The organism is Nonomuraea jiangxiensis (assembly GCF_900099965.1).
Lineage (GTDB): Bacteria > Actinomycetota > Actinomycetes > Streptosporangiales > Streptosporangiaceae > Nonomuraea > Nonomuraea jiangxiensis.
In genome coordinates, this window is the sequence record NZ_FNDJ01000001.1 from 57672 (window position 1) to 115342 (window position 57671).

47 protein-coding genes (1 of these 47 only partly in view) are annotated in these 57671 nt (G+C 70.7%); 26 read left to right on the forward strand and 21 right to left on the reverse strand.

The genetic code is table 11. The features are described from left to right. Window positions 1-92: 92 nt before the first annotated feature. Both BLS95_RS00235 and BLS95_RS00240 read right to left on the reverse strand, forming a co-directional pair. Window positions 93-383: a hypothetical protein gene (locus tag BLS95_RS00235; RefSeq protein WP_245764732.1), complete on the reverse strand. Its 291-nt coding sequence runs from the start codon at window positions 381-383 to the stop codon at window positions 93-95. 99 nt (window positions 384-482) lie between these two features. Then, window positions 483-767 carry a hypothetical protein gene (locus BLS95_RS00240; protein ID WP_090927832.1) on the reverse strand — a complete coding sequence of 95 codons (285 nt, stop codon included), beginning with the start codon at window positions 765-767 and terminating at the stop codon, window positions 483-485. A 451-nt stretch (window positions 768-1218) separates the two neighbouring features. Here BLS95_RS00240 and recA point away from each other — a divergent pair, with 451 nt between their 5' ends. The 3 genes from recA (at window position 1219) to rny (ending at window position 7250) form a co-directional block, all read left to right on the forward strand. Beyond that, window positions 1219-2316, forward strand: coding sequence for a recombinase RecA (gene recA, locus BLS95_RS00245; RefSeq protein ID WP_090927839.1), 1098 nt, complete (start codon window positions 1219-1221; stop codon window positions 2314-2316). Window positions 2317-2565: 249 nt separating this feature from the next. After that, window positions 2566-4194, forward strand: coding sequence for a recombination regulator RecX (recX, locus tag BLS95_RS56640; protein ID WP_090927842.1), 1629 nt, complete (start codon window positions 2566-2568; stop codon window positions 4192-4194). A gap of 1439 nt (window positions 4195-5633) precedes the next feature. After that, window positions 5634-7250 carry a ribonuclease Y gene (gene rny, locus BLS95_RS00255; RefSeq protein WP_090927844.1) on the forward strand — a complete coding sequence of 539 codons (1617 nt, stop codon included), beginning with the start codon at window positions 5634-5636 and terminating at the stop codon, window positions 7248-7250. Between the two features lie 457 nt (window positions 7251-7707). Here the strand turns inward: rny and BLS95_RS00260 are convergent, their stop codons facing one another. From BLS95_RS00260 to BLS95_RS00285, 6 genes are all read right to left on the reverse strand, one after another. Then, window positions 7708-9723 (reverse strand): S9 family peptidase, encoded by a 2016-nt coding sequence (locus BLS95_RS00260; protein ID WP_090927846.1) that lies wholly within the window; start codon window positions 9721-9723, stop codon window positions 7708-7710. Between the two features lie 87 nt (window positions 9724-9810). Next, window positions 9811-10665: a glutamate ABC transporter substrate-binding protein gene (locus BLS95_RS00265; RefSeq protein ID WP_245764733.1), complete on the reverse strand. Its 855-nt coding sequence runs from the start codon at window positions 10663-10665 to the stop codon at window positions 9811-9813. Between the two features lie 128 nt (window positions 10666-10793). After that, on the reverse strand, window positions 10794-11708 hold the full coding sequence (locus BLS95_RS00270; protein ID WP_090927850.1) for an amino acid ABC transporter permease: 915 nt from the start codon (window positions 11706-11708) through the stop codon (window positions 10794-10796). Then, window positions 11705-12373, reverse strand: a complete 669-nt coding sequence (locus tag BLS95_RS00275) for an amino acid ABC transporter permease (protein WP_090927852.1) — start codon at window positions 12371-12373, stop codon at window positions 11705-11707. The genes BLS95_RS00270 and BLS95_RS00275 overlap by 4 nt, the downstream gene beginning before the upstream one ends. 58 nt (window positions 12374-12431) lie before the next feature. After that, window positions 12432-13292, reverse strand: coding sequence for a glutamate ABC transporter substrate-binding protein (locus BLS95_RS00280; RefSeq protein WP_090927853.1), 861 nt, complete (start codon window positions 13290-13292; stop codon window positions 12432-12434). Window positions 13293-13310: 18 nt separating this feature from the next. Next, the gene (locus tag BLS95_RS00285; RefSeq protein WP_090927854.1) at window positions 13311-14066 is read right to left on the reverse strand and encodes an amino acid ABC transporter ATP-binding protein; all 756 of its coding nucleotides are present in this window, start codon (window positions 14064-14066) and stop codon (window positions 13311-13313) included. A gap of 138 nt (window positions 14067-14204) precedes the next feature. Between BLS95_RS00285 and miaB the strand changes: the two genes are divergently transcribed. Further along, window positions 14205-15701, forward strand: coding sequence for a tRNA (N6-isopentenyl adenosine(37)-C2)-methylthiotransferase MiaB (gene miaB / locus BLS95_RS00290; protein WP_090927856.1), 1497 nt, complete (start codon window positions 14205-14207; stop codon window positions 15699-15701). 53 nt (window positions 15702-15754) lie between these two features. Here the strand turns inward: miaB and BLS95_RS53845 are convergent, their stop codons facing one another. Beyond that, window positions 15755-16126, reverse strand: coding sequence for a hypothetical protein (locus tag BLS95_RS53845; protein ID WP_143043532.1), 372 nt, complete (start codon window positions 16124-16126; stop codon window positions 15755-15757). 418 nt (window positions 16127-16544) lie between these two features. Here BLS95_RS53845 and BLS95_RS00295 point away from each other — a divergent pair, with 418 nt between their 5' ends. From BLS95_RS00295 to BLS95_RS00305, 3 genes are all read left to right on the forward strand, one after another. Then, on the forward strand, window positions 16545-17138 hold the full coding sequence (locus BLS95_RS00295; protein WP_143043533.1) for a hypothetical protein: 594 nt from the start codon (window positions 16545-16547) through the stop codon (window positions 17136-17138). A 297-nt stretch (window positions 17139-17435) separates the two neighbouring features. Then, the gene (locus BLS95_RS00300) at window positions 17436-18176 is read left to right on the forward strand and encodes an isocitrate lyase/PEP mutase family protein (protein WP_090927861.1); all 741 of its coding nucleotides are present in this window, start codon (window positions 17436-17438) and stop codon (window positions 18174-18176) included. Between the two features lie 26 nt (window positions 18177-18202). Then, a complete protein-coding gene (locus BLS95_RS00305; RefSeq protein ID WP_090927863.1) occupies window positions 18203-18853 on the forward strand; it encodes a class III extradiol ring-cleavage dioxygenase family protein in 651 nt (216 codons plus the stop codon). Here BLS95_RS00305 and BLS95_RS00310 read toward each other — a convergent pair. Further along, window positions 18829-19743, reverse strand: coding sequence for a ribonuclease Z (locus BLS95_RS00310; RefSeq protein ID WP_090927865.1), 915 nt, complete (start codon window positions 19741-19743; stop codon window positions 18829-18831). The two genes, BLS95_RS00305 and BLS95_RS00310, sit on opposite strands and share 25 nt — an antisense overlap. Here BLS95_RS00310 and BLS95_RS00315 point away from each other — a divergent pair. The 11 genes from BLS95_RS00315 to BLS95_RS00370 all read left to right on the forward strand — a co-directional run bounded on the left by BLS95_RS00315 (window position 19742) and on the right by BLS95_RS00370 (window position 33989). Beyond that, complete coding sequence (locus BLS95_RS00315) at window positions 19742-20254, forward strand: methylated-DNA--[protein]-cysteine S-methyltransferase (RefSeq protein ID WP_090927867.1); 513 nt, start codon at window positions 19742-19744, stop codon at window positions 20252-20254. The genes BLS95_RS00310 and BLS95_RS00315 overlap by 2 nt on opposite strands. Before the next feature lie 13 nt (window positions 20255-20267). Next, complete coding sequence (miaA, locus tag BLS95_RS00320) at window positions 20268-21185, forward strand: tRNA (adenosine(37)-N6)-dimethylallyltransferase MiaA (RefSeq protein WP_090927869.1); 918 nt, start codon at window positions 20268-20270, stop codon at window positions 21183-21185. A gap of 9 nt (window positions 21186-21194) precedes the next feature. Then, window positions 21195-22007 (forward strand): diaminopimelate epimerase, encoded by an 813-nt coding sequence (gene dapF / locus BLS95_RS00325; protein WP_090927871.1) that lies wholly within the window; start codon window positions 21195-21197, stop codon window positions 22005-22007. A gap of 48 nt (window positions 22008-22055) precedes the next feature. Next, window positions 22056-22811, forward strand: a complete 756-nt coding sequence (locus BLS95_RS00330; protein ID WP_245764734.1) for an SCO6745 family protein — start codon at window positions 22056-22058, stop codon at window positions 22809-22811. 19 nt (window positions 22812-22830) lie between these two features. Continuing rightward, window positions 22831-25107 (forward strand): hypothetical protein, encoded by a 2277-nt coding sequence (locus BLS95_RS00335; RefSeq protein ID WP_090927873.1) that lies wholly within the window; start codon window positions 22831-22833, stop codon window positions 25105-25107. A 1-nt stretch (window position 25108) separates the two neighbouring features. Beyond that, window positions 25109-25867 carry an SDR family NAD(P)-dependent oxidoreductase gene (locus tag BLS95_RS00340; protein WP_090927875.1) on the forward strand — a complete coding sequence of 253 codons (759 nt, stop codon included), beginning with the start codon at window positions 25109-25111 and terminating at the stop codon, window positions 25865-25867. Between the two features lie 167 nt (window positions 25868-26034). Then, window positions 26035-28494, forward strand: a complete 2460-nt coding sequence (locus tag BLS95_RS00345) for a GcvT family protein (protein WP_090927877.1) — start codon at window positions 26035-26037, stop codon at window positions 28492-28494. Beyond that, window positions 28491-29693: a sarcosine oxidase subunit beta family protein gene (locus tag BLS95_RS00350; RefSeq protein WP_090927879.1), complete on the forward strand. Its 1203-nt coding sequence runs from the start codon at window positions 28491-28493 to the stop codon at window positions 29691-29693. Before BLS95_RS00345 ends, BLS95_RS00350 begins: the two co-directional genes overlap by 4 nt. Further along, window positions 29693-29935, forward strand: a complete 243-nt coding sequence (locus tag BLS95_RS00355; RefSeq protein ID WP_090927881.1) for a sarcosine oxidase subunit delta — start codon at window positions 29693-29695, stop codon at window positions 29933-29935. Before BLS95_RS00350 ends, BLS95_RS00355 begins: the two co-directional genes overlap by 1 nt. After that, the gene (locus tag BLS95_RS56645) at window positions 29932-33249 is read left to right on the forward strand and encodes a 2Fe-2S iron-sulfur cluster-binding protein (protein WP_218135521.1); all 3318 of its coding nucleotides are present in this window, start codon (window positions 29932-29934) and stop codon (window positions 33247-33249) included. The genes BLS95_RS00355 and BLS95_RS56645 overlap by 4 nt, the downstream gene beginning before the upstream one ends. A gap of 65 nt (window positions 33250-33314) precedes the next feature. Continuing rightward, window positions 33315-33989 carry an HNH endonuclease family protein gene (locus tag BLS95_RS00370; protein ID WP_245764735.1) on the forward strand — a complete coding sequence of 225 codons (675 nt, stop codon included), beginning with the start codon at window positions 33315-33317 and terminating at the stop codon, window positions 33987-33989. A 66-nt stretch (window positions 33990-34055) separates the two neighbouring features. Here BLS95_RS00370 and BLS95_RS00375 read toward each other — a convergent pair whose 3' ends face one another. The 3 genes from BLS95_RS00375 to BLS95_RS00385 are packed head-to-tail and all read right to left on the reverse strand — an operon-like array spanning window position 34056 to window position 36458. Continuing rightward, window positions 34056-34475: a PepSY domain-containing protein gene (locus BLS95_RS00375; RefSeq protein WP_090927885.1), complete on the reverse strand. Its 420-nt coding sequence runs from the start codon at window positions 34473-34475 to the stop codon at window positions 34056-34058. 35 nt (window positions 34476-34510) lie between these two features. Next, entirely contained in the window at window positions 34511-35749 is a 1239-nt protein-coding gene (locus tag BLS95_RS00380) for a sensor histidine kinase (protein ID WP_090927887.1), read from the reverse strand. A gap of 31 nt (window positions 35750-35780) precedes the next feature. Further along, window positions 35781-36458, reverse strand: a complete 678-nt coding sequence (locus BLS95_RS00385; protein WP_090927889.1) for a response regulator transcription factor — start codon at window positions 36456-36458, stop codon at window positions 35781-35783. Between the two features lie 93 nt (window positions 36459-36551). Here BLS95_RS00385 and BLS95_RS00390 point away from each other — a divergent pair, with 93 nt between their 5' ends. Then, window positions 36552-37019: a hypothetical protein gene (locus tag BLS95_RS00390; protein ID WP_090927890.1), complete on the forward strand. Its 468-nt coding sequence runs from the start codon at window positions 36552-36554 to the stop codon at window positions 37017-37019. A gap of 40 nt (window positions 37020-37059) precedes the next feature. Here BLS95_RS00390 and BLS95_RS00395 read toward each other — a convergent pair whose 3' ends face one another. From BLS95_RS00395 to aceB, 8 genes are all read right to left on the reverse strand, one after another. Next, window positions 37060-38973, reverse strand: coding sequence for a hypothetical protein (locus BLS95_RS00395; protein ID WP_090927892.1), 1914 nt, complete (start codon window positions 38971-38973; stop codon window positions 37060-37062). A 63-nt stretch (window positions 38974-39036) separates the two neighbouring features. After that, a complete protein-coding gene (locus BLS95_RS00400) occupies window positions 39037-39249 on the reverse strand; it encodes a DUF2277 domain-containing protein (protein ID WP_090927894.1) in 213 nt (70 codons plus the stop codon). Window positions 39250-39253: 4 nt separating this feature from the next. Beyond that, window positions 39254-39994, reverse strand: a complete 741-nt coding sequence (locus BLS95_RS00405) for an IclR family transcriptional regulator (protein ID WP_218135522.1) — start codon at window positions 39992-39994, stop codon at window positions 39254-39256. Between the two features lie 45 nt (window positions 39995-40039). Further along, entirely contained in the window at window positions 40040-40792 is a 753-nt protein-coding gene (locus tag BLS95_RS00410) for an IclR family transcriptional regulator (RefSeq protein ID WP_090927896.1), read from the reverse strand. 10 nt (window positions 40793-40802) lie between these two features. Next, on the reverse strand, window positions 40803-42005 hold the full coding sequence (locus BLS95_RS00415) for a (Fe-S)-binding protein (protein ID WP_090929018.1): 1203 nt from the start codon (window positions 42003-42005) through the stop codon (window positions 40803-40805). A gap of 13 nt (window positions 42006-42018) precedes the next feature. After that, on the reverse strand, window positions 42019-43203 hold the full coding sequence (locus tag BLS95_RS00420) for an FAD-binding oxidoreductase (RefSeq protein WP_090929020.1): 1185 nt from the start codon (window positions 43201-43203) through the stop codon (window positions 42019-42021). A gap of 39 nt (window positions 43204-43242) precedes the next feature. Continuing rightward, a complete protein-coding gene (locus tag BLS95_RS00425) occupies window positions 43243-44679 on the reverse strand; it encodes an FAD-linked oxidase C-terminal domain-containing protein (RefSeq protein WP_090929022.1) in 1437 nt (478 codons plus the stop codon). 26 nt (window positions 44680-44705) lie between these two features. Further along, window positions 44706-46283, reverse strand: coding sequence for a malate synthase A (aceB, locus tag BLS95_RS00430; protein WP_176992994.1), 1578 nt, complete (start codon window positions 46281-46283; stop codon window positions 44706-44708). Window positions 46284-46451: 168 nt separating this feature from the next. Between aceB and BLS95_RS00435 the strand changes: the two genes are divergently transcribed. From BLS95_RS00435 to holA, 7 genes are all read left to right on the forward strand, one after another. Continuing rightward, window positions 46452-47144 carry a DUF4097 family beta strand repeat-containing protein gene (locus BLS95_RS00435; protein ID WP_090927900.1) on the forward strand — a complete coding sequence of 231 codons (693 nt, stop codon included), beginning with the start codon at window positions 46452-46454 and terminating at the stop codon, window positions 47142-47144. Window positions 47145-47228: 84 nt separating this feature from the next. After that, window positions 47229-48641, forward strand: a complete 1413-nt coding sequence (hflX, locus tag BLS95_RS00440; protein ID WP_090927902.1) for a GTPase HflX — start codon at window positions 47229-47231, stop codon at window positions 48639-48641. Window positions 48642-49103: 462 nt separating this feature from the next. Next, window positions 49104-50312 (forward strand): imidazolonepropionase, encoded by a 1209-nt coding sequence (gene hutI / locus BLS95_RS00445; RefSeq protein ID WP_090927904.1) that lies wholly within the window; start codon window positions 49104-49106, stop codon window positions 50310-50312. 337 nt (window positions 50313-50649) lie between these two features. After that, entirely contained in the window at window positions 50650-51483 is an 834-nt protein-coding gene (locus tag BLS95_RS00450; protein ID WP_245764736.1) for a DegV family protein, read from the forward strand. A 1186-nt stretch (window positions 51484-52669) separates the two neighbouring features. Further along, complete coding sequence (locus tag BLS95_RS57455) at window positions 52670-53083, forward strand: ComEA family DNA-binding protein (RefSeq protein ID WP_245764737.1); 414 nt, start codon at window positions 52670-52672, stop codon at window positions 53081-53083. 748 nt (window positions 53084-53831) lie between these two features. Further along, window positions 53832-56750, forward strand: coding sequence for a ComEC/Rec2 family competence protein (locus tag BLS95_RS58820; protein ID WP_218135524.1), 2919 nt, complete (start codon window positions 53832-53834; stop codon window positions 56748-56750). Between the two features lie 51 nt (window positions 56751-56801). Further along, window positions 56802-57671: the 5' portion of a DNA polymerase III subunit delta gene (gene holA, locus BLS95_RS00470; protein WP_245764738.1), read on the forward strand. 114 nt of this gene lie beyond the right edge of the window; the window shows 870 of its 984 coding nt (coding positions 1-870); the start codon lies at window positions 56802-56804; its stop codon lies beyond the right edge, outside the window.

Consider the following 57671-nt stretch of genomic DNA (forward strand, 5'->3'; position numbering starts at 1 on the left):
CCCCACCGCATCCCGCCGTACAGGGGCCTTCTCCCGCCCAACCTGCACCGCATCCCTGCCCCACAGAGACCTGCCATCGCCCAGGGCCAGGTTCAGGTCTGTGCCATGTCGAGGGTCTGCCGCAGCACGGCGGCCGTGCGCTCCAGGTCGTCCGCCCTGCCCTGACCGCCCGGCGACCACAGGAAGAGCCACCCATGGTGCGACGGCGTGGCGAAGATGATCGTCTGGCGTCCGGTGCGGGGATGCCACACCCACAACACAGGATCGTCACCGCCGACCATGCGGCTCACCAGGCCCTGAGCGGGCAGCACTTCGGCGAGTGCCTCCAGAAGGGCGCGCCGTTCCCCGGTGTAGCCGCTCGCCACGTCGCCGCCTCCAAGCATCGCCCTTCAGAGAGTCTCCCCAGCTCATGGCAAGCGACAACACGCTGACGCGAACCCCCTGAACATCACGGCGCGATCACGCACCGGAGGCCCAAATGATCATGCGGGGACAAGCTCTCCGGGCAGCGGTCCGCCGCTGATCCTGTCCCAGATCATGGCCGTGAACAGCTCCGGCCGCCACGGCCAGGACCGGGCACGGGCAGGGGTCCCGGGCGGCGTCCTGATAGCCGGGACGTCCTCCGCCGGGACGTTGAGCGCGCGGGCGTTGGCCCACGGCACCAGGCCCCACTTCATGACCGGCGCCATCCACGTACCCAGGAGCCGGGGCCGCCCCGGATTGGGGAACGGCCGCACGTTCACCCCGCTCACGATCGCGCCGATCACCGTCTCGCAGTGGGCGCGGCAAGATGCACGGCCACGCACTCGCCCAGGGAAAGCCCCATGACATGCGCCCTGCCCTCCGGCACCCGCGCGGCTATGACCTCGGTCACCAGACGGGCGGTGTCAGCAGTCCTTGCCCATTGCCCGAGGTGGGCCCAGCACAGCGGCACCACCGGCTCGTCGCACCGATAATTACGAAGGGCACGGCGAGGACGTGGAGGGTTGCGTTCATCCACAGAGATGTGTGACAGGGCTGAGTTGCCGGGCGGTGAGGCGGGACAATCCTCAACGGGACGAGGGTTGATGCGTGTTCCTCCTGTGATCGAACAGCCGTTCGGCTACGATGGAGTTCGCCAGGCCACGTCTTCCTCGACTGTCGCTGCTGAAAAATGTCGGTGGCAGGCCGTAGCTTTCACTCGACTGATCGGACCACGACCCTCCAGGGGGAGTTCCCATGGCAATCAACGACCGCGAGAAGGCCCTCGAGACCGCGCTCGCTCAGATCGAGCGGCAGTTCGGCAAGGGCTCCGTCATGAGACTGGGCGACGAGGCCCGAGCTCCCATCGAGGTGATCCCCACCGGGTCGATCTCCCTTGACGTGGCCCTTGGCATCGGAGGATTGCCGCGTGGGCGCATCGTCGAGATCTACGGCCCGGAGTCCTCGGGTAAGACCACGATCGCCCTGCACGCGGTCGCCAACGCCCAGCGGGCCGGCGGCATCGCTGCGTTCGTCGACGCCGAGCACGCGCTCGACCCCGAATACGCCAAGAAGCTGGGGGTGGACACCGACGCCCTGCTGGTCTCCCAGCCCGACACGGGTGAGCAGGCGCTCGAGATCGCCGACATGCTGATCAGGTCCGGCGCCGTCGACATCATCGTCATCGACTCGGTGGCCGCGCTCGTGCCCAAGGCCGAGATCGAGGGCGAGATGGGCGACAGCCACGTCGGCCTCCAGGCTCGCCTCATGTCCCAGGCCCTGCGCAAGGTCGCCGGAGCCCTCAGCAGCACCGGCACCACCGCCATCTTCATCAACCAGCTCCGTGAGAAGATCGGCGTCATGTTCGGCAGCCCCGAGACCACGACCGGTGGTAAGGCGCTCAAGTTCTACGCCTCGGTGCGCATGGACATCCGCCGCATCGAGACGCTCAAGGACGGCACGGAGGCGGTCGGCAACCGCACCAGGATCAAGGTCGTCAAGAACAAGATGGCCCCGCCGTTCCGGGTCGCCGACTTCGACATCCTGTACGGGGTGGGCATCTCCCGCGAGGGCGGCCTCATCGACATGGGCGTGGAGCACGGCTTCGTCCGCAAGTCCGGCGCCTGGTACACGTACGAGGGCGACCAGCTCGGCCAGGGCAAGGAAAACGCCCGTAACTTCCTGCGCAACCACCCTGACATGGCCAACGAGATCGAGAAGAAGATCAAGGACAAGCTCGGCGTGGGCCCGCGCCTCGACGCCCCCTCCGAAGCCCCTCCGGCGCCGGCGCCGGCTCCGGCCGCAGCCCCTTCCGGCCGCGGCTCGAAGTCCGCCCCGAAGCCGGGTGACGTCTGATCGGTCGCTCCATGACTGACGCGGACCGGCCACAGGCGCCCCACCCCCGGGGCGCCTGGCCCGCCGACCCCACCCCACCGGGAGACCGTGACACCACCCCGCCGCCGACCTCACCCGCAGGCGGCGAAACCGTCCCGATACCTGCCTCATCGGTGGGCGAGGGCACCACTCCTGCCTGCTGCCTCATCGGTCGGCGGTGATACCACCGTGTCGCGCACTTCACCGGTCGGCGGTGAATCCAACCCGCCCATGACCTCACCACAAGATCGAAACGCCACCCGAGACGGTGACGCCGCTCCGTCACGGAAACCCGGTGCGCCTTTGCCTGAGTTCCACGACACCGCCTCCCCAGGAGATCGCGACGCCACGTGGCCCACGAGGCGTGGCGCCGCTTCGTCCCGGGGGCGCGACCTGGCTCGTTCGGCTGCGGAAAACTGGCCGTCGGTCGACGAATGGCGTGAACAACGCACCCGCCTCCGTGCCTCCGACACTCCACCAACCGATCAAGCGCCCTTTGAAGCACAGCCGACCAAGCCTGACGCCGAGCCCCAGGACGTAGGGCAGTCCGCAGCTGCCGACACGCCCTCAGCCACCCACGAAACCCCAGTAAGCCGACCAAACGGCGGCTACGGGGGCGAGGGGTGGCATTCCGAGGTGTTGGCCGGCAGCAGTTGGTTCTCAGCGGAAGCGGAAGCGGACGAACCCAAGAAACGATCGGGGAGAAAGCGCAAATCTGGCCAATTCGACAAACAGTCGGCGCGATCGAGACAGTCCGCACGATCTGGCTCGTCACGGCGCTCGGCGCGGCCTGACCCGGCTGAGCAGTTGTCCCAGCCGGAACAGCCAGAAGGCTCAGCGTGGTCAGAGCAGCCAGGTCGACCAGGACAGTTCGAACGTTCCGGACCCTTGGAACAGTCAGGGCGCACGGAACAGCCAGCGTGGTCGGAACGGTCAGGGTGGTCGGAGTCGCCGGGGCAGCCCGCATGGCCGGAGCCGCCAGGTCAGTCAGAGCGGCTGGAAGACCCGGCGTGGTCAGAGCCGCCGGGCGAGTCCGCATGGGCGGAGCCGCTAGGCCAGGCTGAGCCTCTGGGGCAGTCGGAACGGCTAGGACGCTCGGGGTGGGCGGAGCCTTCTGGGCAGTTGGGACGGCCAAGGCGCTCGGGGCGGTCGGAGTTGCCGGGGCAGTTTGAGTCTCCTGGGCAGTTTGAGTCTTCGGGACGGTCGGAGTGGTCCGACTCGTCCGGGGGGTCTGGGAGGTCGCAGCGGTCTGGGCGGTGGGGGCAGGCGGGGCGGTCCGGACGGGGGCGGTCAGGGAAAGGTGCGCGGGGGCGGGGGTGGCTGCCCGAGGAGCCTGACGCCGAGACTGCGGCCGGTACGGGGGCGGAGGCCGATCCGGAGTCGGTGGCTCGAGCCATTTGTCTTCGCCTGCTCACCATGGCTCCCAAGACGCGAGCCCAGCTCGCCGAGGCCCTTCGCAAGCGGGACGTGCCGGACGAAGCCGCAGACGCAGTGCTCAGCCGCTTCTCGGAGCTCGGGCTGATCAACGACGAAGCGTTCGCGGCGGCCTGGGTTGATTCGCGACATCACGGTCGTGGGCTGGCCAAGCGGGCGCTGGCGGCCGAGTTGCGCCATCGCGGGGTGGACACTGACACGGTCGCCGAAGCGGTGGAGCGGTTGGACTCCGAGCAGGAGGCGGAGACGGCCCGGCGGTTGGTGGAGCGCAAGCTCGCTTCGACCCGATCCCTTGATCCGCAAACCCGTACTCGCCGGCTGGCGGGCATGCTCGCTCGGAAGGGGTACTCGTCCGGTCTGGCCTTCCGGGTGATCAGAGAGGCCCTCGAACAAGAGGGCATCGAGGTGGAGGAGGACTTTCCGTAGGCGCAGGCCACAGCCTTTCCCACCAGACGGTTGTTGGAGGTGCCGGCTTGTTTGACGTGTTGCAGGTGCTCTCTCATGCCAGGTATGTCGCTGGCGACGTTCTAGGTCCGGGTTCTGTTGGACGTTCGGGCGCAGGTCGGGAGTCGGGATGCGTCGCAAGTGACGTCCTCGGGATACGTCGTGGGGGTCTTCTCGTGTCGGGCGCGTAGGTGGCGTCCCATTGGATGCGTCGTGCTTGCCGTTCCGTAACGGGAGCGCCATGGGTGCCGCTCTGTAACGGAGAGTGCCGTGAGTGCCGTTCCGTAATGGGAGTGCCGGGGGTGCCGTCCTCGTCGGGATGCGTTGCGGCTGTCGGGCCAGGTCGGATGCGGTGTAGGCGCCGTCTGACGGCATGGGTGGGCGGTGGTGGTGTCGCAGGTCTCAGGATTGCCGAGACTGGCGGCCCCTGCCGGAGGCGTCGTGGGTGGTGTTCCTGTCGGGGCTTGGCGGACGGTGGCGTGCTCCTGCCGGGGTGTGCGGTGCGTTGTTGTCACAGGCAGGGTGTGTCGCAGGCGGCAGCGGCATCCTCGGGTGCCTGGGTGCGTGGGTGCCTCGGGTGCCTCAGGTGCGTCCTGGGAGTCGTGGGAGGCGTGGGCGTCGTCCCGGATCAGGGCTTAGGAGTCGTTCGACGTCGGATTGCAGAAGTCGGCTCACGTCGGATTGATGGGATTGCCTCACGTGGATCCGTGGGGGTTGGTTCGCGTGAATCTGTGAGGGTTGGTTCGCGTGGATATGTGGGCTCGCGTGGAGCCGTGGGGTTGGTTCGCGTGGGTCTGTGGGGGTGGGCGGCTCACGTCGATCTGTGGGGTGGGGCTCACGTTCGTCCGTGGGGTGGCTCGCGTCGGGGGTGCTGTGGGTGTTGTCTTCGGCGTTGGGATGTGTTGTGGGGGATGGGCTTTGGGAGTGTTGCGGTGGCGTGTGCGGGAGGCCGTGCAGCCGCCATGGGTTTTTGGGGCTTGGGGGTTGCTGGATTTTGGTGAGAGGTTTTCGTTACGGGGTTGGTTTTGATCCGGTGGTGGGGGTGGGCGGGCTCGGAATCCCCGTGGTGGGCGGGTAATTCGGGTCGTACGGGGGATGAGAGGCTGGATATGAAGATGCGAGCGCGTAAGACACACTTGATGACGCGTTTGCTTGCTCGTGACTTGTTCGACGCATAACCTCGACGGCAGTGAGGAGTTACTCCGCGCAGCGCGGATTGCCATACCGGTGAACGACGGACGATCGAGCTCGGTTGATCGAGGCAGGCGAGGTGTCGGCTCTACCAGTCGACGCCCGGTCAGTCTTGGCGTGATACCGGCCCTGGGAAAGACGCCGACCGGGCTGTACGTGGTGCGCTTGTGACCCCTCCTGATTGAGGCCGCGTTATGAGTTGTTGACGACGCGAGGAGGGCGGGGCACACATGGGGCCGCTTGTCGTGGTGCTGATGGTGGCGGTGCTCGTGCTCGCGTTCGGAATGATCGTCGCCCTACTTGTTGTCATACGGCGCACATCAGGCACCACGTCCCGCGCGGCCGAGCCCAGCCCCGAGCAGGCGCAGGCCGTACACGAGGAGTTGGAGCAGGCGCGGGTCGAGGCGCGGGCGATCCGTGACAAGGCGCAGACCGACGCCGAGGAGATCCTGCGCAGGTCGGAGGCCGCCGCCCAGAGCGCCGCGCAGCTGCGTCGGGAGGTCGAGGAGGAGGGCCGGATACTGAAGTCCGAGCTCAAGGAGCTCCGCTCCGACCTTGAGCGCAGGGAGGCGCGGCTGGCCGAGCGGGAGCAGCGGCTGGACGAGGAGGCCAGGCGGCAGTCCGAGCGGGACAGGAAGCTCGCCGAGACCGAGATCGAGCTGGCCGACCGCCGCGAGGAGTTGCTGCAGGTCGAAGATGAGCGGCGGCGCATCCTGGAGCGGGTCTCCGGGTTCACCGGTGAGCAGGCCAAGGCCGAGCTGGTCAAGGAGATCGAGAACCAGGCCAAGCGCGAGGCCGCGCTGATCGTCAGGGAGATCGAGGGCGAGGCGCGCAAGGAGGGCGAGAAGCGGGCCTCCAAGATCGTGACGCTGGCGGTCCAGCGGCTGGCGGCGGAGCAGACGGCGGAGTCGGTCGTCAGTGTGCTGCATCTGCCCGGCGACGAGATGAAGGGCCGGATCATCGGGCGCGAAGGGCGCAACATCAGGGCCTTCGAGTCCACGACCGGGGTCAACCTGATCATCGACGACACTCCCGAGGCGGTGCTGCTGTCGTGCTTCGATCCGGTGCGACGGGAGACGGCGCGGCTGACGCTGGAGAAACTGGTGCTGGACGGCCGGATCCATCCGCAGCGCATCGAGGAGGCGCACGACCGCAGCCGCCAGGAGGTGCAGGACCTGTGCGCGCGGGCCGGTGAGGACGCCCTGGTCGAGCTGGGGATCACCGACATGCATCCCGAGCTGACGCTGCTGCTCGGACAACTGCGCTACCGCACCTCCTACGGCCAGAACGTGCTCAAACACCTCATCGAGTCCGCCCACATCGCCGGGATCATGGCCGCCGAGCTGAAGATGAACCAGTCGCTGATGAAGCGCTGCGCCCTGCTCCACGACATCGGCAAGGCCCTCACGCACGAGGTCGAGGGCAGTCATGCGCTGATCGGGGCGGAGATCGCCCGCAGGTACGGCGAGGAAGAGGATGTGGTGCACGCCATCGAGGCGCACCACAACGAGGTCGAGGTACGCACCGTCGAGGCGGTGCTCACCCAGGCCGCCGACGCGATCAGCGGCAGCCGTCCGGGCGCTCGTAGGGAATCCCTGGAGGCGTACGTCAAGCGGCTGGAGCGGCTGGAGGAGATCGCGCAGTCGTACGAGGGCGTGGAGAAGGTGTTCGCCATGCAGGCAGGGCGGGAGATCCGCGTCATGGTCAAGCCGGACGCCATCGACGACATCCAGGCTCAGGTCATCGCACGCGATGTGGCCAAGCAGGTGGAGGAGGAGCTGACCTATCCGGGGCAGATCCGCATCACCGTGGTACGGGAGTCGCGCGCCACCGAGTTCGCCCGGTAGCAGCGGTAGTAGCTGTAGTAGCTGTGGTGCCGGTAGTACGGTGCCGGTGCTGCCGGTGCTGCCGGTGCTGCCGGTGCTGTCGGTGCTGTCGGTGCTGTCGGTGCTGTCGGTGCTGTCGGTGCTGTCGGTGGTATCGGTGGTACCGGTGGTACCGGGGTGCCGGCGATGCAGGTGCTGCGGCTGTGCTCGTGGTGCCGGTTGCAGGGGCAGGTTCGGGTCGGGGAAGGCTGTTGGTGGGCGGTGGGTCGGTCGGGCTTGGCGCGGCGTCGTCCTGGGTGACGGGGCGTCTGGAGGAGCGGGGGTCAGGGCGTCGGGGGCCCGAGGTGTGGGGATCCGGGGTGTCGGCAGCTCGGGTGCGGGGATCCGGAGTGTCGGGGGCTCGGGGGCTCGGGGTGTCGGGGGCTCGGGGGTTCGGGTCCGAGGTGTTCGGGTCCTAGGTGTCGAGTGGAGTGGCTGGTTAAGAGAAGAGGCGTTGGTAGAAGGCTAGTTCGGCGGCCAGGGCGGCTACTCGGGTTTCGGTGCGGCGGAAGCCGTGGGATTCTCCCTCGAAGGCCAGGTAGGTGCATGAGATCCCGCGCTCCAGGAGCGCGTCGGAGAAGGCCGAGGACTGCTCCGGCGGCACCACCGGATCGTCCAGCCCCTGGAGCAGCAACATGGGGCACGACACCCCGCCCACCAGGGCGAGTGGTTCCCTGGTGGCGTACACCTGTGGATCCTCCGGCCCCACCAGCCACTCCACGTAGCGCGACTCGAAGTCGTGGGTGTGCGCGACCAGCGGCCCGAGCGCGCTGATCCCGAAGTACGACACCCCACCCGCGAACACCCGGGACCGGCAGCACGCGGCCATCACGGTCCAGCCGCCCGCGCTGGCCCCGCGCACCGCGATCCTGGCGGGGTCGGCCAGTCCGGACGCGCCCAGCCACTCGGCGGCGGCGACGGTGTCGGCCACGTCGACCAGCCCCCACTGCCCCTTGAGTCGCTCGCGGTAGGCCCTGCCGTAGCCGGTGGAGCCGCCGTAGTTGACGTCGAGGACGCCGATGCCGCGCGAGGTCAGGAACGCCTTCTCCAGGTCGAGCGCGGTGCCGGCATGCGCGGTGGGCCCTCCGTGTACGAAGACCACGTACGGGGGCGACTGGTCGGCCGCAGCGGGGTACGGCGGGTAGAGGAAGGCGTGGACCTCCTCGCGCCCCGGCACCCGCACCGCCTGCGGAACGGGCAGGTAGTGCGGCTCGGGCAGCCGGGTAAGGGCGCGCCTGAGCGATCGGTGCCCGCCGGTCGCCGCGTCCACGGTGACCACCGACTGCGGGATCGTGGGGGCGTACCCGATCCCGACCACGGACGTGCCCTCGGCGGCCAGCGCGGAGTCCCAGCCCGCGTAGGGCACGTCGAGGTCCGCGAGCGTGCCCGAGTCCGGGTCCAGCACGCCCAGCCGCAGGTCGCCGCGCCCGTGTACGACCGCGAGCCGGCCGTCCCCGAGCACGGCGTACGGTCGCCCGCCCAGCCGCCACGGCGGCAGCACGAACTCCTCCTCGGCCGGGTGGAGCGCCCGCAGGCCGTCACCGTGGAGGCCGATCTCGTAGAGGTTCCACCAGCCGGAGCGGTCGGAGATCAGGTAGAGATGGGAGTCGTCCTTCCACGACGGCGCCAGCACGGACTCCGCGGGGCCGCCCCGCACCTTCCACGACACCGCCGACACAGCTCCCGTGGAATCACCTTCTTCCGCCCTCGGCGCCGGTTCCGTGGCGCCGGTTTCGGCTCCTGGTGTGGGTTCTGTGGTGCCGGTTTCGGGTCCCGTCATGAACTCCGTGGATCCGTATTCCGGTCTCGGTGCGGGTTCTGTGGATGTGTCTCCCGGCTTTGGCGTGGACTCCGCGGGTGGGGCGTCGTCCGGCAGGTGGGTGATCCGGAGTTCGGTGCCCTCCCAGGGCATGCGCGGATGGTCCCAGCAGACATAGGCCAGATGGCGCCCGTCCGGAGAAAGGGCAGGCGAGGCGTAGAAGTCGTAGCCGGTGGCCCATTCGCGGATCTCGCCCCCGTCCAGCGGGATGCTGACGATGGCCCTGGTGACCTTGCCGGCCTCGGCGTGCCGCTCCCGTACGCACCACACCTGGCCGTCCCGCACCAGCAGATCCGCATAACGGTCACCCTCGGGAGTGAGCGGTTTCGGATCGCCGTTTTCCCCCAGAACGTACAGGCGCTGGTCCTTCAGGTTGGCGAAGACGACCTCGCCCGCGGGGGTCACGGCGTAGGGCATGCCGCCGTACTCGTGGACCCGCGTACGCGCACTCCACGGGGCCCGCAGCAGCTCACGGGGAGTGCCGTCGGTGGTGCGGGACACGATCGTGGTGCGCCCGCCCTCGTCGGGACGTTCCTCGGTCCACCAGAGCCGGCCGTTCTGGATCGTGGGCCAGCCGGGACGCACGCCGGAACCGGCCACGTCTCTGGTCGAAATGGGGGAGGGCCAGAAAGGCATACCCGCATCCTGCCGGAAGATCGGCGAGCGTGCAGGACAGTCCCCCCAGATCAGGGGCGGCCCGCCGGGGGCAAGGGGGTCACCGGGTCAGGGGCAGCCCACGGGGCTCGGTCTGGACGAGGGCAGCTTGAGGCCCGACCCGCCGAACCATTTGTCCAGCAGCCCAGCGGCGGTCCCGTCCCGCCACATGTCCGCGACGGCCTTGTTCACGGCCTCGCACGTGGCCCTGTCACCCTTCTTGAGCCCGACCCCCCACCGCTCGTCGCTGATCGGGTCGTTCAACAGCCTGAACCGGCCGGGCTGCTGCTGGACGAACCCGGCCAGCGCCAGGTTCTCGGTGCTCACGGCGTCGAGCTTGTGATCGGCCAGCATCTGCACGCAGTCGGAATAGTCGTGGGCCGGGACCAGCACGGCCCGGATGCCCAGCTCGCCGTCCGGGGGCGGGTCGACGAGCCGGCGGTAGGAGTTCGAGCCCTCCGCCAGGCAGATCCGCTTGCCGCGGAGGTCGGCCACCGAGTGGATGTCCGGGTCATCGGCGCGGACCATCGTGTCCTGCTGGTCGACCACGTACGGACCGCCGAACGTCACCTTGGGCCGACGGGCGCTGGTGATGGAGTAGGAGGCGACGATCATGTCCACGGTGCCGTTCTGCAGCAGCGCCTCGCGGGTGGAGGAGGGCGACTCGCGCCAGATGATCCGTACGTCGGGGCCGCCGGCGAGCTTCCTGGCGAGGTAGCGGGCGACGTCCGCGTCGAAGCCCTGGGGCTCGCCGGCGTCCGTCTTCAGGCCCAGGTTCGGCTGGTCCCACTTGGTGCCGACGACGATCTGCCGGGTTCTCCTGACCCTGCTCAGCACAGGTGGGCAGGGGCTCCCGCCACTGCCGCACGCCGCCAGGCTCAGGGCGAGGGCCGCCGCCGTGAGCGCCACCCCTCGCCTGCTCACCCCGATTCCTCCATAACCACTAGGAGTAACCCGTGGTGGGAGTTATCAGGACAACAACAAGGGAGATATGGAAGTTATTTGAAGCTTTACGGGGATTACGAGCGGCGGGTACGGCACCCGCCGCCCGTTCACCCGTTGTCGGGACCCGCGGACGGGCCCGTGCGGCCGTCGCCCGCGGCCAGGCCGACGCCGACCGAGTCGGGCGGGACGACCGGTCCGACGGCCGCCGTCTTGCGGCTGCGCCTGCTGCGCCTCTCCAGCCAGGTGGCCAGGTAGCTCAGCGCCATGTTGAGCGCCACGTAGATGATGCCGATGACGATCGCCGCCGGGATCAGCGAGCCGAAGAAGCGGGCCGGAAGGATCTTGAACCCGGTGTTGAGCAGGTCGACGTAGGCGATGATGTAGCCGAGCGCGGTGTCCTTCAGCAGCACGACGAGCTGGCTGACGATGGCCGGCATCATCGCCGTGACCGCCTGCGGCAGCAGCACCAGCCGCATCACCTGGTTCTTGCGCATGCCCACGGCGTACGCGGCCTCGGACTGGCCCTTGGGCACCGCCCGTACGCCTGCCCGTACGACCTCGGCCAGCACCGAGCCGTTGTAGAGCATCAGGCCGACCACGACCGCCATGAACGTGTAGTCGCCGCTGCCCCCGACGGCGGGCGCGAGGTAGAAGATGAAGAAGATCAGCAGCAGCAGCGGGATGGACCTGAAGACCTCGACCACCACACCGGCCGGGACCCGGATCCAGGCGTGGTCGGAGAGCCGGGCCAGGCCGAAGACCGCGCCGAAGGCCACGGCCAGCACCGCGGCCACCGCAGCGGCCTGCAGCGTGCCGAGGAGCCCGGGGAAGATGTAGGACTCCCACGTCTCCCACTGCAGGAACGGCTGCCAGATCTTGGCTTCCCACTGGCCCTTGGCGTCGAAGCCGGCCCAGATGCCGTACAGGACCGCGCCCACCACGACGAGGCTGAGCACGGTGAGCACGCCGTTGCGGGTCCTGGCGCGCGGCCCCGGGGTGTCGAAGAGAACCGTGGTGCTCATCGGGCCACCGCCAGACGCTGGGCCAGCCGGCCGGTGAGGTAGCCGATGGGCAGGGTCACGGCCATGAAGGCGACCACGATGCCGAGGAAGATCGGGATCGAGGCGCCGACCTGGTCGAAGGACTCCTTCATGTTGGCCGCGGCGTCGGCCGCGAACCCGCCCGCCACCGCGACGGTGGTGTTCTTGACCATGGCGATCATCACGCTGCCGAGCGGCGCGACGACCGCGCGGAACGCCTGGGGCAGGATGATCATGCGCAGCGACTGCATGAACGTCAGCCCGATGGCCCTGGCCGCCTCCGCCTGGCCGAGCGGCACCGTGTTGATGCCCGAGCGCAGCGCCTCGCAGACGAAGGCCGCCGTGTAGGCCGCCAGGCCCAACGCGACGATCCAGAACGAGTTGGTCCTGGGCTCAGTGGAGAAGACCAGTCCGAGCTGGTCGCTGAGACCCAGCGCGGAGAAGGCCAGGACCAGCGTCAGCGGGGTGTTGCGCACCACGTTGACGTATATCGTGCCGGCCGCGCGCAGGACCGGCGTGGGGGAAACCCGCATCGCCACCAGGACGGTGCCGAAAACCAACGAGACGATCGCGGCCACTATGGAGAGCTTGATGTTCTCCAGGAACCCCGCTGCGAGGTCGGGCGCGTATCTGATCAGATCTTCCATCGTGCTCCACCGCATAGGACGGCGGCGGCCGATTCGCCGGCCGCCGCCTCTGGCGTGATCAGCTGCAGCCCTCGGGCGGCGGGGCGGTCGTGGACAGGTTGAGACCCTCGATGCCGCCGAACCACTTGTCCAGCAGCTGCTTGATGGTGCCGTTGTCCCACAGCTTCTTCACCGCGGTGTTGACGGCCTCACAGGTCTTGGTGTCGCCCTTCTTCAGGCCGACGCCGTACTTCTCGTCCGTGAAGCCCTGACCCAGCACCTTGAAGTTGCCGCCGGCCTGCTTGGCGAAGCCCGCCAGGATCAGGTCGTCGGTGGTCACGGCGTCGAGGTTGCTGCCGGTGAGCTTCTGCACGCACTCGGAGTAGTTGGCCGCGTCGACGGTCGTGGCGTCGAGGTCGAGCTCGCCGTCCGGGGGCGGGTCGGTGATGCGGCGGTAGGAGTTGGAGCCCGCGGCCTTGCAGATCCTCTTGCCCGTGAGGTTTTGCGGGGTGGTGATCGAGGTGTCGTCCTTGCGGACCATCACGTCCTGGTGGGCGACGACGTACGGCCCGCCGAAGGTCACCTTGCCCTTGCGCTCCTCCGTGATGGAGTAGGTGGCGAAGATGATGTCGACGGTGCCGTTCTGGAGGAACGGCTCACGGTTGGAAGAGGCCGACTCCTTCCACTCGATCTTCACGTCCTTGCCGCCGTTGACTTCCTTGAGCACGGCTTTGGCCACATCGACGTCGAACCCCTCGGGTCCGTTGGCCATCTTCAAGCCCAGGCTCGGCTGGTCCCACTTGGTGCCCACCACGATGGTGCCGCCACCCGCGATCTTGTCGGCCACGGTGGCGTAAGTCTGGTCCCCGCCGCCACAGGCGGCCAGACCGGCGGCCAGAGCCGCAATCGAGAGCACCGCTCCCGCTCGACGCATGTGCATGTGTACCTGCCTCAGTTATCAGTGCGTGAGGATCTTCGAAAGGAAGTCACGCGCCCGGTCGGTCTGCGCGTTGGTGAAGAACTCGTCGGGGGTGTTCTCCTCCACGATCTGGCCGTCGGCCATGAACACCACCCGATTCGCGGCCCTGCGGGCGAAGCCCATCTCGTGCGTGACGACCACCATCGTCATGCCGTCACGAGCGAGCCCGATCATGACATCGAGCACCTCCTGGACCATTTCGGGGTCCAGCGCCGAGGTCGGCTCGTCGAAAAGGATCATCTTCGGGTCCATGGCCAGCGCCCTGGCGATCGCGACGCGCTGCTGCTGACCGCCGGAGAGCTGCGCCGGATATTTGTCCGCCTGCGCGGCGATGCCCACGCGCTCCAGCAACTCCATCGCCCGCTTGCTCGCCGCGTCTTTGGAGACGCCGCGCACCTTGACGGGGCCCAGCGTGACGTTCTCGCGGATGGTCTTGTGGGCGAACAAGTTGAAGGACTGGAAGACCATGCCCACTTCGGAACGGAGCCTGGCCAGCGCCTTGCCCTCCTCGGGCAGCACCTGACCGTCAAATACGATCTTCCCGTCGTCGATGGTCTCCAAGCGGTTGATGGCACGGCAGAGCGTGGACTTGCCACCCCCCGACGGACCGATGACGACCAGGACCTCGCCACGAGAGACGGTCAAGTTGATGTTCTTCAGGACGTGCAACGCCCCGAAGTGCTTGTTGACGTTCTCCAACCGAACAAGTGGAGTAACGCCGCCGTTCTCCGTCATGAACCCAAACGGTAGAGGGCGTTAGAGCGCTGGTCACTAACTGAGCGGTACCGATCCGATCACATCCGGCCATCAAGCTGGCCTTTTGGATCGGTACGGGTCTCCCCAAGCCTGACTGCGACTACCCTTGAACGTGCCATGACTGTGACCCAGGAGGGCGCCCGCACATACGAAGTGCGCACATATGGGTGCCAAATGAACGTTCATGACTCCGAGCGGCTTTCCGGGCTGCTGGAGGATGCCGGCTATGTGCCCGCCCCCGACGGCGAGACCGCCGACGTGGTCGTGTTCAACACCTGTGCCGTGCGGGAAAACGCCGACAACCGCCTCTACGGCAACCTCGGGCACCTCAGGCCCGCCAAGGTGAGCAACCCGCGCATGCAGATCGCGGTGGGCGGCTGCCTGGCGCAGAAGGACCAGGGCGAGATCGTCCGCCGGGCGCCGTGGGTCGACGTGGTCTTCGGCACCCACAACATCGGCTCGCTGCCGGTGTTGCTGGAGCGGGCCCGCGTCGCGGGGGAGGCGCAGGTCGAGCTCAAGGAGTCGCTGGAGGTCTTCCCCTCGACGCTGCCCACCAGGCGCGAGTCCGCCTACGCCGCCTGGGTGGCGATCTCGGTCGGCTGCAACAACACCTGCACGTTCTGCATCGTGCCGTCGCTGCGCGGCAAGGAGAAGGACCGGCGGCCGGGCGACGTCCTGGCCGAGGTCCGCACCCTGGTGGAGCAGGGCGTCCTGGAAGTGACGCTGCTCGGTCAGAATGTCAACACCTACGGCGTCGAGTTCGGCGACCGGCTGGCCTTCGGCAAGCTCCTGCGTTCGTGCGGCGGCATCGACGGGCTGGAGCGGGTCCGGTTCACCTCGCCGCATCCGGCCGCGTTCACCGACGACGTGATCGCCGCCATGGCCGAGACGCCCAACGTCATGCACCAGCTCCACATGCCGCTGCAGTCGGGCTCGTCCCAGGTGCTGCGCGCGATGCGCCGCTCTTACCGGGCCGAGCGCTACCTCGGCATCATCGAGCGCGTACGCGCGGCGATGCCGGACGCGGCCATCTCCACCGACATCATCGTCGGCTTCCCCGGCGAGACGGAGGAGGACTTCCAGGCCACGCTCGACGTGGTCCGGCAGAGCCGCTTCGCCAACGCCTTCACCTTCCAGTACTCCATCCGCCCCGGCACCCCGGCGGCCACCATGCCCGACCAGGTGCCCAAGGAGGTCGTGCAGGAGCGCTACGAGCGCCTGGTGGCCCTGCAGGAGGAGATCTCCTGGGCGGAGAACAAGCAGCAGGTGGGCCGCACGCTGGAGGTCCTGGTGGCCGAGGGCGAGGGCCGCAAGGACGAGGCGACCCGCCGCCTGTCCGGCCGCGCCCCCGACAACCGCCTGGTGCACTTCACGGTCGGCGCCGAGACGCCGCGGCCGGGCGACATGGTGACGGTCGAGGTGACCTACGCCGCCCCGCACCACCTGGTGGCGGACGGTCCGGTGCGGGAGGTCAGGCGCACCCGGGCGGGCGACGCCTGGCAGGCCCGCCAGTCGAGCCCCGCGACGGGCTCGGGGGTGCTGCTGGGCATGCCCGGCATCGGCCGCCCCGCCCCGGCCCCCGCCGCGCCCTCAGGGGCCTGCTCGGCGCTCTGAGACCCGGGACGGGGTCCTTCTGGGCCCCTTCCCGAGGGCGCAGGGGGCGGGCGTCAGCCGGTGAGGCGGTCCAGGAGGTCGTAGCACGGGTCCCTGCGGAAGTCCTGGAACGTGGCGCAGGGATCGGCGCCGACGCGGCTCGGGGGCCGCGGTGCGATCGTGGCCCGGTCCGGTTGCGGAGCGGGGTCGTGCCGGGGCGGTGCCTGCGGCGGGTCCTGAGGAGCGGGAGAGCCCGTCGGGCGTGGGGGTTTGGAACGTTCCATCCGATGTGTCCTGGGAGACGCGGACGGGGTGGGGAGCGCCGGCGGGGCGGGGTACGTGGCCGGCGGAGGGACGGCTCTGGACGAGGGGGTGCCGTCCACCGGCAGGAGGGCGTCCAGCGGGGGAAGGGCGTCCAGCGGCGGGACCGTGTCCAGCGGCGGCACCGCCTGGATCCAGGGCAGGGGCAGGAGATCCGCCGCGGCCTCGGGTTGGTGGGCGGCGGGAAGCCGGAACGGCCCGGCCGGTGACTGGGCCGAGGGAGTCGGCGTGACGGGTGAAGCAGAATTCGATCTTGAGGAAAGCGCCGTTTTCCGATCATTTTCCGGAGAGCTTTGCCGCGACGGTTCAGGCGAGTTAGTGAATGCCAGGAAAATTCCGAGGATCGCGGTGACGAGCACCCCCGTGACTCCGGCCACGGGTGCCAGGTGGGCGCGGCGACCTGGCCAAATAGATCTATGGGGGGACAAGTCGTGATTCCTTTGTGATTGTTGTGCGAGCATTCCGTCGTTGCGGCTAGTGTGGTCTATCACCCGCGGAAGCCGGTGAGCTTTCCCCGATACGACCGCAGGGAGCTGTACCACCATGCGTGATCCGATCGAGACGGATCGTCAGGAAATCCTGTTGGGACCAGGGGATGTTCACCTGGCATCGAGGAACGCCTACTCGAACACCCCACCGCCCCCCAGGAACAACAAGAAGATCGCCCTCATCGTCGTGTCGGCGTTCGTCGCCCTGCTCCTCGCGGGAGGCGCCGGCTACCTGCTGGCCGCCAACCCCTTCGGCGCCCCGCAACAGGACGGTGGCCGGCCCGCGCCCTCCCAGAGCGCCGCCGGGGACGAGTCGTCCCAGGACGACCAGGCCAACATGGGCGACGCGGCCACCGACGCCCCGGAGGCGCCCGACGGCGGACTGCCCCTCGGCGGGCCGGACGACGGCGGCGTGGGCGATGTCAACACCGACCCTGGTGGCGGGGGCGACCCGGCCGTCGACACCGGCTCTACGGGCACCGGATCGACGGGCACCGACTCCTCCGGAGGCACGCCCCAGACCGGCGGTGAGGGGAAGAAGCCCACGACCACATCCCCCACCAAGCAACCGCAGGCGCCCGCGGCCGACAACCCGGCGAACGGCCCGGCAGGCCAGGTCGCCGGCCAGTGCGCCAAGGCCGGCTGCTGACCCCACCCCACCACACCTGGGCCAGGTGACCCGGCCCCCGGCACGTCACTGGGGGCTGAGGGCGCCGACCCCAGGCACGTCTCCACAGCCGACCACCGACCCCGTTCCCGCATGCCGCCGGGGGCCGGTCATCTCCCCTTCCCGCACGCCGCCGAGGGCCGGTCACTTCCCCTTCCCGCACGCCGCCGTAGGCCGTTGGTTCGTTCGGTGGGGTGAGGTGTTGGAGGCGAAGTGGTTTGCCGGTTATAGGTGGTATTGGACCTGTGGCGGCAGGCCACTCCTGCCTAGGCTGGCGGCATGACGATTGACAACGCGGCCCTCCTGCGAGCGCTGCACGTCCCCGGAACCCCCTTGGTCCTCCCGAACGTCTGGGACGCCGCCTCGGCGCTCGCCGTGCAGGAGGCGGGGTTCCCGGCGATCGCCACCGGCAGCGCCGCCGTCGCTCGGGTGCTCGGCTACGCGGACGGCGAGGGCACCCCGGTCGGCGAGATGATGGCGGCCATCGCCAGGATCGTCCGGGTCGTCGACGTGCCCGTCACGGCCGACGTCGAGCGCGGCTACCGCCTCAAGCCGGCCGAGCTCGTCGAACGCCTGCTCGCGGCCGGCGCCGTGGGATGCAACCTGGAGGACACCTGGCCGGGTACGGGCGAGCTGGTCGATCCCGACGTACAGGCGGACTTCCTGGCCGAGGTCCGCGCGGCCGCCGGACAGGAGCTGGTGATCAACGCCCGCGTCGACAGCTACCTCCGGGGCCAGGGCTCGCGGGCGGCGGCCGTCGAGCGCGGGCGGCGGTATCTGGAAGCAGGGGCCGACTGCGTGTACCCGATCGGGCTGGGCGCCGAGGACGAGATCCGGGCGCTGGTCAGCGAGCTGGGCGGCCCGGTGAACGTGCTGTTCAGGCCGGGCGTCCCGGCGCTCGACCGGCTGGGCGAGCTGGGGGTGGCCCGGATCAGCTTCGGCGGCGGGCTGCACCAGGCGGCGCACGCGCACGCCAAGGGGCTGTTCGCGAAGGTGCGTGACGGGCTCAGTCCTTACTGATCCGGGGGCCGCGTACTCTTGCGCTCGTGCTTGTCGCCGCCGCCGTCTGCCCGCCCACCCCGCTGGTCGTGCTCGGGCTGCCCGAACTCCGTTCCGCCTGCCGCGCCGCCGTCTCCGAGCTCGCCGCGGCCCGCCCCGACGCGCTGCTCGTGGTGGGCGGCGCCGAGACAGCCGGTACGTACGACGGCCGCGCGGCGGGCACCCTGCGCCCCTGGGGACTGGACGTGACCGCCGGGCACGGCGAGCCCGTCCTCCCGCTGTCGCTGACCGTCGGCCGCGCCCTCCTGGAGGACCGTGTGCCGGACGGGTTCGAGGCGGTGGCCTTCGACGCGACGAGCGAGGAATGCCGGACGGCAGGCGAGAAACTGGCGGCGAGCGCGGAAAGGGTGGCCCTGCTGGTCATGGCCGACGGCTCCGCCTGCCTCACCCCCAGGGCCCCGGGCAGGTACGACGCCGCCGCCGAGCCGTACGACACGCTGATCGCGAACGCCCTCGGCGAAGCCGACGGGGCCGCCCTCGCCGCCCTCGACCCCGGCGTGGCCGACCGCCTGTGGGTCGGCGGCCGGGCCGCGCTGCAGGTGCTGGCGGGCGCGGCGAGCATGGGCGCGTTCCGGGGCCGCCTCCTCATGCGGCAGGCGCCCTACGGAGTCGGCTATTTCGCCGGATTGTGGGTCTGACGCCGGGGCACGGGGATCCGCATCAGGTCACGGGCCGTCACCACCTCCCCGTCGAAGCTGCGACGTACCTCGTCGGTGAAGGACGCCTCGTCGGCGAACCCGTACCGCTCGGAGAAGTGTGTGAGCACCAGCCTGCGCACCCCGGCGTCCGCCGCCACCACCCCCGCCTCGTATGCCGTCAGATGCCCGTATTCCTTGGCCAGCGCGCCCTCCGGCGACAGGAACGTGGCCTCGATCACCAGCAGGTCCACCCCGGAGGCCAGCTCGAAGACGGCGTCGCAGAGCCGGGTGTCCATGACGAATGCCACGCTCTGCCCCGGCCTGGGCACGCTGCACTCGTCCAGCGTGACCCCGCGTACGGACCCGGTGCGCTGCAGCTCGCCGATCTCCGGCCCGCGGATGCCGTGGGCGGCCAGCCGGTCGGGCAGCATGCTGCGGCCGGCCGGCTCCTGCAGGCGGTAGCCGTAGGACTCGACGGGGTGGGACAGGCGGCGCGCGGTCAGCGGGCCGACGCCGGCCAGCCCGCCCGAGACGGGATGCTCGGCGATGACGGAGGTGTCGGCGAACACGGCGGCGTGCCGGAGCCGGCGCCAGTAGGTCTGGCCCGAGCCCGGGAAGACCGCGCGCACCGGATGCCTGACGTGGTCGCGGGCGATCCGCTGGACGATGCCCGGCACGCCCAGGCAGTGGTCGCCGTGGAAGTGTGTGACGCACAGCCAGTGCACGTCGTTGGCGCTCAGCCCGGCGTGCGTCATCTGCCGCTGCGTGCCCTCACCGGGGTCGAACAGGAAGCCCTGATCATCCCAACGCAGGAAATATCCGTTGTGGTTACGGTGTCGGGTAGGGACAGCGCTGGACGTGCCCAGCACCACGAGCTCACGAGAGGACATGATGACCACAGTCGCCTTCGCCGAGGTGCCGACGCCGGTGGGCCCGTTCGTGCTGGCCGTCACCGAGGTCGGTCTCGTCGCGTCGGGCTGGGGGCCCCGGCCGTCGCTGGCAGGCCGCCTCGACCTGGCTGAGGTTCATGATGCGGATCGTACGGCCTTCGCGGTCGCCGAGCTGAATGCTTATTTCGCGGGTGATCTGCGTACCTTCGAGACGCCCGTCGACTGGCGGCTCGTCTCCGGCAGCCGGCTGCGCGTGCTCCAGGCCCTGCACCGGGTCCCGTACGGCACCGCCGTCACCTACGGCGAGCTGGCCCGGCTCAGCGGCTCCAGCGTGCCCGCCCGCGGGATCGGCTCGATCATGGGCTCCAACCCGATCCCCATCATCGTGCCGTGCCACCGGGTGATCGCGGGCAACGGCCTGGGCGGTTTCAGCGGCGGCGAGGGCGTCGAGACCAAGCGCCGGCTGCTGACCCACGAGGGCTACCTGCAACCGACCCTGCTCGATCTCTAGCAGACTGTTCGCCGTGCGCCAGCAGCCTGTCATCGCCCCAGTCGTCGCCGTCGTGGGCCCCACCGCGGCGGGAAAGTCCGACCTCGCCGTGGACCTCGCGCTCCGGCTGGGCGGCGAATGCGTCAACGCCGACTCCATGCAGCTCTACCGGGGGATGGACATCGGCACCGCCAAGCTCACCCCCGGCGAGCGCCGCGGGGTCCCGCACCACCTCCTGGACGTCTGGGACGTCACGGTCACGGCGAGCGTGGCCGAATACCAGCGGCTGGCCAGGGCGGTCTTCGAGTCCGTCGAGAGGCCCGTGCTGGTCGGCGGCAGCGGCCTCTACGTGCGGGCCGCGCTGGACGACCTGGAGTTCCCCGGCACCGACCCGGAGATCAGGACGAGGCTGGAGTCCGAGCTGGCCGAACGCGGCGCCGCCCCCCTCTACGAACGGCTCAAGGTGCTCGACCCGCCGGCCGCGGCGGCGATCCTGCCGAGCAACGGCCGCCGCATCGTGCGCGCCCTGGAGGTGATCGAGCACTCCGGACGCCCGTTCTCGGCCACCATGCCCTCCTACGACGCCGTCTACCCCAGCGTGCAGATCGGCATCGAGGTGCCGCGGCCGGTGCTGGACGAGCGGATCGCGCTCAGGGTGGAGCGTATGTGGGCGGCGGGCCTGGTGGAGGAGGTGCGGGGACTGCTCGGGCAGGGCCTGGCCGAGGGCAGGACGGCGAGCAGGGCCCTGGGATACGCCCAGGTCATCCGCTATCTGGAGGGGGAGTGGAGCGAGGAGCAGGCCATCGAGGAGACCGTCAGGGCCACCCGGCGGTTCGCCCGCCGCCAGGAGTCGTGGTTCCGGCGGGACCCGCGGGTCTGCTGGCTGCCGTACGACGTTCCCGATCTTCTTGAGCGGTCCCTGGCGCAAGTCGCGGTACGGGTGTGCGAATAAACTTTTAGAATGCGCTTTCTGAAGGGGCACGGCACCGAGAACGATTTCGTCATCCTTCCCGACCCGGAGGGGGAGGTGGACGTCTCCGCCGCACTTGTCGCGAAAATCTGCGACCGGCGGGCCGGTCTAGGGGCTGACGGCGTGCTCAGAGTGGTGCGCACCAAGCAGTGTCCCGAGGTGGCCGACCAGGCGAGCGCCGCCGAGTGGTTCATGGACTACCACAACGCCGACGGCAGCATGGCGGAGATGTGCGGCAACGGCGCGCGGGTGTTCGCCCGCTACCTGATCGACGCCAAGCTGGTGGATCCGACCGGCTTCGCCGTGGCCACCAGGGGCGGCGTACGCAAGATCCACGTCGAGCCGAACGGCGACATCACCGTCGACATGGGCAAGCCCGTCGTGTACGGCCAGAGCACGGCCACCGTCAGCGGCCAGGAATACACCGGGCTCCACGTCGACATGGGCAACCCGCACCTGGCCTGCGCCATCGGCGACCCGGTCGTCCAGCTCGACCTGTCCTACCAGCCGGGCTTCGACACCGCCGTGTTCCCGGCCGGCGTCAACATCGAGCTGTTCAACCCGGTCGGTGTCAGCCGCGCGGTCATGCGCGTCTACGAGCGCGGCGTCGGCGAGACCCGCTCCTGCGGCACCGGCACGGTGGCCACGGCCGTCGCCGCCGCCGCCCTGTCGGGCGAGTCCACCGGCACCTGGACGGTCGAGGTGCCCGGCGGCACCGTGACCGTGATCCTCGAAGAGAAGACGAGCTACCTGTCCGGCCCGGCGGTGATCGTGGCCAGCGGCGAACTGATGCTTGCAGAATGATGTTCTCTTGAGGGATTCTGGGTCCACTTGTCGAACTGAGAGGTGGACATGGCGGACCCGCGCACGACCGCGGCCCTCGTGAAGGCGCCCATCGGCCAGTACGGCGGCGGCTTCATGATCTCCAGGGAGGCCAAGGCGATCTGCGACGAATACGGGCTCGGCCCCCGCGAGCTCTACTTCCGGGGCCGCTGCGGCGTGCTCGGGGAGTGCGACGCCGACGTGGTCAATTCGGTCGCCGTATTCTTCCCCCGCCAACACGTCGAGGAGAGCTGGAACGGCGGACGCAAGCTCCCCGTGGAGCGGGCCGTCGAGCTCTACGCCGAGGCCTGCCAGGCGTGGGGCAGGCGCAGGCTGGGCGGCCACGACGGCTGCGCCAGGATCGCCGAGCTGCTCCAGCGGGTGGTCGAGCGGGCCTCCCCGGTGGGCGCGCCGCTGTTCGCCGGCTGGCGGTCCGTGCCGCTGGCCGACGACCCGCCGGCCCGCGCCGTCCAGCTCATGCACGTCGTACGCGAGCTGCGCGGCGGCCTGCACGCCAGCGCCGTGGTCGCGGCGGGGCTTGACCCCCTGGAGGCCACGCTCGCGACCAGCCATGACGCGACCCCGTTCGGGACGGCGACGGGGGAGATGATCGCCAAGTTCTTCACCTGGCCGGAGCCCTACGCCACGCCCGGGCCGGACGTCGTCGCACGCAGGGCGGCGGTGGAGGAGACCACCGACGACCTGATGACACCGGTGTTTTCGGTCCTCGACGAGGGCGAATCGGACGAGCTGGTAGAGCTTCTGCGTTTTGGACATGCCCATTGACCTGGCAGACTGACTGCCCATGGACGTGGACATCTGGGCCTGGGTCGGCGAAACCCAGCAGCAGCTTTCCGAGGCGGGCAATGTTGGCCTCGCCATGGCGCTGGGAGACCTTCCCGCACAGGCCTATGAGGGCCGATATCCGCAGCTCGACGTCATGGCCCCGGCCATCGCGCAACAGGCCGAGACCCTTGAGCTGCCCTGGCTGGAGTTCTACGCCCGTTACTGGCATCTGATCGGCCGCATCGGCGACCGGGCACAGGGTGCGGTCGCGATCGACGACGCGCGGCAACTGCTCGCGTTCGCCCAGCGCGAAGACGTGCGCGAGTGCCCGGCCGCCCCGGCGGCCGTCGAGGCGCTGGCCATCGTGCTGGGCAACGCCGACGGCCCCGGCCACGCCGCCGAGCGCCTGGAGGTGCTGGCGGCGGCCATCGAGGATGTGAGCCCGGAGCGGCCGGCCTACACCGGCCTGGTGACGCAATACGTGGCAGCGCTGATCGACGCCGGCAGGCCCGGCGAGGCCGTCAGCTACACCGACTCCGCCGTCGAGCGGGTGCGCGCGGCCGGCCGCGAGGCGAGCTGGGAGCTGGGCGCCGAGCGTGCCCGCGCGCTGCTCGCCGTGGGCCGCGCCGACGACGCGCTGGCGGCGCTGCAGGCCGCCGCCGAGTTCCAGGCCGACGACCCGGTGGCCAAGGAGCACCGCGACGGCGTGCGGCGCGCGCTCATCCTCGCCACGCTCGACCGCACCGCCGAGGCGGTGGACGCGCTGCCCGACCTCGACGTGGTCGGCGAGCACCCGCGCGTGTTCGTCGAGTGGTCGCGGGCGGTGGCCAAGCTGGCCGGGTCCTCGCAGATCACCAACACCTGGCAGCTCGGCCGCGTGCTGCGCCAGTGGATCGACTACTTCGGCATGATGGGCGGCTACCGCTCGCGGGTGGAGCTCGCGCTGATCGCGGGCGACCTCGCCCTCGACCGGCACGGCGTGTGGCAGGCCGGGCTGCTGGCTGACGTGGCCGAGTCGGGCGCCGGCGAGCTGCAGGAGGCGGGCGACGTGGCCGAGCGCGTCGCCGGGCTGCGGGCCGCCGCCGAGGCCACCACCGAGCCGGAGGCGCCCGGGGAGCTGTCGGAGCGGGTCGGCCTCTTCGACGCCGCCGACGGCTTCAACGCCGACCCGGAAAAGTGGGTGGGCTGGCTGTGGCCGCTGTCCGGCCAGGACCTGGAGGCCACCCGCCGGCACACCACCACGCTCGGCTTCCTCGGCTACCCGGCCGTCGGCGCCGACATCTACTGGAAGATGCTGGTCGACACCGGCGACATCGCCACGGCCGAGGCCGACGACCTCGGCTACCTGACCACGCTGCTCATCGAGGCCCGCCAGGACGAGCGGCTGGAGCAGATGGCCGCGCTGCTCCCGCACGCCGCCCAGTACATCGCGCTGGCCAGGCTGCACACCATGCGGGAGCGCTGGCAGGAGGCCGTCGAGGCGGCCGAGCACGCCGTCGCGGCCGGTGGCGGGGTCGACGCCCGCCGCCTGGTGGCCGGCGCCGCCCAGCACCTCGACCAGAACGCCAGGGCCGCCGAGGTGCTGGTGGAGGTGCTCGACGAGCTCGGCGACGAGGACGTCTGGCGGATGATCGTGATGGCCACCTCGGCGGAGGACTGGGAGACCGTGCGCAAGGGCGCGGCCAAGATCGGCATGCCGCTCAAGTCCTCGGAGGGCCCGATCGACGAGGAGATGGGCCTGATCCGGGTCATCCTGCCCGCGCCCGACGGCGGCCAGCGCCAGGTGCTGTCGATCCGCACCGGCCCCGCCACCGCCCGGCTGGCCCTGCCGCAGCCGCGCGGCATGGACTACAACGCCGGCGACCTGGTCGTGTTCGACCCGCAGCTCCTGGAGCCGATGCCGGAAGATCCCAAGGAGCAGCAGAATTTCGTGCCGCCCTTCGCCGCGGTGCGCATCCTGCGGCCCGGCGGCTACACCAGCTACTTCTTCGACGGCGCCGCGCCGAGCGAGGAGGACTGGGCGGAGTTCACCGAGGTCATGGCCGAGCGCGGCTGGCCCATGTGGGTCTACAGCGACGAAAACTACGCCGTCACCCACCCGACCAGCGGTGAGTCGCTGCCGGGCGTGTTCGGCTGGGTCGCGGTGCCGCCGGACGTGTCGCCCTCCGAGGTCGACGCGCTGCTCGACGACGCCACCGAGCGCTGGGTGCACCCGCTGGCCTGGCTCGACCTGGCCCGCGAGATCGACGTCGAGATCGAGCGGCACGAGCGGATCGTCAAGGAATACGGCCTCTGAGGTGCTCTCGCGGTTCGGCCTCGACGGGAAGGTGGCCATCGTCACCGGCGCTTCCTCGGGGCTGGGGGTGGCCCTGGCCCGCGGCCTGGCCGAGGCGGGCGCCGATGTGGTGATCGGCGCCCGGCGGGAGGACCGGCTGGCGGAGACCCGCCGGCTGGTCGAGGAGACCGGCCGCCGATGCCTGGCCGTGCGGGCCGACGTGTCGCGGCCGGAGGACTGCGACGCGCTGGTGGCCGCGGCCGTGGAGGCCATGGGCCGGGTGGACGTGCTGATCAACAACGCCGGGGTCGGCACCGCGGTGCCCGCCGTGCGCGAGACGCCCGCGGAGTTCCGGCAGGTCGTGGACGTCAACCTGCACGGCACCTACTGGATGGCGCAGGCGTGCGCGCGGGTGATGCGGCCCGGCTCGTCCATCGTGAACATCGGCAGCGTGCTCGGCGAGACCACCGCCGGGCTGCCGCAGGCCGCCTACAGCGCGTCCAAGGCGGCCGTGGTCGGGCTCACCCGAGACCTGGCGCAGCAGTGGACCGGGCGGCGCGGCATCAGGGTCAACTGCCTGGAGCCGGGGTTCTTCGCCTCGGAGATGACCGACCAGTACAAACCCGGCTACCTGGAGCGCACGATCGAGTCCCGCGTGGTCATGGGGCGGCCGGGTGACCCGGCGGAGCTGGTGGCGGCCGCGGTGTTCCTGGCCAGCGACGCTTCCTCGTACATCACCGGGGTGACGCTGCCGGTGGACGGCGGGATGCTGATCACGTAGGCCGGCCGCGCGGACTGCCCTGCGGGGGCGTTCAGGAGCGCTGAGGGGTGCACCGTGAGGGTCCGGGGGTGCACACGCGCGACGGCTCTTGTTCGGGGGTGCTTGGGGCTCTATGTTCGTTGCGTAGTGAGCCACAGGTTGCGTATTGCGGAACAATCGGAGGCGTCATGAGCCGGCCCCGTTTGGTGGTCGTAGGGGCGGGGATCGTGGGATGCGCCCTCGCCGACGAGCTCACCGAGCGGGGGTGGACCGACGTCACGGTCGTCGACCAGGGGCCGCTGTTCGCCACCGGAGGATCGAGCTCGCACGCCCCCGGCCTGGTCTTCCAGACGAACCCGTCCAAGACGATGACCGAGTTCGCCGCCTACACCGTGCGCAAGTACGCCGCCCTCGGCGCGGGATGTTTCCGCCAGGTCGGCGGGCTGGAGGTGGCCACCACCCCGGAACGCTGGACCGACCTCCACCGCCGGCAGGGCTGGGCCGAGTCCTGGGGGGTCGAGGGGCGCCTGGTCGACCCCGGCAGGTGTGCCGAGCTGTGGCCGCTGCTCGACCGGGACCAGTTGCTCGGCGGCTATCACGTGCCCGGTGACGGGCTGGCGGCGGCCGTGGCCTGCGGCGAGGCGCAGGCGGCGCGGGCCACCGGGCGCGGGGCCAGGTTCCTGCCGGGGCACACGGTCGTGGGCATCGAGCAGAAGGGCGGCCGGGTCACCGGGGTCTCCGTTGTGACCGCGGGCGAATACCGGACGATCCCGGCGGACGTGGTGGTGTGCGCGGCCGGCTTCTGGGGGCCGTCGATCGGGCGGATGGCCGGGCTGACCGTGCCGCTGCTGCCGCTGGTCCACCAGTACGCCAGGTCGGGCCCGCTGCCCGCCCAGCCGGTGGGCCCGATCCTGCGGCACCAGGAGCGTGACCTGTACTTCCGCCAGCACGGCGACCGCATCGGCGTCGGCTCGTACGCGCACCGCCCGATGCCGGTGGCCCAGGACGAGATCACCCCCGGGGGCACCACGATGCCGTCGGTGCAGGCGTTCACCGAGGAGGACTTCGACCCGGCCTGGCGGGACGCGGTCGAGCTGCTGCCCGCGCTGGCCGGGTCCACGTACGAGGACGGCATCAACGGGATCTTCTCCTTCACGCCCGACGGGTTCCCGCTGATCGGCGAGGCGCCGCACCTCGACGGGTTCTGGGTGGCCGAGGCCGTCTGGGTGACGCACTCGGCCGGGGTGGCGCGGGCGCTGGCAGAGGTGCTGGTGGACGGGCGTTCCGGGTTCGACCTGCATGAGTGCGAGCTCAACCGGTTCGAGCAGGCGCACTTGTCGCCGGCGTTCATCGAGGAGCGCGGCAGGCAGAACTTCGTCGAGGTCTACGACGTGATCCATCCGCTGCAGCCGATGGAGGCGCCGCGGCCACTGCGTACGAGCCCGTTCCACGTGCGGCAGCGGGAGCTGGGCGCCTGCTTCCTGGAGGGCGCCGGGTGGGAGCGGCCGCACTGGTTCGAGGCGAACACCCCGCTGCTGGAGGACCTCGTACGGCGCCGCAGGGCCGAATACTCCGACCTCCCGAAAGAGGCGCAGAGCATGGCCGTCGAGCCCTTCCTGGGGGCGGCGCAGCGCGACGAATGGGCGGCGCGCCACTGGTCGCCGATCGCCGCCGCCGAGTCCCACGCCACCAGGGAGCGGGTCGCGCTCTACGACATGACCCCGCTCAAGCGCATCGAGGTCAGCGGGCCGGGAGCGGCGACGTTCCTGCAGCGCATGACCACGAACAACGTGGACAGGAAGCCCGGCTCCGTCACCTACACGCTGCTGCTGGACGTCCGGGGCGGCATCCGCTCGGACCTGACGGTGGCGCGGGTGACCGAGGACACCTTCCAGATCGGCGCGAACGGCAACCTCGACCTCGACTGGCTGACCCGGCACGCGCCGGGCGGGGTGCGGGTGCGCGACCTCACGCCGGGCACCTGCTGCGTCGGCGTGTGGGGGCCGCGGGCCCGGGAGCTGGTGCAGGACCTCACGGACATGGACCTGTCGAACGAGGGCTTCCGCTACTTCAACTGCCGGACCGGATATGTCGGGCACGTTCCGGTGCTCGCGCTGCGGGTCTCGTACGTGGGCGAGCTCGGCTGGGAGCTCTACACCACCGCCGACATGGGGCTCAAGCTGTGGGACACGCTCTGGGCCCCCGGGCTGGCGGTCGCGGGCGGGCGGGCGGCGTTCAACAGCCTGCGGCTGGAGAAGGGATACCGGCTCTGGGGGGTGGACATGACCACCGAGCACAACCCGTACGAGGCCGGGCTGGGCTTCGCCGTCCGGCGGGACAAGGACTTCATCGGCCGCGACGCGCTGCCCGCCGCGCCCACCGAGATCGCGCGCAAGCTGGTGCCGCTGCTCAGCACCGAGGTGGTCATGGGCAAGGAGCCGGTACGGCACGGCGGGCGCACGGTCGGCTATGTCACCAGCGCGGCCTACGGGCACACCATCCACCGGCCCATCGCGTACGCCTGGCTGCCGATCGAGCTCGCCACCCCCGGGACACATGTCGACATTTCCTACTTCGGCCGCCGCGTCCCCGCGGAAGTGGCCGCCGAGCCGCTGTTCGACCCCGGGATGGAGAAGATCAGACGTTGACCCACCCTGACTTCCTCTGGCGCAACCCCGACCCCAAGCCGTCGTACGACGTCGTGATCGTGGGCGGCGGCGGCCACGGCCTGGCCACCGCCTACTACCTGGCCAGGAACCACGGCCTGACCAACGTCGCCGTGCTGGAACGCGGCTGGCTGGCCGGCGGGAACATGGCCCGCAACACCACCATCATCCGCTCCAACTACCTGTGGGACGAGAGCGCCGCGATCTACGAGCACTCCCTGAAGCTGTGGGAGGGGCTGAGCGCGGAGCTGGACTACGACCTGATGTTCAGCCAGCGCGGGGTGCTCAACCTGGCGCACAACCTGAGCGACGTGCGCGAGGGGCGGCGCCGGGTGAACGCCAACCGGCTCAACGGGGTGGACGCCGAGTGGCTGGACGCGGACGAGGTGAAGAAGTTCTGCCCGATCATCAACGTGTCAGGGCGGGTGCGGTATCCGGTGATGGGGGCGACGCTGCAGCGGCGGGGTGGGATCGCCAAGCACGATCACGTGGCGTGGGCGCTGGCGCGCAAGGCGGACGAATACGGGGTGGACCTGGTCCAGGGGTGCGAGGTCACCGGGTTCGAGATCACGAACAATCGGGTGGTGGCCGTACAAACCTCGCGGGGGCGGATCGCGGCCGGGAAGGTCGCGCTCGCGGCGGCCGGGCACACGTCGGTGCTGGCCGCGCAGGCCGGGCTGCGGCTGCCGCTGCAGTCCCACCCGCTCCAGGCGCTGGTGTCGGAGCTGCTGGAGCCGGTGCTCGACTGCGTGGTCATGTCGAACGCCGTCCACGTCTACGTCAGCCAGGCGCACAAGGGGGAGCTGGTCATGGGGGCGGGGATCGACGCGTACAACTCCTACGGGCAGCGCGGCGGGGCGCACGTGATCGAGGCGCAGATGGCGGCGGCGCTGGAGCTGTTCCCCATCTTCAGCCGGGTGCGGGTGCTGCGCACCTGGGCGGGCGTCGTGGACGTGTCCCCGGACGCCTCGCCCGTCATCGGCCCGACCCCCGTGGAGGGTCTCTACCTGAACGCGGGCTGGGGCACCGGCGGGTTCAAGGCCACCCCCGGCTCCGGCTGGGTGTACGCCCACACCCTCGCCCACGGGCGGCCGCATCCGCTGGCGGAGCCGTTCGGGCTGGACAGGTTCACCACGGGGGCGCTCATCGACGAGCACGGCGCGGCGGCGGTGGCGCACTGATGCTGCTGATCGACTGCCCGCACTGCGGCCCCAGGGACGAGACCGAGTTCCGCTACGGCGGCCAGGCCGGGATCGCCTACCCCACGGGGGAGACGTCCGACGCGCGGTGGGCCGAGTACGTGTTCCTGCGCGACAACCCCAAGGGCTGGTTCCGCGAGCGCTGGTTTCACGTGCACGGCTGCCGGACCTGGTTCGACGTCGAGCGGCACACGGTCACCCACGAGATCAGGAACACGACATGAGGTTCACCTTCGACGGCCGCCCGATGCGGGGCGAGCCGGGTGACACGCTGGCCGCCGCGCTGCTGCGCAACGGGGTACGCGTGGTCGGCCACAGCGTGGAGCTCGGCCGCCCGCGCGGCGTCTTCACCGCTGGCCCCGAGGAGCCGAACGCGCTGGTCCGGGTGGGCGCGGACCCGATGCTGGCGGCCACCGTCGTGGAGCTGTACGACGGGCTGGAGGCGTGGAGCCTGCGCGGTAAGGGCAGGCTGACCCCGGACGCCGCGGACGATCGGCCCGATGATCGGCGCTGCGACAAGGGTTACCTGCACTGTGACGTGCTGGTGATCGGTGGCGGCCCGGCGGGACTGGCCGCCACCGCGGCGGCCGGGCGGTCGGGGGCGCGGGTGATCCTCGTGGACGACCAGCCCTCCCTCGGGGGCGACCTGCTGAACAGCCGTGTCCTCCTGGACGGCGCCCCCGCCTTGGAGTGGGTGGCCGGGCTGACGCTTCCCGCCCGGATCCTCACCAGGACCACGGCCGTCGGCTACTACGACCACAACTACGTGGTGGCCGTGGAGCGGCGGGCCCGGGGCGAGCGGCTGTGGCACATCAGGGCGCGGCGGGTGGTGCTGGCGACGGGCGCGCACGAGCGCTCGCTCGCCTTCCCGGGGAACGACCGGCCCGGCGTGATGCTGGCCTCGGCCGCCCGCGCCTACGCGAACCGGTACGGCGTACGGCCGGGGCGGCGGGCGGTGGTGTTCGCGTGCGCGGACTCGGGTTACACGGCGGCGCTCGACCTGCTGGCCGCCGGGGTGGAGGTGGCCGCCGTCGTGGACCCGCGCCCGGCGGGGCTCACAGTGGCAGCCGAGGTGCCCGCCGAGGTGCTGGCCGGGGCGGTGGTGACCGGCACGACGGGCGACGCGGCGGGCGTGCTGACCGGCGTCCTGGTGGGGGAGCGCCACTTCGAGGCCGACCTGCTGGCGGTGGCGGGCGGCTGGAACCCGGCCGTGCACCTGTTCAGCCAGTCGCAGGGGCGGGTGCGGTTCGACGAGGGCCTGCAGGCGTTCGTGCCGGGCACGTCGGCCCAGGCCGAGCGCTCGGCCGGGGCGTGCAGGGGCCTGTACGGCACCCGCGAGGCCATCGCGGACGGCCACACCGCCGGGACGGAGGCGGCCGAGGCGGCCCTCAGCAGCCGGACGGCCCTCGGTGCTCGGGCGGCCCTCGGCGGTCGGGCGGCCGGATCGCGGGCGGGCGAGACCGGGGGGACGGCCGGATCACGGGCGGGTGAGGCTGGGGGGACGGCCGGATCGTGGGCGGGTGAGGTCGGGTGGGGGGTCGCGCCCTTGCGGGTGCCGGAGTGCGACGAGCAGCCCCTCCGGCCACCGGCCGCCCTCTGGGTCGTCGGCGACCCTGTCCCCGGCGGGACAGAGGCGGTGGAGCCCGCGTTCGTGGACCTGCAGCGGGATGTGACCGTGGCCGACCTGGTCCGGGCGGCCGGGACCGGGATGCGGTCGATCGAGCACGTCAAGCGCTACACCACCGCGGGCACCGGCGCCGACCAGGGCAAGACTTCGGGGGCGGTCGTGGTCGGCGTCATGTCGGCCCTCCTCGGGGCCGGACCCGGCGAGGTCGGCACCACCACGTTCCGGCCGCCGTACGTACCGGAGTCCTTCGCGACCCTGGCGGGCCGGGACCGCGGCGAGCTGTCCGACCCCGTCAGGACCACCGCCATGCACGATGCCCACGTCGCCAGGGGAGCGGTGTTCGAGGACGTCGGCCAGTGGAAGCGCCCCTGGTATTTCCCGCGGGACGGCGAGTCGATGCAGGCCGCGGTGCTGCGCGAGTGCCGCGCGGCCCGCACCGCCGTGGCCGCAATGGACGCCTCCACCCTCGGCAAGATCGACATCCGGGGCTCCGACGCGGGCGCGTTCCTCGACCGGATCTACACGAACATGTACTCCACCCTGCCCGTCGGGGCCTGCCGCTACGGGCTGATGTGCGGCGCGGACGGGATGGTATTCGACGACGGCACCACCACCAGGCTCGCCGACGACCACTTCCTGATGACCACGACCACCGGCAACGCCGCCGCGGTGCTGGACTGGCTGGAGGAGTGGCACCAGACGGAGTGGCCCGACCTGGACGTGTCGTTCACGTCGGTGACGGACCACTGGGCGACGGTCGCCGTCGCCGGCCCCCGCGCCAGGCAGATCATCTCGGTGATCGCCCCGGGCGCGCTGGAGCTGGCGTTCATGCGCTATGCGAGCACCGCCGTGCTCGGCGTGGCGGGCCGGGTGTTCCGGATCAGCTTCTCGGGCGAGCTGGCCTATGAGGTCAACGTCCCGTGGCGGTACGGCAGGGCGCTGTGGGAGACGGTCCTGGAGCTCGGCGCGGTGCCGTACGGGACGGAGACCATGCACGTGCTGCGGGCCGAGAAGGGTTTCCCGATCGTCGGCCAGGAGACCGACGGCACCGTCACCCCGCAGGACCTCGGCATGTCGTGGATCGTGTCCCGGCGCAAGCCCGATTTCGTCGGCAGGCGCTCCCACTCCCGCCCGGACACGGCCAGGGCGGACCGCAAACGCCTGATCGGCCTCCTGCCCGAGGATCCGGCGGCACTCGTGGAGGAGGGCGCCCAGCTGATCGCCGGCGAGGGCGCGCCCTCCGGTGGTGTCGTGCCGATGCTGGGCCACGTGACCTCCAGCTACCGCAGTGCCACGCTGGGCCGCACGTTCAGCCTGGCTCTGGCCAGGAACGTGGCCGTCGGCGACCGTCTGACGGCGGTGTCCGGGGGAGCGGCGCACGGGGTCACCGTCGTGGAGCCCGTCTTCTACGATCCCGAGAACGCCCGCCGGGACGGCGACCCGCTCCCGGCCGGGGTCGCGGTCCCCTACCAGGGGGAATGCCGCGCGGAGAGCCCTGCCACGGCGTTCGCCGCCCGTTTCGGGGCCGTGAGCACCGAGACCGTCCGGCTCCGGGAGGTGCCGTTCGAGTCCATGTGGGAGGTGCGTGGGGCGGATCCGGGGGTCGGGCTCCGGCTCGGGCCGTCCTGGTGGTTCATATCCGGAAATTTCCTACCAGGTCCCGGCTGGGTGGACGTCTCGGACCAGCGTACGATCCTGGAGCTCTCGGGCCCGGGGGCCGAGGACGTACTGATCACCGGGTGCCCGATCGATCTGCACCCGGACGTGTTCCCCGGCCATGCCCAGACCCTGCTGGCCCAGACCTCGGTGCTCCTGGAGCGCCGGGCGCCCGACACGTACCGCATCTACGTAAGATCATCTTTTACGAAATACCTGGCAGAGTGGCTGATCGACGCCCTGGCGGCGTTATAGGGCGCAAATTTGGGCATTTACTTACCTAGACTTGGCAAAAGTTTTGCAACGGGTCTGGGGGACGGGTGCGCGTTCGTACGATGGTGGCCGGTCTGGCCGCGACGTCAGTGTTGCTGACCGGCTGCGGTGTCGGCCTCGAAGCACAAGGGAGGCCCCAGAAGTCCGACAAGCCCGACTCGGCCGCCGTCTCGGACGCCCGGAAGAAGCTGGCCGACCTGGTCGTCAAGGGCCGTGCCCCGAAGACCGGCTTCGACCGCGACGAGTTCGGCCCCGCCTGGTCCGACGTGGACCGCAACGGCTGCGACACCCGCAACGACATCCTCAAGCGCGACCTGGAGGGCGAGAAGTTCAAGTCGGGCACCCACGACTGCATCGTCCTCAGCGGCACCCTCCACGACCCGTACAGCGGCAAGACGATCGACTTCCGACGCGGCCAGGACACCAGCTCCGACGTCCAGATCGACCACCTGGTCCCGCTGTCGGACGCCTGGCAGAAGGGCGCGCAGCAGTGGTCGGCGACCAAGCGCAAGGAGTTCGCCAACGACCCGCTCAACCTGCTGGCCGTGGACGGCCCCCTGAACGGCCAGAAGAGCGACTCCGACGCCGCCACCTGGCTCCCGCCCCGCAAGGCGTACCGCTGCGCCTACATCGCCCGCCAGATAGACGTGAAGGCGAAGTACGAGGTCTGGGTCACCTCGGCCGAGAAGGACGCCATGCAGACCATCCTGGACGCCTGCTGAACCAGCCGGGATGACCATCGGCCCCCCGCCGGGGGCGGTGGGCCGATGCTGGGAATCGATCGAGGATCAGTCGTCGTCGCCGCTCCGGCCGCCGTGGCGGTCGCCGCCGTTGTCGTCGTCACCGCCCCCGTGGCGGCTGTCGTCGTCCCCGTCCGCCCGCCTGAGCTCCTGCTTGGTGACCCGGCCGGTGGCCGCGTCCACGTAGACCTCGTACCGTTGCGTGCCCTTGACCAGCTTGACCTCCCAGACGTCCGGGCTGGTGCCGCGAGTGTCGTGCTCGACCTCGCTGATCCAGGCGCCGGGCACCGCCTGGTGGGCGATCTGCATGGCGCGTTCGGCCGTGATCTTCGGTGCCACGGTCGTCGTGACGAGGGCGGCGGCTCCGCTCACGACGGGCACGCCGGCCGCGGCCAAGGCCGTGCCTCCGCCCGCGACCAGCGCGAGGACTCCGGCCCCTGCAACGATGAACTTCTTCGTGATTCGCATGACTCCACGACACCGCGATCGCCGGTAATCGCGCGCTAAGTCGTGGTTAAGAGCACCTCTACGCGTGCGCCCCCGCCGGTCGGGCGGGAGACGGTCAGGCGGCCACCGGAGGATTCGGCGGTGCGGCGGGCGATGTCGAGGCCGAGCCCGGTCGAGCCGCCGCCGCTGGTCCCGCGTTCCAGGAACGCCGGGTCGAAGCCCGGTCCCGTGTCCTCCACCGCCAGCAGGGCGCCGGAAGGGTGCGGGGTGAGGCGTACCGACATCGCGGCGCCCTCGGGGGTGTGGGCGAAGACGTTGCCGAGGAGGGCGTCGACGCAGGCGGCCAGTTCCTCCGCGCCCACCGTGACCGGCAGCGGGGCGGCGGGCAGGGAGACCGACACCTCGCGGCCCTGGTCCTCGGCCAGCACCGACCAGAACCGCACCCGCTCGCGGACCACCGCCGCCGCGTCGCACGAGTCGCGGCCGGCCGAGCGGCGTCGGGCCTCCGTGATGACCGCGCTCACCGCCCGCTCCAGGGCGTCCACCCGGGCCTGCAGCCGCGCCGCCTCCTCCGGGTCGCGCAGCGCCTCGGCGTCCAGCCTGAGGCCCGTCAGCGGCGTGCGCAGGCGGTGCGACAGGTCCGCCACCGACTCCCGCTCCGCGACCAGCAACTCGTCGATCCGCCCGGCGAGGTGGTTGAGCGCCAGCGCCACCGAACGCACCTCCGGCGGCCCGCCGGGCTCCGCCCGTGCCGTCAGGTCACCCCCGGCCAGCCGGTGCGAGACCCGGGCCAGCGCGTCCACCGGCCGCGTCACCGCCAGCGCCAGCCGGTCGGCCAGTACGATGCCCAGCACCACGAGCGCCAGCCCGAGCACGAACAGCGCCAGCCACGCCTCGCGCACGCCCCTGGTCAGCTCGTCGTCCGGCACGAACACCCTGATCACGGCCGTGCCCCCGGAGGACAGCGCGGAGACCAGCACCTCCCTGCCTCCGGCGGCGAAGGCGGTCACGCTGCGTCCGGTCGCGGCCAGCCGTACGGCGTCCGAACGTGGAGCAGACGCCCCCACCGTCCGCCCGTCGGGCAGGAACACCGTCACGGGACGCGCCACCCGCTCCACCTCCAGCGCCAGGCCCGGCGTGCCCACCGCGACCGCGACGGACTCGGCGGCGGCCGTGGCCCGGTCCATCGCGCCGCTCTCGGCCACGGAGCGGATCAGCAACGCCATCGGCACCAGCAGCGCGATGAGCACGAGCGAGGTCGTGGCGGCCACCAGCAGCGCGAGCCACCGCCTCACGACAGCCTCCGGCCGGCGGCCGAGCGGCGGTTCATGAGGGATCCACCAGCTTGACGCCGACGCCACGCACCGTTTGCAGGTAACGCGGTTCGGCGGCCGTCTCGCCCAGCTTCCTGCGTAACCACGACAGGTGCACGTCCACGGTCTTGTCCGCCCCGCCGTACGCCAACTGCCACACCTCCGTCAGCAGCTCCCGCTTGGTCACCACCACGCCGGGCCGGGCCGCGAGATAGTGCAGCACGTCGAACTCGCGCGGCGTCAGATCCAGCGCCACCCCGTCCAGCGTGGCGGTCCTGGCCCGTGGGTCCACCCGCAGCGAACCCACCGCCAGCGGTTCGGGCGCCGCCCCGCCCGCCCGCCGCAGCACGGCCCTGACCCGCGCGTCGAGCTGCGCCGCGCTGTACGGCTTGACCACATAGTCGTCGGCCCCGGCGTCCAGCACCGGCACCATCTCCGCGTCCCCGTCCCTGGCGGTGGCCACGATCACCGGCACCCGGCTGACCGCCCGCAACATCCGCAGCAGCTCGGCCCCGTCGAGGTCGGGCAGCCCCAGATCGAGCACGATCAGATCAGGACGATCCTGTACGGCCAGCCGCAGCCCCTCCAGCGCCGTCGGCGAGGAGGACACGGCATGGCCGAGCTCCCGCAGGCCCCGGCTGAGGGCCGTGCGGATCGCCACGTCGTCCTCGATGAGGAGAATGTCAGCCATAAGACGACCGTAGACGCTGCGGGGCGCCGCCTTGGGCTCCTTTAGGGTCGCGTTAACCCGGGCTTATCCGTATCCGGGGGAGGGTGGTGGGCGATGAAGAGACTCGTACTGGCCTGGGCCGTCACCGCCGTCGCCGCCACGGGAGCGGCCGTGGCGGTGCTCGGCCTGCTCGGCGGCGGCCTCATCGGCAGCTCCGGCCACGTGCTGCACCCGGCGGAGGTGCGCGCGGCCTTGACCACCGCCACCTCTCTCACTTCTCCGAGCGCCGTCCCTCCGACCGAAGATCCCCTGAGCAGCAGCCCACCGAGCGCGACCCCGCCCGCCGCTGAGTCGCAGGGCGGGCTGATCCGCAGCCTGGGTGGCACCGTGGTCGCCTCCTGCGACGGCGACCTGGTCACCCTGCGCTCGTGGAGCCCCGCCCAGGGCTACTCCGTGGACGACCACGTCGAGGCGGGGCCGGCGCACAGGGCGAAGGTGGAGTTCGAGCCGGACGAGGGCGAGGACGTCGAGCTGGAGATCGCCTGCACGGCCGGCCGCCCCGTGCTGCTCCGGCGCCACTGAAAGCCGCCCCGCGCCCGCTCAGGCGCCCGTAGGCCGACCGTCAGGCCTCCGCGCTGAGCGCCGCCTTCGTCAGGTCGGCCTGGCGCTGGATCTGGCCCAGGATGATCTGGTTCACGCCCTTGGCCTGGAACGTGGTGACCATCTGGTCCATGATCGCGTTCGCCCGCCCCAGATCCCCCTGCCGCGCCTCGGCCCTGGCCAGGCGGCGCATCACCAGGTTCAGGGTGATGTTGTCGATGTTGTCCTGCTGGGTGACCCGGGTGAGGTGCTCGATGCCCAGCTTGGGATCCGGCTGGCGAACCTGCAACCGCTTGCCCGCCGTCACCGCCTTGAACCCCCGCTCGGCGTTCAACCCCTTGACCAGCCGGGCGTAGACGGCCAGCGGGTGGTCACCGTAGCGGTCGATCACCTCGTCCAGCGCCACGTTGCCGGAGCGCAGCGTCGGCGAGTCGGAGCCGAGCAGCGAGAACAGCTTGCCCTGGTCCTCGCCCAGCATCAGTTCGGCCACCCGGTGGTCGTCGTGGCTGATCGGCAGGCGTACCCGGACCAGGCAGGCGGGGGAGACGATGCGGGAGCCGTCGGCGGCGATGTACTGGGCGCGCACGTGGTATTCGCCGGGCTGCTGGAAGTAGTGCCCGTCGCGGCCGTGCCCGATGTACGCGCTGCGGTACATCGCCGGGTTGCCCGGGTCCAGCCGGATCTCCGGTGAGGCGTCCACGCAGTGCCGCATCATCGGCCGGTAGAGCACGGTCCTGCCGCCCGGCTGCGTGATCGACACCTGGGTGAACTCCGTGTCGGGGTGCAGGTGGCCGTGCGTGGAGCGGGGTTCGCCCGCGTACGAGAGCTTGAACTCGACCACGACCGGCTCGCCCAGCTCGAACGAGTCCTTGGCCCGCACCTCCAGCCGCAGCCCGGAGCGGTCCTCGACCGGCCGCTCGAACGGGTCGATCTCGGCGGCTCCGGTGCCGAAGGCGTTCGCGCCCATGGCCACGTCGCGGTAGAAGCCGTGCCGCAGGTGCACCAGCTCCTGGTCGGTGAACTGGAAGGGGAAGGCCGCCCAGTAGCCGGGTTCGCCGCCGGGCACGTAGTTCTGGACGTAGTTCATCCAGGACAGGTCGCCGAAGCCGCCGGCGGGGCCGAGGGGCTGGGGCGGTGTGCCGAGGTTCTTCTGCCAGGAATGCAGCAGGTTGAAGGCGTGGCCGAGCTCGTGCACGTAGGTCCGCAGCTGCGCCCGCTGTGCCTCCGGCGTCGTGCCCTTGATGGCGTCGTAGAACACCGCGGCCCCCTGCCGCTGGTGCCTGTCGTTGTAGTCGAACATGATGCCCCGGAAGGGGCCCACGTGCCTGCTGGCCACCAGCAGCCACACCCGCCAGGCCGGCGCGTCGCCGAACGCGCTGAAGTGCTGCGTCATCGCGTGGTGCAACTCGGCGTCGTCCCACGCCAGGTCCATGCCCGAGCCCTGCACCGGGATCACCCCCGGCTCGGCCAGGGTCAGCTCGATGCCCGCCTCCGCGTAGGCCGCGGCCACGCTCAGGTCCCGGGGCGGCGAGCCGCTCGGCCCCGGCAGCGAACCGGTCCCGTACGACACGAACGGCACGGTCCCCACCACGGAGTCCTGCTCCAGCAGGACGGTGCGGAAGTGGGGGGAGGCGAAGGCCACCTGATAGGTACGCCCGGCGACCACGGCCGTGCCGGAGCCGCCGGCGATCTCGACGGTCACCCCCGGCTCCGCCGTGCCGAACGTGAACGCCCCCTGCCCCTGGATCCGCCCGCCGTCAGCCTCGGCCCGCACCTCGGGAACGTTGACCACGAACGAGCCGACATAGGACGTCGTCGCGCCCGCCACGGTGAACACGTCGCCGCTGACCCTCCCCATGGGTCTGGTCCCGTCGACGTCGATCCGGAGCGACAGTCGCGAGTCGCCGTCCTGTCCCTGGTACAGCCCGCTGATCATGGGAGCTCCCTGGGGGGTCACCGAGATGTCTACCAGGGAGACTTCTCCCGGCGGGCGGCCCTGTCAACGAGAACCGCGAACTTCCAGCGCCCCCAGCAACTCCTCCGAGGCCCGGGTGATCGCCTCGACCGCCCGGTCGAACGCCTCCGCGTTGTGCGCGGCGGGCGCCCGGAACCCGGAGATCTTCCGTACGAACTGCAACGCGGCGGCCCGCACGTCCTCCTCGGTGACGGTCTCGGTGTACGGGGGACGCAACGTCTTGATGCTTCGGCACATGCCCCTAACCGTAATATCCGATGCGCTGGCTTATCTCCCGGGCGGCCGCCACCAGCAGCGCCCCCACCTCCGGCAGCCGCGGCGGCGTCAGCCGGTACGACGGCCCCGAGGCGCTGACCGCGGCCACCACCGAGCCGTCGCTGCCCCTGATCGGCGCCGCCACCGCGTTCAGGCCCACCTCCAGCTCCTCCACGGTGGCGGCCCAGCCGCGCTCCCTGACCTCGTCCAGGGCCAGCCCGGCCGCCGAGGTGACGGTGTGCGGCGTGTAACGGCGTAGCTCGGCGGGCAGCCGCAGGGCGCCGAAGGCCAGCAGCACCTTGCCGCTCGACGTGGCGTGGGAGGGGGTGCGCTGCCCGACCCAGTTGTGGCCGCTGATGGCCGCCGGGCCGCGTACCTGGCTGATGTTGACCGCGTCGCCGTCCCGCGGCACCGCGATGTTGACGGTCTCGCCGACCGTCTCCGCCAGGCGCAGGCACACCGGCCGGCTCTCCCGCGACAGGTCCAGCTGGGCCGTGGCGGCGCCCGCCAGCCGTACGACGCCGAACCCGAGACGGTAGCGCCCCCGCTCGCCGCTCTGCTCCACCAGCCCGCCCTGCTCCAGCGCCGCCAGCAGCCGGAACGCCGTGGACTTGTGCACATCGAGCTCCACCGCGAGGTCGGTCACGCGGGTGGCGCCGTCGCGGGCGAGGATCTCCAGGATCGCGATGGCCCGATCGACCGACTGCACCGTCGTCGTGTTGCTCATAGCGCAACAGAATACTTCGTCGGCCGGCCGCCGGACCAAGGTCCTTCACTCTCCGCCGGTCGCGGGGCGGAGCTCGTTGCCGAAGTCGTAGGCGATCTTCCGCATGGCCTCCGTCAGGTCGTCGCGGTTGAGCGCCTCGATGCGCTCGGCCGGTCCCGAGATCGACATCGCGGCCACCACCCGGTCGCCGTCCCACACGGGCACGGCCAGGCAGTGCACGCCGAGCTCCTCCTCGCCCAGGTCCACGGCGTAACCCCGGGTCCTGGTCAGGTCGAGCTCGGCGAGTATGGCGGTCACGTCGATGATCGTGTTCGGGGTGCGCCGCGGCATGCCCGTACGCTCGAAGGCCGCGACCGCCTCCGGGCCCGGCCGCCCGGCCAGCAGCACCTTGCCCACGGCCGTGCTGTGCGGCAGCACCCGCCGCCCGACCTCGGCGAACATGCGCAGCCTGCGCGGCGAGGGCACCTGCGCCACGTAGACGACGAAGTCGCCTTCGAGCACGGCCAGGTTCGCGGTCTCGCCCGACAGCTCCACCATCTTGGCCAGATGCGGCTGCGCCCACATGCCGACCATGCCCTCGGCGATGCCGCCCAGGCGTACGAGGCCGCCGCCCAGGGCGTAGCGGCGGTCGGATTCCTGGCGCACGTAGCCGCGCGAGAGCAGGGTCTGCAGCAGCCGGTGGATGGTCCCGTACGGCAGCCCGGTGCGCGCGGCGATCTCCGACAGGCCGGCCGACCCCCCGTGCTCGGCCAGCGCCTCCAGCACGTCGAGCGCGCGCTCGACCGACTGGACGCTCACCGCCCCTGCCTCAAAGGGTCACCCCGCGCAGGGAGGCGTCGAGCACCTCGGCCGTGTGCGCCACCCGGATCTCCCCGCCGGCGCGGCGCATGGCGGAGGCGATCTGCATGGTGCAGCCGGGGTTGGCCGAGACCAGCAGCTCCGCGCCGGTGGTGGTGACCGCCCCCGCCTTACGGTCGCCGAGGTCGCGGGCGGCCTCGGGTTGCAGCAGGTTGTACGTGCCGGCCGAGCCGCAGCAGATCGCCGACTCGGGGATCTCCCGCAGCTCCAGCTCCGGGATGCCGCTCAGCAGCTCGCGCGGCTGGGCCCTGATCCCCTGGGCGTGGGCCAGGTGGCAGGCGTCGTGGTAGGCGACGGTGACCGGCAGCGGATGCCGCTTGGCCACGGGGCCCAGCTCGGCCAGGTATTCCGACAGGTCCATGACCCGGAAGGACGGCTCGCTGCCGAGCAGTTCGCCGTATTCCTTCATGGACGAGCCGCAGCCGGCCGCGTTCACCACGACGGTGTCCACGCCGGCCCGCTCGAACACCCTGATCGTCTGGCGGGCCAGCCGCCTGGCCTGGTCCTGGCGCCCGGAGTGCACGCTGAGCGCCCCGCAGCACCCCTGGCCGGGCGGGATCACCACGTCGCAGCCCTCCATCGCCAGCACCCGCGCGGTGGCCGCGTTGACCTGCGGGAAGAACTCCCCCTGCACGCACCCGGTGAGCATCCCGACCACGGCCCGACGCTCGCCCCTGGCCCTGACCAGGCGCGGCAGGCGCTGCCGCCGCTCCACCCGCGGCGCGAGCGCGGCCATGGCGCCCAGGCTCGGGTGCACCCGGGCGAGGAACGGCGCCATCCGCCCGGCCAGCCACATCGTCGGCCGCAGCAGCCGCAACCGGCGCGGGTAGGGGAACAGCGAGAACACGACCCCGCGTACGGCCCTCTCCTGCGGCTCGCGTACGTGCTCGCGCTCCACGACGGCCCTGGTCTGCTCGATCAGCAGGTTGTACTGCACCCCGGACGGACAAGCCGTGACACATGCCATGCAGCCCAGGCAGGCATCGAAATGTCCTGCCATCTCCGGCGTGACCGGCGTGCCCTCCGCATGCTGCTTCATCAAGTGGATCCGCCCGCGCGGCGAGTCCATTTCCTCGCCCCACAGTGCATAAGTCGGACATGTCGGCAGACAGAACCCGCAGTGCACGCAGTCGTTGATCAGCTTCGGGTCGATCCTCGGATCCACGTCAGATGCCTCCCAAAAACCGTCCGGGGGACATCATGCGCCCGGGATCGAAGCGTTCCTTGACCCGCCGCATCAACGGCAGCCCGCTCACCTGCCCCCACCGCTCGACGCCCGCGTACGGGGCGGCGAGCACGTTCACCCGCCCACCGGCGGCCTCCACCTTCGCCCGCAGCCCGGACACCGCCGCGGCCAGTTCCTCCTCGCCGACCGGCCGCCAGGACTCCAGCAGCACCCGCCCGGTCACCGGCGAGCCGCGCAGGGCGAAGCCGGTCCCGGCCGCCGCGTCCAGCACGGCCTCCGTTCCCGAGGTCGGGAACCGCACCTCGACCAGCACCTCGTCCCGCTGGATCAGCCCCCACCACGGCGGCCGCTCGGCGGTCACCGAGCCCTTCCCGACCAGCTCGCGCAGCGCCAGCGCCCGCGTCTCGGCCTCCGCGCCCTCCACCAGCACGGCCAGGGCGATCGGCCCGTCCGGATCCGGCCGGTCCACCTCGACCGCGCTCGGCTCCGCCTGCGAGGCGGCCAGCGCCGCGGCGATCGGCGCGACCTCGGCGCGATCGAGCTCCGCCGTCACCCAGCGCCGGTCCGCGGGCAGCGGGTGCAGCCGGAACGTCGCCTCCGCGATCACGCCCAGCGTGCCCTGCGAGCCGGTGAACAGCTTGCCGAGGTCGTAGCCGGCGACGTTCTTGACGACCTTGCCGCCCGACTTCGCGATCGTGCCGTCGGGCAGCACGACGGTGATGCCGATCAGCAGGTCGCGGGCGGTGCCGTAGCGGAACGCGCGCGGGCCGGCCGTCGCGGTGGCGAGCGTGCCTCCGACCGTCGTGTGCTCGGTGAACGGCGGGTCCAGCGCCAGTTCCTGGCCCTGCTCGGCGAGGGTGGCGGCCAGCGCGTCCATGGTCACCCCGGCCTGCGTGCGCACGACGAGGTCGCCCGCCGCGTGCTCCAGGATCTCGTTCATGCAGCACATGTCGAGCAGCACGTCGCAGCGCTCGGGCGGGCTACCCCAGTGCAGCTTCGTGCCGCCGCCGGCGGGCACCACGGCCAGGTCCCGCTCGGCGCAGGCCCGCAGCAGCGCCGCGACCTCCTCGACGGACTCGGGCAGGGCGACCCAGCGCGGGCGCACGCCGCCGACGGCGTCCTCCTCGCCCGCCTGCCTGACCGTCACGCCGATGTCGTCAAGCATCAGCACCGTCCCACGTCGGCACGCATCAGCACCGCCTCATCAGAATTGCTCCGCCTTGCCCGACTCCACCAGCGGATGCACACCCTTGCGCACGCCCGGCACCTCGCCGCACAGGCGCGGCGTGGGGAACACCTTGCCCGGGTTCGAGAGCCCGCGGGGGTCGAACGCGCACCGGACGAGCTGCATGGTGTCCAGATCGTCCTCGCTGAACATCCTCGGCATATATCGGGATTTATCCACACCTACCCCATGCTCACCCGTGATCGAGCCGCCGTGCTCGATGCACAGGTCCAGGATCGCCCCGGACACCACCTCGGCGCGCTCGCCCGCCCCCGGCTCCGCGTCGTCGAACAGCACCAGCGGATGCAGGTTGCCGTCACCGGCGTGGAAGACGTTCGCGACCCTGATGTGGTGCTCGTGGGAGAGCCGGTCGATGGCGGCCAGCACGCCGGGCAGCGCCGTCCGGGGCACCACGCCGTCCTGCACGATGTAGGCCGGGCTGATGCGCCCGACGGCCGCGAACGCCGACTTGCGCCCCTTCCAGATGGCCGCCCGCTCGGCCGCGTCGGCCGCCACCCGCAGCTCGAACGCCGCCGAGCAGATCTCCTGGAGCCGCGCGAACTGCCGCCGCACCTCCGCCTCCGGCCCGTCCAGCTCCACGATGAGCACCGCGCCGGCGCCCGCGGGGTAGGAGCAGGCCACCGCGGCCTCGGCCGCCTCGATGGCCAGGGCGTCCATCATCTCGATCGCGGCCGGCACGATGCCCGCCCCGATGATCGCCGAGACGGCCTTCCCGCCCTGCTCGATGTTCTCGAACGCGGCCAGCACCGTGACCACGGACTCGGGCGTCCTGCTGAGCCGTACCGTGATCTTGGTGGCGATGCCGAGCGTGCCCTCCGAGCCGATGAACGCGCCCAGCAGGTCGTAGCCGGGGTCCATGCGGTCGAGCGTCACCAGGTCCCCGTCGGGGGTGACGATCTCGCAGGCCTCGACGTGGTTGACGGTGAAGCCGTACTTGAGGCAGTGGGCGCCGCCGGAGTTCTCCGCGACGTTGCCGCCGATGGAGCAGATCTGCTGGCTGGAGGGGTCGGGAGCGTAGTAGTGGCCGCGGTCGCGCACGGCCTCGGTGATCGCCAGGTTCGTCACGCCGGGCTCGACGACGGCCCTGCGGTTGTCCAGGTCGATCTCCAGGATCCGGCGCATCTTGGAGGTCACGATGAGCACGCCGTCCTCGCGCGGCAGCGCCCCGCCTGACAGGCCCGTGCCCGACCCGCGGGCGACGAAGGGCACGGCGAAGTCGTTGCACAGGCGTACCACGCGGGCGACCTGGTCGGCCGTGTCCGGCAGCACGACCACGCCGGGGGTCGCCCGGTGGTAGGTGAGGCCGTCGCACTCGTAGGTGCGCAGGCGTACCGGATCGGTGATCACCGAGTCGTGGGGCAGCAGCGAGCGCAGCGCGGCCGTCAGCGTATCCAGCACCGATCCCCCTTTACATACATGTCTTACGGCATTCGAGCATAGGCCGGAAGAGTCAGGAACTCCGCGAAGTCGTCGTCCAGGGCGACCTCCTTGAACAGCGCGGTCGCCTGGGCGTACAGGCCCTCGTCGTAGCCCGGCTCGGCGGCGATCTTGTCCAGCTCCTCCGTGATGATCCGTTCCACCAGCTCCTTCGTCACCTGCGCGCCGGTGTCGGCGAGCGTGATGTCGTTGTGGATCCACTGCCAGACCTGCGAGCGCGAGATCTCGGCGGTGGCGGCGTCCTCCATGAGGTTGTGGATGGCCACCGCGCCCAGCCCGCCCATCCAGGCGGCCAGGTAACGCAGCGCCACGTCCACGTTGTTGCGCAATCCCGCCTCGGTGATCTCACCGGGCGTCTCGGACACCGACAGCAGCTCCGCCGCGCTCACGCTGACGTCCGCGCGCAGCCGGTCGAGCTGGTTGGGCCGCGAGCCCAGCACGCCGTCGAACACCTCGCGGCAGATCGGCACCAGGTCCGGGTGCGCCACCCACGAACCGTCGAACCCGTCGCCCGACTCGCGCGTCTTGTCCGCCCTGACCTTCTCCAGCGCCACGGCGTTCACCTCGGGGTCGCGCCGCGAGGGGATGAACGCCGCCATCCCGCCGATCGCGTGCGCGCCGCGCTTGTGGCACGTGCGCACCAGCAACTCCGTGTACGCGCGCATGAACGGGGCCGTCATCGTCACCGCGTTCCGCTCGGGCAGCAGGAACTCGCGGCCCCTGGTGCGGAACTTCTTGATCACGCTGAACAGGTAGTCCCAGCGGCCCGCGTTGAGCCCCGCCGAGTGGTCGCGCAGCTCGTGGAGGATCTCCTCCATCTCGAACGCCGCCGGGTACGTCTCGATGAGCACCGTGGCCCTGATCGTGCCGTACGGGATGCCGAGCAGCTCCTGCGCCTTGGTGAACACGTCGTTCCAGAGCCGTGCCTCCTGGTGCGACTCGATCTTGGGCAGGTAGAAGTACGGGCCCTTGCCCTTGTCGATCTGCCGCTGGGCGCAGTGGAAGAAGTAGAGGCCGAAGTCGAACAGCGACCCCGACACCGGACGCCCGTCCACCGTGGCGTGCTTCTCGTCCAGGTGCCAGCCGCGCGGCCGCACCACGACCGTGGCCAGCTCGTCGTCGGGCCTGAGCGCGTAGGTCTTGCCGCCGGTCTCGAAGTCGATGGTCCTGTCGAGGGCGTCGCGCAGGTTGAGGTGGCCGCTCACGCAGTTTTCCCAGAGCGGCGAGTTGGCGTCCTCGAAGTCGGCCAGCCAGACCTTGGCGCCCGAGTTGAGGGCGTTGATGGTCATCTTCTTGTCGACCGGGCCGGTGATCTCGACGCGGCGGTCCGCCAGGCCGGGAGCCGGGGGAGCGACCTGCCAGTCGGACTCCCTGATGTGCTTGGTCTCCGGGAGGAAGTCGAGCATGCCGCCCGCCGACAGCTCCGCCTGCCGCGCCTGGCGGGCCTCCAGCAGCTCCAGCCGCCGGGCGCCGAACTCCCGCTGGAGAGCCGCCACGAACGCGAGCGCCTCCGGCGTGAGGATCTCGTCGAACCGGTCGAGCATCGGGCCGGTGATCTCCATGGAACCTCTCTCCCTCATATCGTTTTCCATCCTATGGAAAACCAATTCTGGATTGTGGAAGTGAACGTACTCTTCGCGTGCTTCCCCGGTCAAAGCTGGGGTCGCCCCGGGGGCTGCTCCGGGGCATCCCCGATGTGGGGGCGGCCATGCCGGGACAGGATGGGAGGCATGAAAACGATCGCCATCGCGGGCGGGCTGCTGGGCTCCGCGCTTCTGCTGTCGGGATGCGGGCTCGCCGTCGTCGGCGGCCCTTCCGAGCAGGACACCGTGTCGTACGAGGTGACGGACAAGGTCTCCGCCTTGCGGCTCCAGAACGGCTCCGGCGACGCCGTGGTCACCGAGACCGGCGGGTCGGCCGTACGCGTGGTCGAGACCCTGCGCTGGCGCGGCGACACGAAACCCGCCCCCCAGCACCAGGTCGACGGGGACGTGCTGCGGCTCACCTACGACTGCCCGACGGACTGGGGCAGTTGCGGCGTCGACTACAGGATCGAGATCCCCAAGGGACTGCGCGTCGACGTGGACGCCGGGTCCGGCGACCTCACGCTGAGGGGTCTGACCGGGGAGCTCGTCGCGCGCATCGGCTCCGGCGACCTCGACGCCTCGGGGCTGGCGGGCAAGAAGGTGGTCGCCGAGACCGGGTCGGGGAACATCGAGCTGAAGTACACCGCCGCCCCCGACAGCGTCCAGCTGAGGACCGGCAGCGGTGACCTGACGCTCAACGTCCCTGACGGAAGCTATGACGTGAAGTCCCGGGTCGGCTCCGGGGACGAGAACGTCTCCGTCAAGACCGACGCCTCCTCCCCGCACAAGATCTCGGTCAGTACGGGTTCCGGCGACGTCAACGTGTCAGCTGGATAACCACGTGCTCACGCCGGGGATGTCGTGCCACCATCGTGGGAAGACACCGGGGTGTCCAGACGTTCCCTCATAGAGATGACACGAATGCACGAATACACCGCGCCCGATGAGTTCGAGACCGGCGACATGGACCTTGAGGACCGGCAGGCGCTGCGCCGCGTAGCGGGCCTGTCCACCGAACTCCAAGACGTCTCCGAGGTCGAATACCGGCAGCTGCGGCTCGAGCGGGTCGTCCTCGTCGGCGTCTGGACCTCCGGCACCGCCGATGACGCGGAAAACTCCCTGCTGGAGCTCAAGCTCCTGGCGGAGACCGCCGGATCCGAGGTGCTCGACGGCCTCATCCAGCGCCGGCAGAGGCCGGACCCGGCGACCTACATCGGTTCCGGCAAGGCGCTGGAGCTGCGCGACGTGGTCGAGTCCACCGGCGCCGACACCGTGATCTGCGACGGCGAGCTGACCCCCGGTCAGCTCCGCCAGCTTGAGGAGACGGTCAAGGTCAAGGTCATCGACCGCACCGCGCTGATCCTCGACATCTTCGCCCAGCACGCCAAGAGCCGCGAGGGCAAGGCCCAGGTCGAGCTGGCCCAGCTCTCCTACCTGCTGCCGCGCCTGCGCGGCTGGGGTGGCAACCTGTCCAGGCAGGTCGGTGGTCGCGCCGCGGGCGGCGTCGGCATCGGCGGCCGCGGCCCCGGTGAGACCAAGATCGAGCTGGACCGGCGGCGGATCCGCGAGCGCATGTCCAAGCTGCGCCGCCAGATCAGCGGCATGTCCACCTCGCGCGAGACCATGCGCTACCAGCGGCAGCGCCGCGAGGTCCCGGCCGTGGCCATCGCCGGCTACACCAACGCCGGCAAGTCCTCGCTGCTCAACCGCGTCACCGGTGCGGGGGTGCTGGTGGAGGACGCGCTGTTCGCCACCCTCGACCCGACCGTACGCCGGGCGCGGACGCCGGAGGGCCGGCTGTTCACGATCGCCGACACCGTCGGATTCGTCCGGCACCTGCCGCACCAGCTCGTCGAGGCGTTCCGCTCCACGCTGGAGGAGGTCGCCGAGGCGGACCTGATCCTGCACGTGGTCGACGGCTCCCATCCCGATCCTGAGGGGCAGCTCGCGGCAGTGCGCGAGGTGCTGGCCGACATCGAGGGCGTCGACGACCTCCGCGAGATCGTCGTGATCAACAAGGCCGACGCCTCCGACCCGGAGGTGCTCGACCGGATCTCCCGGCGCGAGCGACACAGCGTCGTCGTGTCGGCGCGGACGGGCCAGGGCATCGCCGAGCTCATGGAGCTCATCGAGCGGGAGCTGCCGCGGCTGGACCACGAGATCCAGTTGCTGGTGCCGTACGACCGGGGCGACCTGATCTCGCGGGCCCACAAGGAGGGCGAGGTGCTCTCCGTGGACCACGTCGAGGACGGCACGATCCTGCACGCCCGCGTGCTGCCCAGCCTGTTCCAGGAGCTGGAGCGGGTGGGCAAGCCGGTCGAGCGCGTCTCCTAGAGATCTTCCGCGGCCGTTTGGGCAGCTCTCGCCACAAATAGCGCAGAGCTGCCCAAAAGCGGCAGTGGTCGCCGAACCCTGGGGTTGCTAGGATTGTCCAGACCAAACGTTGGTCTGCTTTTGGGTTTGGGTTCTGGGTTTCGGATGATGACTGTTGGTGTCCAAGTCGTCAGCGGGGGCCATGGGGACAAGGTGAAGCTGGGTAATGGCTGGGAACAGTGGTCTTTCTTCCGAATAACCCTGTACAGCAAGCCCAGCTGTGAAATAACGTAACTGAACTGAAATCGCCGGATCATGCCACCGGCGATACGGTCACACCGCACAGCATGACGCGGATGAGAGCAGGAGACCCCCCATGTCGTCCGGACCCGGAGCGGACTCAATGGGCGCGGCACAGGCCGTGCGCTGTGCGCTTTGCCTGCCTCAGGGCCTGCCAAGGCGGACGTGCGGGGTGGTGATGCGGTGACCGTTCGACTGCTGACCAACATCGGCCGCCTCTGGACCGGTAACGAGGTCCTCAGCAACGCCGCCATCCTCGTGCACAACGACCGCATCGCGTGGGTCGGGCGCGCGCCCGACCTGCCGCAGAGCGTGCCCGGAGTCGTCGACGACATCGTCGACGTCGACCACGTCGAAAACCTCGGCGGCGCGCTGGTCACGCCCGGCCTCATCGACGCCCACACGCACCCCGTCTACGCCGGCAACCGCTACGCCGAGCTGGCCATCCGCACCGGCGGCTCCACCTCCGCCTCGATCACCGCGGCGGGCGGCGGCGTGGGCTCGACCGTCACCGTGACCCGCGGCACCGACCCGTGGACGCTCTGCAACGGCGTTCGCGAGCGGCTGCGCGGGTGGCTGCTCAGCGGCACCACCACCGTCGAGGCCAAGACCGGCTACCACCTCACCCGCGACGGCGAGCTGGCCGACGTGCGGCTCCTGCGCGAGCTGGAGAAGGAGCCGATGATGCCGCGGGTGCACGTGACGTTCCTCGCGGCGCACGTGGTGCCGCCGGAATACTTCGGGCGGCAGCGCGAATACGTCGAGGCCGTGGGCGCCTGGTGCGCCGACGCGGCCGCGGCGGGGGCCGACAGCGTCGACGTCTACTGCGACGAGGGCCACTTCACCACCGAGGAGTCCCGCTGGGTGCTCGCCTCGGGCCGTAACGTCGGCCTGCTGCCGCGCATCCACGCCGGCCAGTACAGCCGCCGCGGCGCCGTCCAGCTGGCCGCCGAGCTCGGCTGCGCCTCCGCCGACGGGCTGCACCACATGTCGGACGAGGACATCGCCATCATGTCCCGCTACGGCGTGCCCGCCGTCGTCTGCCCCGCCACGGCGCTCCAGCGCGGCCACCTCCCGCCGGTCCGCCAGATGATCAAGCACGGCGTGCAGATCGCGCTCGGCAGCGACCACAACCCCGGCTTCTGCGGCATCACCTCGATGTCCCTGGTGATCGCCATGGCCGTGTCGGCGTTCGGGATGAGCGTCAACGACGCGCTCCGCGCGGCCACCCTGGGCGGCGCCACCGTCCTCGGCGCCCCCGACCGGGGAGTCTTAGCGCCCGGCCGGCTGGCGGACATCGTGCAGTGGGACGCCGACCACGAGGGCGCCTTCGCCTGGTCCTTCGGCCTCAAGCCGCGACGGGTGTGGCGGGGCGGGACCCCGGTTCAGTAGTCGATCGCGGGCCATGCAGCACCGGATCGCCGTCGTCACGGACTCGACCGCGTGCTTGCCTGCCGGGGCCGGGGCCGGGGTCACGGTGGTGGCGGTGCAGGTGGTCGGGGGCGACGTCCCGTACTTGGACGGTCCGGGCGTTCCTGGGACGGATGCCGATCGGCCGGTCGACGGCACTGCACCGCCGACCGGTGAGCCACCGCTCGGCGGCCGGCCGGTAGGGAGCGCCACCCGGCGGAGCAACGATCCGTCAGACAGGGACCCTTTGACGCCAGGCGGCGAGCGGTCGAAGGACGACCCACTGACATCGAGCGGCGAGTCGTCAGCCTGCGACGCCTTGGCTTCGGGTGGCGAGCGGTCGGAGGTGGGCACCCTGGCATCGAGTGACGAGTCGTCAGCCGGCGACGCCCTGGTGCCGAGCGGCGAGTCCGGTCGCAGCGGTAGTGGTGCGGCTTCGTCAAGCGACGAGGATCGGTTCACGGGCGAGCTGGCCGGCGCCACCACCTCTCGCCCCTCCCCGGCCCGCTTCGCCGCCTGCTACGCCTCCCTGGCCGCCGCTGGTGCCACCGGAATCGTCTCCATCCACCTGTCACGTGAGATGTCGGGCACGGTGGAATCCGCCAGGGCAGCGGCTCGTGAGGCCCCCGTGCCGGTGGAGGTGATCGACAGCCGTTCGATCGCGATGGGCCTCGGCTACCCGGTCCTGGCCGCCGCCCGAGCCGCCGCCGAGGGCGCCTCCCTGCAGGCCGTCGCGTCAGCGGCCCGCCGCCGCGCAGGGACCACCCGTACGTTCTTCTACGTCGACACCCTGGAGTTCCTGCGGCGCAGCGGCCGCATTGGCACGGCCGCCTCCCTCGTCGGCTCAGCCCTGATGATCAAGCCACTGCTCCACATCGTGGACGGCCGTATCTTGCTCCTCGAAAAGGTTCGCACGGCGTCGCGGGCCATCGCCCGGCTGGAGGATCTGGCGGTGGAGGCGGCGGGCGAACGGTCGGTCGCGGTGGCGGTACAGCACCTCGGAGCACGCGAACGGGCCGAGGCACTGGCGGAACGGTTGCCGAAACGCATTCCCGGACTGGCGGAGGTACAGGTGGTTGAGGTCGGTGCGGTGATCGGCATACACGTGGGCCCCGGAATGCTCGGCCTGACCATCACCTCGTCCGACTTCTAGCCTGTCGCGCCGCTCACCAGCCCAGCCACCGCGTCACCACGCTCCCACAACACCCGAAACAGCCCCGGCCCGCCGGGCGCGACGTTGGTGGGCGCCAAGCTGGTCGAACATCCCAACGACCACCCCAGCCCGCCACCACCCCCCGCCACCGCAGCCACCCCACCCGTCACGCGCACGCCACGCACCCCCATACGCCACCAGGCCCCCATAGGCCGCCAGACCCCCATAGGCCACGGCACCCCCTAAGCCACCGCTACCCCGTAGGCCACCCCCACCTCCTTCGCCACCCAAGCCCCGTCGGCCACCCCCACCCCCCTCGCCACCGAAGCCCCGTAGGCCACCGACCCCGTCACCGCACATCACCGGCCCCGTCACCTCACGGCGCGACTTCCCCACCACCCAGCCCGTGATCCCAGCCGTCACCCCGAACTGTCCACAGCCTCCATCCCGGCGCCGACCTTATCCCCAGAACGCCGCTCGGCACCCTGCCGACGACCGCAGAAGGCTTACATTCGCCCGCGTGCGAAGCCCCGATCCAACGGCAGAGCGGACGATAGCCGAGTCCCGGCTACGCTCGATCATCGCTCCCGCCCGCCGCCCCTACGCCCGGCGGCATGCCAGGCCGAGCACCCGCCAGGCCGAGACGCCCACGCCCAGCGCCCGCAATCACCATGACCGAACCCCACATCGCGAGCCCGACGATTGGCACATTCCCCACACCGCCGACCCCAGCAAAGCCTGGCCTGTCCCAGACACGGACGACCCCAGAGAGGCTTGGGCCCCAAGCACGCGCGCCAGAGAAGCCCGGAATACCCCAGGCATAGGCAACCCCAGAGAAGAAGCCCCGCACACCCCGAACATGCGCGCCCTCCGGGACGTCGTCACCGCCGATAGCCCCGACAACGCACCTCCGCCCCCACCCCCATCCCCTCATCAAGAAACAGCCCGGCCTGTCCCCCTCCCACCCACTTTCCAGGCATTCCGCAAAGCGCTCGCCTCACAGGCGCCGGCCCTCGACCCAGGCAAGCCAGGCCTTCGCGTGCTACTCGCCGTGGCAGCCCTCGCCGTAGCCGTCGCGGCCTTCCTCGCCTGGCGATCCCAACCTTCCCCAGAGCCCTTGCCCCCTCCCACTCCAATCAGCTCCGCACCCCCGTCCCCCGCCGCCTCCACCACAGCCTCGACCAAGGTGACCGTTCACGTAGCCGGCAAGATCCGTAACCCCGGTGTCTACCTGCTCCCCTCAGGCTCCCGAGTCACGGACGCGGTGACGGCGGCAGGAGGAGTGTCCCGTGGCGCCTCCACAGGCGCGCTCAACCTCGCCAGACGCCTGATCGACGGCGAACAGATCGTCGTTGGGCCCTCCACGGGCTCAGCCCCTCCAGGCACCCCCGTCCTGGACCCCGCCACCGCCATCCTGGACCTCAACTCCGCCACACCCGACCAACTGGAAGAACTCCCAGGCGTAGGCGAAGTCTTGGCGGCCCGTATCGCCGAGTTCCGGACCAGCCACGGCGGCTTCACCTCAGTGGAGCAACTACGCGAAGTAAATGGCATAGGCCCAAGAAAATTCGACGAAATCAAGGCAAAGGTCCGGGTCTGACATGCGCAGTCCGCGTACCGAACAAGCCGGCCACCAACTCCGGCCTGACCCGAGCCGCACCCGTAACACCGCTGCCGACCACACCCGCCTGCTCTCTGAAACGCATGCCCGCGACACCGCCCCTGACACGGACAGTCCAGAGTCCGTCAGCGTTGGACCTGACGTTTCCCTAAAAGAACGGGACGGCGACTGGAACGAGCCAGGATCGGCCCTCGACGGGCTTTACGTCACCGCTCATGGGCCGGGTGGTGATGCCGGCAGTGCAGTCCCGGTCCATGGCGGCGGGCCGGTCCCTGGTCCAGCCGACGGGCACGACCCTGACGCTGGCAAGCGCGACCATTCCTGGCCCCTTATCCTCCCCGCGCTTGCCGCCTGGGCCAGCGCACTGGCACTGCTGGGTTGCACTGCGCGCACGGGCATAGCTGTCGCGCTCTCCGCTGCCCTTGCCGCCTCAATAGTGGCGTGGTGCACTCGCCCGCAATTCAGATCACCAGTGAGCCGCGTTCGCCCGCAATCCAGATCAACGGTGAGCCGCATTCTCACGCAATTTAGATCGCCAGTCAGCCGCGTTCGTTCGCGACCCAGACCACCATTGGGCCGCATTCGCTCGCGACCCCAGCCGGCACTCTGGCGTGTCGACTCACCCCTCCAACCGCCGGCCTGGCGCGTCCGCTCCGGCTCCATGCCGCCGGCCTGGCGCAACATCACCATCGCCACGCTCATCTGTGCCGCAGCATCATCGGCATCGGTGGCTTTCCGAGTTCAGGTACTGACGACGGGTCCGGTGCCCGAGTTGGCCGCCCGCAACACAGTGATCACTGCCCAGATCGCCCTGACAGACGACCCCAAACGCAGGGCCAACAGAGGAAGGCACTTCAACCAGGACAGCTACGTCATCGCGGCCACCCTCAAGTCCATCCGAACCGCCACGATCCGGCAGACCGTCGACGTCCCCATCACTGTCTTCGCCGCGGGAACCGCCTGGAAGGACTTCCTCCCCAGCCAGCACCTCGAAGTCACCGGCCGCCTCGCAGAACCAACTCCTGGCGACCTGGTCGCGGCCATCCTCCTGGTGCGCGGCCCACCAAGGGTCCTGGCGCCGCCGTCCGGGCTCCAGACGGCGGCGGGCGCCCTCAGATCCGGCCTCCGAGCCGCTGCCGACATCCTCCCTCCGGACCAACGCGGCCTTCTCCCCGGCCTGGTGGTCGGCGACATCTCGCGCATGGACCCTCAGGTGGCCTCCGATCTCAGGGAGTCCGGCCTCAACCACCTGCATGCAGTAAGCGGGGCCAATCTGGCGATCGTTGCAGGCGCGGCCCTCGCACTCTCCCGCCTGGTCGGCCTGTCGCTCCCCGCCAGGGCGATCTTCGCTGCCCTGGCAATGCTGGCCTTCGCCGTAGTCGCCCGCCCGTCCCCAAGCGTCCTCCGTGCCCTCCTCATGGGCCTGGCCGCCGCCATCGCGCTGGGCACCGGCCGAGCCCGCGACGGCCTCGCGGCGTTGTCCACCACGGTCCTGTTTCTGGTGCTGTTCGCCCCCGAACTCGCCCGCTCCTACGGCTTCGCCCTCTCAGTCGCAGCCACCGCCGGAATTCTCATCCTGGCCCCACGCTGGCGCGACCACTTGTCCGCCCAGAACACCCAAGACACCCCCGACGCCCAGGAGGACCACCACGCCCGGGAGGACCACCACGCCCGGGAGGACCACCACGCCCAAGGGGACCACCACCACGCCCAGGAGGACCATCACGCCCAAGGGGACCGGGACATTCAGAGTGACCACAACGCGGAGGGCGACTACAACGCCCAAGGCGATCACACCCTCCAGGTCGGCCGCAACCTCCAGGGCAGGCACAATCCGCAGGGCGGTCACAGCTTCCAGCGCGGTCACCCTGCCCAGCGCGGTCACCCTGCCCAGCGCGGTCACCCTGCCCAGGGCGGTGACCCTGTCCAGGGCGGTGACCCTGTCCAGGGCGGTGACCCTGTCCAGGGCGGTGACCCTGTCCAGGGCGGTCACACTATCCAGGCTGGCCACCTTCCGCAGGGCCGCCCCAGCTTCCAAGGCGACCACAAGGGCCAGGTTGGCTACAACCTCCATGGCGGCCGTAGGGTGCCCGATGATCGCAATGCCTGGGGTGGCCACACTCCCCAGGGCGGCCCTACCGCCCAGAGCGACCAGAACACCCAGGGCGGCCCTACCGCCCAGAGCGACCAGAACACCCAGGGCGGCCCTACCGCGCAGAGCGGCCCGAACGCCCCCAGCGACCCGAACGCCCAGGGCGGCTACAACGCTCAGAGCAGCCGCAGCGACGACTGCGGGCTGAACGCCGGGTCGGGCGAAACCCCGGGACAGCCTCGGAGAGGAGATGGCCGGTCGGGACCTGGAGGGTCGAACAGGGAGGCACGCGCATCCCGTGCCTCCAAGGTGCCGTGTCGGTTGCCGCGATGGGTGGCTGAGGCGGTGGCCGTACCGGCGGCGGCGCAGGTCGCCGTGACCCCTGTGCTGGTGCTGATGGCGGGGCAGTTGACGCCCGTCGCGGTGCTCGCCAATCTCCTCGTGGCACCGGCGGTGGCGCCCGCGACTCTGCTCGGGTTCGGGGCCGCTCTCGTGGCGCCTGTCTGGCCGGAAGGCGCTCGGATGCTGGTCGTCCCGGCGGGTTACGCGGTCGGGTGGATCATCACGGTTGCCCAGTGGGCGGTTAATGTGCCGTACGCCACCTTGCCCTGGCCTGGCGGACTTCCGGGACTGGGGCTGCTGGCGCTGGCAGTGGCCGTCGCGATCCCGATTCTGCGGCGTCGCGCCTGGCGGGCGATGGCGTTGACGGCGGCCGGCGCAGCCTTGGTATCGGTGCTCGTGATCCGGCCCGTCGTGGGCCCGTGGCCGCCCAAGGGGTGGCTGATGGTGATGTGTGATGTCGGGCAGGGGGACGGCCTCATCATCGCGGCCGGACCGGGGAGAGGCGTCGTGGTGGACACCGGGCCGGATCCGGTCGCCATGGATCGGTGCCTGCGTCGGGTCGGGGTGGGGGAGGTGCCGCTACTCGTCCTCACCCACCCACATGCCGATCACGTGGACGGCCTGCCGGGTGTCCTCAGGAACCGGCGAGTCGGAGCCGTGGTCGTCAGCCCGTTCAGCCTGCAGCGGGACGATGCCCGAGCTGGTAACCGCATCTCCGGCGCCCTGGCGCATCGTCGAATACCGGAATGGAAGGCTGTTCCGGGCACGCGGTGGCGGTTCGGCCCCTCAGAGCTCACCGTACTCGCGCCCGAGCCCGCTCTGGGCGAGACGCATGGCCGGGGGGAGGGCAGCGCGATCAACAACGCCAGCGTCGTCCTCCACGTACGCTGGCGATCCGGCTCGGCATTGCTCGGTGGCGACCTGGAGACCGAGGCACAGGAGCAGCTGCTGCATCGGATGGCCATCAGAGCCGACATCCTCAAGACCCCACACCACGGGTCGAACAGGCAGTCCCCGGCGTTCCTGTCGTCTCTTGGCATCCGTGCCGCGCTGATCAGCGCAGGAGTCGACAACGACTACGGCCATCCAGCTCCCACCACCCTCGCCCTTCTACGTCGCCTCGGCGCCACGATCTACCGGACCGACCAGTCGGGGGACCTCGCCGTGGTGGAGCGGGACGGGGAAATGGCCGTGGTTCCACGAGGGCCGTAGCCGGATGCCGGCGTTCTGGCTTCGAGTACCGGGTTGTCGGTGGGGCATGGCATGCTGCCTGGTATGGCGGGAACCGATCCAGCACCTGTGACCCTCATCGTCGGCGATGAGGAGCTGCTGGCCGAGCGGGCGGTGAGTGGGGTCGTCGCGGCGGCGCGGGGTGCCGACTCGGGGGCCGAGGTTCATGATCTTGTGGGGGGGAAGGTCGCGGTCGGTGAGTTGACGCAGTTGACGTCGCCGTCGCTCTTCGGTGATCGTTCCGTGGTGGTGATCCGGTCGGCACAGGACCTGGTCAAGGAAGTCATCGCCGAGGTCGTGGCCTATGCCAAGCAGCCCTCTGACGAGACCGTGCTGGTGCTGGTCCACCCGGGTGGGGTGAAGGGCAAGGCGCTGGTCGACGGGGTGAAGAAGGCCGGGGCTGCGGTGGTCACGGTGGTCAAGGTGACCAAGGCCGGGGAGCGGCTGGACTTCATCAAGGGGGAGTTCAAGCGGGCCGGGCGTGGGATCTCGGGGGACGCGGCGCAGGCGTTGCTGGAAGCTGTCGGCAACGATCTGCGGGAGTTGGCGGCGGCCTGCAGTCAGCTGATGTTCGACACGGAGGAGAAGACCGTCAGTGCGGCCGCCGTGGCGCGCTATCACCGGGGGCGGGCCGAGGTCACCGGGTTCAATGTGGCGGACTCCGCGATCGAGGGGCGGCTGGCGGAGTCTCTGGAGCAGTTGCGCTGGGCGCTCGGCACCGGGGTCGCGCCCGTGCTGCTGGTGAGTGCGCTCGCCGGGGGTTTGCGATCGCTGGCCAAGGTGGGGAGCGCGCCTCGCAACCTTCGGGGCGGGCAGCTGGCGAGCCATCTGGGCATGCCGCCGTGGAAGGTTGACCGGGTGAAACGGCAGCTCAACGGGTGGGGGCCGGAGGGGTTGTCGCGG

Excerpts from the sequence above, each read along its gene's own strand:
- BLS95_RS00355 (WP_090927881.1), top strand. The coding sequence starts at position 29,693 with ATGCTGCTGATCGACTGCCCGCACTGCGGCCCCAGGGACGAGACCGAG.
- BLS95_RS00400 (WP_090927894.1), bottom strand. The coding sequence starts at position 39,249 with ATGTGCCGAAGCATCAAGACGTTGCGTCCCCCGTACACCGAGACCGTC.
- aceB (WP_176992994.1), bottom strand. The coding sequence starts at position 46,283 with ATGGAGATCACCGGCCCGATGCTCGACCGGTTCGACGAGATCCTCACG.
- BLS95_RS00260 (WP_090927846.1), bottom strand. The coding sequence starts at position 9,723 with ATGCCTTTCTGGCCCTCCCCCATTTCGACCAGAGACGTGGCCGGTTCC.
- BLS95_RS00270 (WP_090927850.1), bottom strand. The coding sequence starts at position 11,708 with ATGAGCACCACGGTTCTCTTCGACACCCCGGGGCCGCGCGCCAGGACC.
- BLS95_RS00235 (WP_245764732.1), bottom strand. The coding sequence starts at position 383 with ATGCTTGGAGGCGGCGACGTGGCGAGCGGCTACACCGGGGAACGGCGC.
- BLS95_RS00405 (WP_218135522.1), bottom strand. The coding sequence starts at position 39,994 with ATGAGCAACACGACGACGGTGCAGTCGGTCGATCGGGCCATCGCGATC.
- BLS95_RS56645 (WP_218135521.1), top strand. The coding sequence starts at position 29,932 with ATGAGGTTCACCTTCGACGGCCGCCCGATGCGGGGCGAGCCGGGTGAC.
- rny (WP_090927844.1), top strand. The coding sequence starts at position 5,634 with ATGGGGCCGCTTGTCGTGGTGCTGATGGTGGCGGTGCTCGTGCTCGCG.
- BLS95_RS00390 (WP_090927890.1), top strand. The coding sequence starts at position 36,552 with ATGAAGAGACTCGTACTGGCCTGGGCCGTCACCGCCGTCGCCGCCACG.
- recA (WP_090927839.1), top strand. The coding sequence starts at position 1,219 with ATGGCAATCAACGACCGCGAGAAGGCCCTCGAGACCGCGCTCGCTCAG.
- miaB (WP_090927856.1), top strand. The coding sequence starts at position 14,205 with ATGACTGTGACCCAGGAGGGCGCCCGCACATACGAAGTGCGCACATAT.
- BLS95_RS00335 (WP_090927873.1), top strand. The coding sequence starts at position 22,831 with ATGGACGTGGACATCTGGGCCTGGGTCGGCGAAACCCAGCAGCAGCTT.
- BLS95_RS00375 (WP_090927885.1), bottom strand. The coding sequence starts at position 34,475 with ATGCGAATCACGAAGAAGTTCATCGTTGCAGGGGCCGGAGTCCTCGCG.
- BLS95_RS00280 (WP_090927853.1), bottom strand. The coding sequence starts at position 13,292 with ATGCACATGCGTCGAGCGGGAGCGGTGCTCTCGATTGCGGCTCTGGCC.
- hflX (WP_090927902.1), top strand. The coding sequence starts at position 47,229 with ATGCACGAATACACCGCGCCCGATGAGTTCGAGACCGGCGACATGGAC.
- BLS95_RS00300 (WP_090927861.1), top strand. The coding sequence starts at position 17,436 with ATGACGATTGACAACGCGGCCCTCCTGCGAGCGCTGCACGTCCCCGGA.
- BLS95_RS00330 (WP_245764734.1), top strand. The coding sequence starts at position 22,056 with ATGGCGGACCCGCGCACGACCGCGGCCCTCGTGAAGGCGCCCATCGGC.
- BLS95_RS00285 (WP_090927854.1), bottom strand. The coding sequence starts at position 14,066 with ATGACGGAGAACGGCGGCGTTACTCCACTTGTTCGGTTGGAGAACGTC.
- BLS95_RS00345 (WP_090927877.1), top strand. The coding sequence starts at position 26,035 with ATGAGCCGGCCCCGTTTGGTGGTCGTAGGGGCGGGGATCGTGGGATGC.
- BLS95_RS00315 (WP_090927867.1), top strand. The coding sequence starts at position 19,742 with ATGATGACCACAGTCGCCTTCGCCGAGGTGCCGACGCCGGTGGGCCCG.
- BLS95_RS00435 (WP_090927900.1), top strand. The coding sequence starts at position 46,452 with ATGAAAACGATCGCCATCGCGGGCGGGCTGCTGGGCTCCGCGCTTCTG.
- BLS95_RS00310 (WP_090927865.1), bottom strand. The coding sequence starts at position 19,743 with ATGTCCTCTCGTGAGCTCGTGGTGCTGGGCACGTCCAGCGCTGTCCCT.
- BLS95_RS00295 (WP_143043533.1), top strand. The coding sequence starts at position 16,545 with ATGCGTGATCCGATCGAGACGGATCGTCAGGAAATCCTGTTGGGACCA.
- BLS95_RS00420 (WP_090929020.1), bottom strand. The coding sequence starts at position 43,203 with ATGCTTGACGACATCGGCGTGACGGTCAGGCAGGCGGGCGAGGAGGAC.
- BLS95_RS00275 (WP_090927852.1), bottom strand. The coding sequence starts at position 12,373 with ATGGAAGATCTGATCAGATACGCGCCCGACCTCGCAGCGGGGTTCCTG.
- BLS95_RS00395 (WP_090927892.1), bottom strand. The coding sequence starts at position 38,973 with ATGATCAGCGGGCTGTACCAGGGACAGGACGGCGACTCGCGACTGTCG.
- dapF (WP_090927871.1), top strand. The coding sequence starts at position 21,195 with ATGCGCTTTCTGAAGGGGCACGGCACCGAGAACGATTTCGTCATCCTT.
- BLS95_RS00385 (WP_090927889.1), bottom strand. The coding sequence starts at position 36,458 with ATGGCTGACATTCTCCTCATCGAGGACGACGTGGCGATCCGCACGGCC.
- recX (WP_090927842.1), top strand. The coding sequence starts at position 2,566 with ATGACCTCACCACAAGATCGAAACGCCACCCGAGACGGTGACGCCGCT.